Origin of the sequence: Ramlibacter sp. (genome assembly GCF_029866045.1) — a bacterium.
Taxonomy (GTDB): Bacteria; Pseudomonadota; Gammaproteobacteria; order Burkholderiales; family Burkholderiaceae_C; genus Ramlibacter.
The window spans coordinates 1-57,671 of sequence record NZ_JARXAB010000078.1; the positions used below are offsets into that span (position 1 = coordinate 1).

The 57,671-nt window shown below is 66.2% G+C and carries 49 protein-coding genes and 1 other RNA gene (1 of these 50 running past the window's edge); 43 read left to right on the plus strand and 7 right to left on the minus strand.

Going from position 1 to position 57,671, the window contains the following annotated elements; translation table 11 throughout:
* Positions 1-112: 112 nt before the first annotated feature.
* The 8 genes from pyrC to QE494_RS08730 all read left to right on the plus strand — a co-directional run bounded on the left by pyrC (position 113) and on the right by QE494_RS08730 (position 11,233).
* Complete coding sequence (gene pyrC, locus QE494_RS08695) at positions 113-1,150, plus strand: dihydroorotase (RefSeq protein ID WP_300042535.1); 1,038 nt, start codon at positions 113-115, stop codon at positions 1,148-1,150.
* Positions 1,151-1,197: 47 nt separating this feature from the next.
* Complete coding sequence (locus tag QE494_RS08700; protein WP_300042586.1) at positions 1,198-1,974, plus strand: DUF3025 domain-containing protein; 777 nt, start codon at positions 1,198-1,200, stop codon at positions 1,972-1,974.
* A 69-nt stretch (positions 1,975-2,043) separates the two neighbouring features.
* Entirely contained in the window at positions 2,044-2,919 is an 876-nt protein-coding gene (gene htpX, locus QE494_RS08705; RefSeq protein ID WP_300042536.1) for a protease HtpX, read from the plus strand.
* Positions 2,920-3,056: 137 nt separating this feature from the next.
* Positions 3,057-4,136, plus strand: coding sequence for a ketopantoate reductase family protein (locus QE494_RS08710; protein WP_300042537.1), 1,080 nt, complete (start codon positions 3,057-3,059; stop codon positions 4,134-4,136).
* Positions 4,133-6,304, plus strand: a complete 2,172-nt coding sequence (locus QE494_RS08715; RefSeq protein WP_300042538.1) for an acetate--CoA ligase family protein — start codon at positions 4,133-4,135, stop codon at positions 6,302-6,304. Before QE494_RS08710 ends, QE494_RS08715 begins: the two co-directional genes overlap by 4 nt.
* A gap of 89 nt (positions 6,305-6,393) precedes the next feature.
* Entirely contained in the window at positions 6,394-7,374 is a 981-nt protein-coding gene (locus QE494_RS08720; protein ID WP_300042539.1) for a tripartite tricarboxylate transporter substrate binding protein, read from the plus strand.
* A 104-nt stretch (positions 7,375-7,478) separates the two neighbouring features.
* Positions 7,479-9,641 (plus strand): indolepyruvate ferredoxin oxidoreductase subunit alpha, encoded by a 2,163-nt coding sequence (locus QE494_RS08725; RefSeq protein ID WP_300042541.1) that lies wholly within the window; start codon positions 7,479-7,481, stop codon positions 9,639-9,641.
* Positions 9,638-11,233, plus strand: a complete 1,596-nt coding sequence (locus QE494_RS08730; protein WP_300042542.1) for an indolepyruvate oxidoreductase subunit beta family protein — start codon at positions 9,638-9,640, stop codon at positions 11,231-11,233. The genes QE494_RS08725 and QE494_RS08730 overlap by 4 nt, the downstream gene beginning before the upstream one ends.
* 17 nt (positions 11,234-11,250) lie before the next feature.
* On the opposite strand, the gene QE494_RS08735 is transcribed toward QE494_RS08730, so the two are convergent.
* Entirely contained in the window at positions 11,251-12,024 is a 774-nt protein-coding gene (locus QE494_RS08735) for a GntR family transcriptional regulator (RefSeq protein ID WP_300042543.1), read from the minus strand.
* A gap of 88 nt (positions 12,025-12,112) precedes the next feature.
* On the opposite strand from QE494_RS08735, the gene QE494_RS08740 reads away from it, so the two are divergent.
* Genes QE494_RS08740 through QE494_RS08765 form a run of 6 tightly spaced genes read left to right on the plus strand, consistent with a single transcriptional unit; the run spans position 12,113 to position 18,047 of the window.
* A complete protein-coding gene (locus QE494_RS08740) occupies positions 12,113-13,282 on the plus strand; it encodes a CaiB/BaiF CoA-transferase family protein (RefSeq protein WP_300042544.1) in 1,170 nt (389 codons plus the stop codon).
* On the plus strand, positions 13,279-14,076 hold the full coding sequence (locus QE494_RS08745) for an enoyl-CoA hydratase-related protein (RefSeq protein ID WP_300042545.1): 798 nt from the start codon (positions 13,279-13,281) through the stop codon (positions 14,074-14,076). Before QE494_RS08740 ends, QE494_RS08745 begins: the two co-directional genes overlap by 4 nt.
* A gap of 5 nt (positions 14,077-14,081) precedes the next feature.
* A complete protein-coding gene (locus QE494_RS08750; protein WP_300042546.1) occupies positions 14,082-15,017 on the plus strand; it encodes a hydroxymethylglutaryl-CoA lyase in 936 nt (311 codons plus the stop codon).
* Positions 15,018-15,059: 42 nt separating this feature from the next.
* Positions 15,060-16,238, plus strand: coding sequence for an acyl-CoA dehydrogenase family protein (locus QE494_RS08755; RefSeq protein WP_300042547.1), 1,179 nt, complete (start codon positions 15,060-15,062; stop codon positions 16,236-16,238).
* 40 nt (positions 16,239-16,278) lie between these two features.
* Entirely contained in the window at positions 16,279-17,586 is a 1,308-nt protein-coding gene (locus QE494_RS08760) for an MmgE/PrpD family protein (RefSeq protein WP_300042548.1), read from the plus strand.
* 53 nt (positions 17,587-17,639) lie between these two features.
* Positions 17,640-18,047 (plus strand): thioesterase family protein, encoded by a 408-nt coding sequence (locus tag QE494_RS08765; protein WP_300042549.1) that lies wholly within the window; start codon positions 17,640-17,642, stop codon positions 18,045-18,047.
* Between the two features lie 187 nt (positions 18,048-18,234).
* Here the strand turns inward: QE494_RS08765 and QE494_RS08770 are convergent, their stop codons facing one another.
* The 3 genes from QE494_RS08770 to QE494_RS08780 are packed head-to-tail and all read right to left on the minus strand — an operon-like array spanning position 18,235 to position 21,040.
* Entirely contained in the window at positions 18,235-19,530 is a 1,296-nt protein-coding gene (locus tag QE494_RS08770) for a TRAP transporter large permease (RefSeq protein ID WP_300042550.1), read from the minus strand.
* The gene (locus QE494_RS08775) at positions 19,527-20,006 is read right to left on the minus strand and encodes a TRAP transporter small permease (RefSeq protein WP_300042551.1); all 480 of its coding nucleotides are present in this window, start codon (positions 20,004-20,006) and stop codon (positions 19,527-19,529) included. The genes QE494_RS08770 and QE494_RS08775 overlap by 4 nt, the downstream gene beginning before the upstream one ends.
* A 23-nt stretch (positions 20,007-20,029) precedes the next feature.
* Complete coding sequence (locus QE494_RS08780) at positions 20,030-21,040, minus strand: sialic acid TRAP transporter substrate-binding protein SiaP (protein WP_300042552.1); 1,011 nt, start codon at positions 21,038-21,040, stop codon at positions 20,030-20,032.
* Positions 21,041-21,262: 222 nt separating this feature from the next.
* Between QE494_RS08780 and QE494_RS08785 the strand changes: the two genes are divergently transcribed.
* Positions 21,263-22,177, plus strand: a complete 915-nt coding sequence (locus tag QE494_RS08785) for a dihydrodipicolinate synthase family protein (protein ID WP_300042553.1) — start codon at positions 21,263-21,265, stop codon at positions 22,175-22,177.
* A gap of 15 nt (positions 22,178-22,192) precedes the next feature.
* Here QE494_RS08785 and QE494_RS08790 read toward each other — a convergent pair whose 3' ends face one another.
* Entirely contained in the window at positions 22,193-23,890 is a 1,698-nt protein-coding gene (locus QE494_RS08790; RefSeq protein WP_300042554.1) for an NAD(P)/FAD-dependent oxidoreductase, read from the minus strand.
* A 67-nt stretch (positions 23,891-23,957) separates the two neighbouring features.
* On the opposite strand from QE494_RS08790, the gene rnpB reads away from it, so the two are divergent.
* Positions 23,958-24,305: RNase P RNA component class A (rnpB, locus tag QE494_RS08795), an RNA gene on the plus strand.
* Between the two features lie 62 nt (positions 24,306-24,367).
* Here rnpB and QE494_RS08800 read toward each other — a convergent pair.
* Entirely contained in the window at positions 24,368-26,002 is a 1,635-nt protein-coding gene (locus tag QE494_RS08800) for an MBL fold metallo-hydrolase (RefSeq protein ID WP_300042555.1), read from the minus strand.
* A 36-nt stretch (positions 26,003-26,038) separates the two neighbouring features.
* Here QE494_RS08800 and dapF point away from each other — a divergent pair, with 36 nt between their 5' ends.
* The 25 genes from dapF to QE494_RS08925 all read left to right on the plus strand — a co-directional run bounded on the left by dapF (position 26,039) and on the right by QE494_RS08925 (position 55,946).
* Positions 26,039-26,938: a diaminopimelate epimerase gene (dapF, locus tag QE494_RS08805; protein WP_300042556.1), complete on the plus strand. Its 900-nt coding sequence runs from the start codon at positions 26,039-26,041 to the stop codon at positions 26,936-26,938.
* Positions 26,939-27,053: 115 nt separating this feature from the next.
* Positions 27,054-27,752: a DUF484 family protein gene (locus QE494_RS08810; RefSeq protein ID WP_300042557.1), complete on the plus strand. Its 699-nt coding sequence runs from the start codon at positions 27,054-27,056 to the stop codon at positions 27,750-27,752.
* A 101-nt stretch (positions 27,753-27,853) separates the two neighbouring features.
* Entirely contained in the window at positions 27,854-28,810 is a 957-nt protein-coding gene (locus QE494_RS08815) for a tyrosine recombinase XerC (RefSeq protein WP_300042587.1), read from the plus strand.
* A 53-nt stretch (positions 28,811-28,863) separates the two neighbouring features.
* The gene (locus QE494_RS08820; protein WP_300042558.1) at positions 28,864-30,045 is read left to right on the plus strand and encodes a class I SAM-dependent rRNA methyltransferase; all 1,182 of its coding nucleotides are present in this window, start codon (positions 28,864-28,866) and stop codon (positions 30,043-30,045) included.
* A gap of 124 nt (positions 30,046-30,169) precedes the next feature.
* Complete coding sequence (locus QE494_RS08825) at positions 30,170-31,261, plus strand: GTP-binding protein (RefSeq protein ID WP_300042559.1); 1,092 nt, start codon at positions 30,170-30,172, stop codon at positions 31,259-31,261.
* A 544-nt stretch (positions 31,262-31,805) separates the two neighbouring features.
* Positions 31,806-32,597 carry an RNA polymerase-binding protein DksA gene (dksA, locus tag QE494_RS08830; protein WP_300042588.1) on the plus strand — a complete coding sequence of 264 codons (792 nt, stop codon included), beginning with the start codon at positions 31,806-31,808 and terminating at the stop codon, positions 32,595-32,597.
* A gap of 373 nt (positions 32,598-32,970) precedes the next feature.
* Positions 32,971-33,399: a division/cell wall cluster transcriptional repressor MraZ gene (gene mraZ / locus QE494_RS08835; RefSeq protein ID WP_300042560.1), complete on the plus strand. Its 429-nt coding sequence runs from the start codon at positions 32,971-32,973 to the stop codon at positions 33,397-33,399.
* Positions 33,400-33,409: 10 nt separating this feature from the next.
* Positions 33,410-34,333, plus strand: coding sequence for a 16S rRNA (cytosine(1402)-N(4))-methyltransferase RsmH (gene rsmH / locus QE494_RS08840; RefSeq protein ID WP_300042561.1), 924 nt, complete (start codon positions 33,410-33,412; stop codon positions 34,331-34,333).
* 1 nt (position 34,334) lies between these two features.
* Positions 34,335-34,607, plus strand: a complete 273-nt coding sequence (gene ftsL, locus QE494_RS08845) for a cell division protein FtsL (RefSeq protein WP_300042562.1) — start codon at positions 34,335-34,337, stop codon at positions 34,605-34,607.
* Positions 34,604-36,334 carry a penicillin-binding protein 2 gene (locus QE494_RS08850; RefSeq protein WP_300042563.1) on the plus strand — a complete coding sequence of 577 codons (1,731 nt, stop codon included), beginning with the start codon at positions 34,604-34,606 and terminating at the stop codon, positions 36,332-36,334. The genes ftsL and QE494_RS08850 overlap by 4 nt, the downstream gene beginning before the upstream one ends.
* Entirely contained in the window at positions 36,334-37,968 is a 1,635-nt protein-coding gene (locus tag QE494_RS08855) for a Mur ligase family protein (RefSeq protein WP_300042564.1), read from the plus strand. Before QE494_RS08850 ends, QE494_RS08855 begins: the two co-directional genes overlap by 1 nt.
* On the plus strand, positions 37,968-39,377 hold the full coding sequence (murF, locus tag QE494_RS08860; RefSeq protein WP_300042565.1) for a UDP-N-acetylmuramoyl-tripeptide--D-alanyl-D-alanine ligase: 1,410 nt from the start codon (positions 37,968-37,970) through the stop codon (positions 39,375-39,377). Before QE494_RS08855 ends, murF begins: the two co-directional genes overlap by 1 nt.
* On the plus strand, positions 39,368-40,546 hold the full coding sequence (gene mraY / locus QE494_RS08865; RefSeq protein ID WP_300042566.1) for a phospho-N-acetylmuramoyl-pentapeptide-transferase: 1,179 nt from the start codon (positions 39,368-39,370) through the stop codon (positions 40,544-40,546). The genes murF and mraY overlap by 10 nt, the downstream gene beginning before the upstream one ends.
* Before the next feature lie 4 nt (positions 40,547-40,550).
* Entirely contained in the window at positions 40,551-42,266 is a 1,716-nt protein-coding gene (gene murD / locus QE494_RS08870) for a UDP-N-acetylmuramoyl-L-alanine--D-glutamate ligase (protein WP_300042567.1), read from the plus strand.
* Positions 42,263-43,537 (plus strand): putative lipid II flippase FtsW, encoded by a 1,275-nt coding sequence (ftsW, locus tag QE494_RS08875; protein ID WP_300042568.1) that lies wholly within the window; start codon positions 42,263-42,265, stop codon positions 43,535-43,537. The genes murD and ftsW overlap by 4 nt, the downstream gene beginning before the upstream one ends.
* Entirely contained in the window at positions 43,534-44,637 is a 1,104-nt protein-coding gene (gene murG / locus QE494_RS08880; RefSeq protein ID WP_300042569.1) for an undecaprenyldiphospho-muramoylpentapeptide beta-N-acetylglucosaminyltransferase, read from the plus strand. Before ftsW ends, murG begins: the two co-directional genes overlap by 4 nt.
* Positions 44,634-46,046: a UDP-N-acetylmuramate--L-alanine ligase gene (gene murC / locus QE494_RS08885; protein ID WP_300042570.1), complete on the plus strand. Its 1,413-nt coding sequence runs from the start codon at positions 44,634-44,636 to the stop codon at positions 46,044-46,046. Before murG ends, murC begins: the two co-directional genes overlap by 4 nt.
* Positions 46,043-47,068: a D-alanine--D-alanine ligase gene (locus QE494_RS08890; protein ID WP_300042571.1), complete on the plus strand. Its 1,026-nt coding sequence runs from the start codon at positions 46,043-46,045 to the stop codon at positions 47,066-47,068. The genes murC and QE494_RS08890 overlap by 4 nt, the downstream gene beginning before the upstream one ends.
* Positions 47,069-47,079: 11 nt before the next feature.
* Complete coding sequence (locus QE494_RS08895; RefSeq protein ID WP_300042589.1) at positions 47,080-47,853, plus strand: cell division protein FtsQ/DivIB; 774 nt, start codon at positions 47,080-47,082, stop codon at positions 47,851-47,853.
* Between the two features lie 11 nt (positions 47,854-47,864).
* Entirely contained in the window at positions 47,865-49,094 is a 1,230-nt protein-coding gene (gene ftsA, locus QE494_RS08900) for a cell division protein FtsA (RefSeq protein ID WP_300042572.1), read from the plus strand.
* Positions 49,095-49,260: 166 nt separating this feature from the next.
* Positions 49,261-50,577, plus strand: coding sequence for a cell division protein FtsZ (ftsZ, locus tag QE494_RS08905; RefSeq protein WP_300042573.1), 1,317 nt, complete (start codon positions 49,261-49,263; stop codon positions 50,575-50,577).
* 154 nt (positions 50,578-50,731) lie between these two features.
* Positions 50,732-51,655 carry a UDP-3-O-acyl-N-acetylglucosamine deacetylase gene (lpxC, locus tag QE494_RS08910; RefSeq protein ID WP_300042574.1) on the plus strand — a complete coding sequence of 308 codons (924 nt, stop codon included), beginning with the start codon at positions 50,732-50,734 and terminating at the stop codon, positions 51,653-51,655.
* Between the two features lie 16 nt (positions 51,656-51,671).
* A complete protein-coding gene (locus tag QE494_RS08915; RefSeq protein ID WP_300042575.1) occupies positions 51,672-51,848 on the plus strand; it encodes a hypothetical protein in 177 nt (58 codons plus the stop codon).
* 391 nt (positions 51,849-52,239) lie between these two features.
* Complete coding sequence (locus tag QE494_RS08920) at positions 52,240-53,946, plus strand: S8 family peptidase (protein WP_300042576.1); 1,707 nt, start codon at positions 52,240-52,242, stop codon at positions 53,944-53,946.
* Positions 53,947-54,185: 239 nt separating this feature from the next.
* Positions 54,186-55,946: a S8 family peptidase gene (locus tag QE494_RS08925; protein ID WP_300042577.1), complete on the plus strand. Its 1,761-nt coding sequence runs from the start codon at positions 54,186-54,188 to the stop codon at positions 55,944-55,946.
* 12 nt (positions 55,947-55,958) lie between these two features.
* Here QE494_RS08925 and ruvC read toward each other — a convergent pair whose 3' ends face one another.
* On the minus strand, positions 55,959-56,507 hold the full coding sequence (gene ruvC, locus QE494_RS08930) for a crossover junction endodeoxyribonuclease RuvC (RefSeq protein WP_300042578.1): 549 nt from the start codon (positions 56,505-56,507) through the stop codon (positions 55,959-55,961).
* Between the two features lie 78 nt (positions 56,508-56,585).
* On the opposite strand from ruvC, the gene QE494_RS08935 reads away from it, so the two are divergent.
* Both QE494_RS08935 and QE494_RS08940 read left to right on the plus strand, forming a co-directional pair.
* Positions 56,586-56,993, plus strand: coding sequence for a group II truncated hemoglobin (locus QE494_RS08935; RefSeq protein ID WP_300042580.1), 408 nt, complete (start codon positions 56,586-56,588; stop codon positions 56,991-56,993).
* Positions 56,986-57,671 carry the 5' portion of an NAD(P)H-binding protein gene (locus QE494_RS08940; RefSeq protein ID WP_300042581.1) on the plus strand. It continues 421 nt past the right edge of the window, so 686 of the gene's 1,107 nt are visible here — the first part of the coding sequence; the start codon lies at positions 56,986-56,988; its stop codon lies beyond the right edge, outside the window. Before QE494_RS08935 ends, QE494_RS08940 begins: the two co-directional genes overlap by 8 nt.

Sequence of the window (57,671 nt, forward strand, 5' to 3'; positions counted from 1 at the left end):
GGGTTGGGGCGATTTGGCGAGCGAAGCGAGTATGAGCCCCGGCCCGTGACCCCACCTCGGGCACCCAAGCAGCCGCACAAAAGCAGCCGGCAGGTTTGAGACAATACGCCCCATGACCCAAGAACTCACCCTCATACGCCCTGACGATTGGCACTTGCATGTGCGCGACGGTGCCGCCCTGAACGTGGTGGTGCCACACACCGCCGCGCAATTTGCCCGCGCCGTCATCATGCCCAACCTCAAGCCGCCTATGACCACGGCCGAGCAGGCACTGGCCTACAAAAGCCGCATCCTGGCGGCTGTGCCCCAAGGCGTGGCCTTTGAGCCATTGATGACTTTGTACCTGACCGACAACCTGGCCCCGGCAGAAATTGCCCGCGCCAAAGCCGCAGGTGTTGTGGCCTGCAAGTTGTACCCGGCAGGGGCTACGACCAACAGCGACGCGGGCGTGACCGACCTGCGCAAAATCTACCCTGTCCTCGAAGCCATGCAGCGCGAAGGCATGCTGCTGCTGGTGCACGGCGAAGTCACCTCGTCCGACATCGACTTGTTTGACCGCGAAGCCGTGTTCATCGAGCAGCACCTGATCCCGCTGCGCCGGGACTTCCCGGGTCTGAAAATTGTGATGGAACACATCACCACGAAAGAAGCTGCCGACTATGTGGCTGCAGGCGACGCGAATTTGGGTGCCACCATCACCGTGCACCACCTGCTGTACAACCGCAACGCCCTGTTTTTGGGCGGCATGCGCCCGCATTATTACTGCCTGCCCGTGCTCAAGCGCGAAACCCACCGCCTGGCTTTGATGCAGGCGGCCATCAGCGGCAACGCCCGTTTCTTCTTGGGCACCGACAGCGCCCCGCACCCGGCGCACCTCAAAGAGCATGCCAGTGGTTGCGCCGGTTGCTACACCGCGCATGCCGCCATCGAGATGTATGCAGAAGCCTTTGACCAGGCAGGTGCGCTCGACAAGCTCGAAGGCTTTGCCAGCTGGTTTGGAGCTGATTTTTACGGTCTGCCGCGCAACACCAGCACCATCACCCTGCGTCGCGAAAGCTGGACGCCCGAAGAAAGCTTTCCTTTTGGCGAGGCCGAACTCAAGCCCCTGCGTTCCGGAGAAAGCCTGCCGTGGCGTCTGGTGTCGGGTTGAGCCCCAACAGGGCTGGGCGCCGCTGTGCGCCAGCTTCCAGCTTGAGTGTGCCCGACATCAACTGGGATGCGCCTTGGCTGGCCGACTGGCGTGCGGTGGGTGAGCCCATCGCGTGCCAAGTGGCGGCGGGCACGACTCAGCTTGAGGCCTTGAACGCGGTGGGCTTTGCCCCTGTGCGCTTTGTGCCGCAAGCCGATTTGCCCGAAGGTCAGGCCTACGAAGATTTCATCTTCGCCGCCGGCCAGGTGCCCACCCGCGAAGGCCTGCACGACTTTTTCAATGCATTGTGCTGGATGCATTTCCCGCAGGCCAAAAAACGCCTGAACCAGTTGCAATCCCGAGAAATCGCCCGCGCCGGGGTGGGCCAGGTGCGCGGCCCAGTGCGCGACGCCGCCACGGTATTTGACGAAAATGCGCTGCTGATCCAGACCTCCGATGCCGTGTGGTCTGCCTTGACCGAGCACCGATGGGCAGATGCTTTCCTTGGGTTGCGCAGCGAGTGGGCACTTACATGCCTTTGGGCTTTTGGTCACGCCGCGCTCGAAAAAGCGGTGCAGCCCTACAAGTCGATCACCGTGCACCTGTGGCGCGTCCCGCAAGGCGTGGCGCACGCTGACCTCGACGCTTGGCTGGCGCAAGACCTCACGCCTGAAAAGCTGGCCCGCAAGCCCTTCAGTCCCTTGCCTATGCTGGGGGTTCCCGGTTGGTGGCTGGCCAACGAAGATCCAGCGTTTTACGCCGATGCCAGCGTTTTTCGCCCCCAAAGAAGCCAGCGCCTGGCAGAAAAACCGTACGCCAATTCGGAAATCTTGCCGTCGGATTGATTTTGCAGTCCAACCCCCTAATATCCCTCACAACGTGCCCGCGTCTTTCGGGTGAAAGTGAAACTCAACATGAAACGCATTTTTCTATTCATTGTGACCAACCTGGCCGTCGTGCTGGTGTTGGGCATCGTCGCCAACTTGCTGGGCGTGAACCGCTTTTTAACGTCCAACGGCTTGGACCTGGGCGCTTTGCTCGGCTTTGCGCTGATCATGGGCTTTGGTGGTGCGATCATTTCTTTGCTCATGAGCAAATGGATCGCCAAGATGTCTTCGGGCGTGAAACTCATTGAACAACCGGCCAACGCTGATGAAGCCTGGATCGTGGACACCGTCCGCAAGTTGGCCGACAAAGCCGGCATCGGCATGCCCGAAGTCGGCATTTTTGAAGGGGATCCCAACGCTTTTGCCACGGGCGCTTTCCGCGATTCGGCTTTGGTGGCCGTGTCCACCGGCTTGCTGCAAAACATGACGCACGAAGAAATCGAGGCTGTACTTGCCCACGAGGTGGCGCACATTGCCAACGGTGACATGGTCACCATGACCCTGATCCAGGGCGTGATGAATACCTTCGTTGTCTTCCTCTCGCGCGTGATTGGCTACGCGGTCGACAGCTTCCTGCGCCGCAATGACCAAGAGAACACCGGCCCCGGCATCGGCTACTGGGTCACCACCATCGTGCTGGACATCGTGCTGGGCTTCCTGGCGGCCATCATCGTGGCCTGGTTCTCGCGTCAGCGCGAGTTCCGCGCCGACCGCGGCGCCGCCCAGCTGATGGGGCAGCGCCAGCCCATGATCAACGCCCTGGCCCGCCTGGGTGGCATGGTGCCCGGCCAGCTGCCGCAAGGCCTGCAGGCCTTGGGCATCACCTCGGGCGTGGGCAAGCTGTTCTCCACCCACCCGCCGATCGAAGAGCGCATCGCGGCTTTGCAGAACAACGCCTCTTAAGGGGCGGCTTGGCCTGGCCTCTCGCGCCAGGCTGTTCGATGGGCCCAGCGCATGGCGCTGGGCTTTTTTATGGCCCCGCGAGATACCAGGGTTAACCATAGCCTTTAAACATCCGGATGTTCATATGATCGTCCGGCATGGCAGGGCTACCCTCGCTTCCCCACAGCGCTTCACTGTCGATCGCCATCGTTGGCGCGGGCGCGATTGGGTGCCGACTCGCGTTCCACCTCGCGAAGAATGGGGTGGCCTGTGTGCTTTTCGATGGGTGGCCCGCGCACGTTGACGCAATCAATCGCGTCGGGCTGCAATGCGCCGAGGGGCACCAAACAGGCACAGTTCGGCTTCGGGCCCACGCGCTAGATGCTCCGGTGAGCGATCAATTCGATGTGGTTCTCGTGGCCGTGCGCAGCGACCAGACGGCGCGGGTCGCGCCGGTCGCTGCCCGCCTGCTGAAGCCCAGCGGCGTCTTGGTGTCTTGTCAGAACGGTATCAACGAACATGTCCTGGCCGAAGCGGTTGGCTTGGACCAGATCTTCGGTTGCACCATGGTTTACGGAGCGCGGTTGGTGGCCCCCGGCCGTGTCGAGGCCCTCCAGGGCGAGGACACGTTCCGTGTCGGAGCCTGGGACGCGGGCCGGGCGAGCGCCTTGAAGCTGGAAGAACTGGTGAGTCTGTTTGCGCTGTGTGGCCTGGCCACCCGCACGGATAACCTTCCTGGCTATCGCTGGATGAAACTGGCCCTCAATGCGATGGCCAATCCCTTGCTGCTGCTTTCGGGGTTGACGGCTTCTGAACTCCATTCGCATGAACTGGCCAGGCGGCTGATGGCAGGGATCGCCCGCGAGGTATTGGCTGCGGCCGAGGTATCCGGCGCGCGGGTCGAGCCTCTTCTGGGGATCGATGCGGCCCGCTGGGTGTCACGTCACCCCCACGACGAGGACGCGATTGACCAGTGCCTGTCCCGGCATGGCGCGGCGCTCGGCGCGCGGCGCCTGTCAATGGTGGCCGACTTCCAGGCTCGGGGTCGGACGGAAGTCGATCACATCAACGGCTTTGTCGTGCACGCCCTGCAATCGGCCGGGCTTCCTGCTCGCCTGAACCAAGGCGTGGTGAATCTTGTCTATGACGTCGAGTCGGGGCGTCGCGCGATGGCGCCCGACAACCTGCGCGAGCTGGCCCTCCTGATGCCAGACACATTTCAAAAATCCCTCACATGAACCCCTCCCGCCATTCGCTGCAATCCCTGTTCGAGCCGCGCGGCGTCGCTGTATACGGTGCGTCGGCCACGCCGGGAAAACTCGGCCATAGCGTGCTGGTGAACCTTCAAAAGGGCGGATTTCCTGGCGTCATCATCCCCGTCAACCCGTCCGCCCAACTGATCGAGGGCTTGCCTTCGTTTCCCAACTTGGTGGACATGCGCCAACAACAGCCGCAGACACCGGTCGATTGCGCTTTTTTGGCGATACCCGCTTCCGCAGTGGCCGCTGCACTCGCCGATTGCGAGCAAGCCGGCGTGAGCACAGTGATCATCGGGGCCAGTGGATTCGCCGAACTCGGCGACGACGATGGATTGGCCCGCCAGAACCAGATCGCGCAGTGGTCGCGGCGCACGGGTATCCGCGTGCTGGGCCCGAACACGAACGGCATCCTGAGCGTTCCCGACCGACTCAGTCTTGGCTACAACTCATCGCACAGCCAGGTGTTTCCCTTGGGCACTGTGTCAGTCGTTTCCCATTCTGGCGCCCTGTTCGATGCGGTCGCCCGGCGGCTCGTCGATGTCGGCTGCGGACTGGCGCGCTTCGTGCCGGTGGGCAATGAGGCCGACATCTCCATGACGGAGGTCATGGCCTGGCTGATCGACGATCCGCACACGCAGGTGATTGGCCTGGTGATTGAGGGCCTGGACGATGGCGAGCGCTTTCGCGCTTTGTGCCTTCAGGCGCGCAAGCGAGGCAAGTTCGTCGTCGGTTTGAAGGTCGGTCGTTCGTCGCGCGGGGCCTTGGCCACGATGGCGCACTCGCGTCGTATGGCGGGTCAGGCGCGCACCTACGACGCACTTTTCGATGCTGCGGGTGTGGCCAGTGTCGCCACCATCGAGGCCTTGGCGGGCACCTGCGCTCTGCTCGCCCAGGCTGCCGCCAGGCCGCAGGCCGAGCGCGCCCTCGCGGCAAAGGACGATCGTTGGATTGCTGTGACGACCTCCGGCGCGGGCGGCGCGATCCTGGCCGACATGACCACGGTGCGCGGCATGGTGCTGGCTGGCCAGGCGGACGGACACTGGCCGCCCGAGGTTGAATCTCGCCTCGCCGCGCTGCCGACTTCTGCGCCGATTCTCAATCCCATCGATACAGGCTCGCTGGGTGACTGGAGCCTGCTGGATCCGACGTACGCCATCGTCGAAGCCGCGGGTTATTTCGGGCCGACGCTGGCGTTTGCCCATATCGCAGCCAATGACCGGATGGCGCAGGCACTTTTGGCGGCGCTGGCCGCGCGGCGAGCCCGATGCGCGGCTCCGATTGCCGTACTTGCGCCCGGTGGGCTTGGGGCCGCGATGGAGCGCCGCTATCTCGACGCCGGTATCCCCGTGTTCCGGGATACCGCTGCCTGTCTCGACAGCTTGGCCGCCGCCTTTGGGCAGCTGGCCGATGACCGCGAATGGGGTGAGGTATCGCCGGCCATGCTCCCTGAGCCTGTGCGCGCCGGAGCGCCGCGCCTACTGACCGAACTGGAGAGCGCGAAGCTCCTAGCTGCGGCGGGAATTCCTGTCGTCCCCTCGCACGCCGCGCGGGATGTCGCACAGGCGCAGGCGGCCGCTCGTACCCTGGGATACCCGGTGGTTCTGAAGGCGTTGGCGCCGGGCGTCGCCCATAAGCATGACCTGGGCCTCGTGGCCGTGGCGATCGGCAGCGACGCCGAGTTGGGCACCCGCATGGCGGGCATGCGAAGCCAGCTGCGCGCGCACCACCTCGATGAAGCAGGTACGACATGGATCGTCCAGCCGATGCTGAAGGCGCCCCTGGAGCTCATTGTCGGCATGACGAGTGAGCCCGGCCTGGGACGTTTCCTGATGGTCGGCCTGGGAGGGCTCCTCGCCGAAACCCTGGATACGGTCGATCTGTTTCATATTGACCATCCTGATGCACGAATTCGGCACCAGCTCGCGCGGTCTCTCACGGCAAGGGCGCTCGAAAAGTTCTCGGGCCAACCCTTGGACGCAGCGATCGAACAGGTGATGGGCTTGCTTGCGAACCTGCGCCGGTTTTTACGCGAGCACGAAGCCTCCATCGATTCCATTGACATCAATCCTTTGCTTGTTGGCCCCGGCGTTTTCACGGCGGTCGATGCGCTCGTTGTGCTGACCGACGGCGAGGATAAAGCGGGCTGATTTGATCCGCTAAAGTGTTCCACAGAGATAGTTCACCCAAGCCCCGTTCGCTGCGCCGAGCCGCGAACACCACCTAGAAGGAGACATGCATGCACACCATCCCACGTCGCTCGATCGCCCTGGCGCTCGGCTTGCTTATGGGCGTCGCGAATCTTGCGAACGCTCAGGCTACGTTCCCCGACAAGCCAATTCGCATCATTCTTGGTTTTGCGCCTGGCGCCATCACGGATACCGTGGCACGCGCTGTCGGTGCGCAGATGTCCAAGAACATCGGCCAGCCGGTCGTGGTCGAAAATCGCGCGGGGGCCGGTGGCACGCTAGCTTCTGAGGCGGTTGCCCGCGCGCCTGCGGACGGCTACACCTTGCTGTTGGGTGAGGCCGGCGGAATGTCCATCAACCCGCTGTTGATGCCGAACCTCAGCTACAACCCCGAGCGTGACTTTGTACCCATTGCCCAGGTCGTGAATCTCCCGCTGGTGCTGGTGGCTCACCCCGGCGCCAATATCAAGAAAGTTGGCGACCTGGCCACCTACGGCGCTGCGAACAAAGGTCTGAATTACGGAACGGCCGGACCTGGAACCATTCAGCACCTGAGCGTGGAACTGTTCAAGGTGGCCTCCAAGCTGCCGTTCAACCACATTCCCTACCGCGGGGGTGCGCCTGCCCTCAACGACCTGGTGGGGGGGCAGATTCCTTTGCTCAGTGTCACGGTGGCTACCGTCTCGCCTCAGGTCAAAGCCGGGCAGGCCATCCCGGTCGTGCTCCTCGGAAAGAGCCGCTCGGCCGCCATGCCGACCGTCCCCACCTTGGTTGAAGCGGGCTTCCAGAATATTGAGATGGGCAATCCCTGGCAGGGTTTCTTTGCGCCAGCCAACACACCGCCGGCCATCATCAACCGCCTCAATGCAGAAATTCGCAAAGCGGTTGAAGCGCCCGAAGTCCGCGACAGGTTGACCAGCGCAGGGGCCGAGGTTGTGGTGGGCTCGTCTGAAGACTTCCGCGTCATGCTGCGTGCCGAAAAAGCCGCTTGGACCCAGGCAATTCAGGCGGGTGGCGTCAAGCCCCAGTAACACAAGTACCCAAGCGACCGTCAGCGAAAGGCTCTCGCCTCCGAGGAGGAGAGCCTTTCGCGCGCCTTCGCCGCTAGCAAGCACAACCACCTGGATCACCCGCCATGGAAGTATCGTTTCACGAAGAGATCAAGTCCCTCCGCTTGGGAGAGGGCCAAGCGTTTCATGGCGAGGGGATCCTGGCGATCACCAAGGGGCTGCTGCAGTCGGGGGTGTCCTATGTCGGGGGCTATCAAGGCGCGCCGGTTTCGCACCTGCTCGACGTGATGGTGCAGGCACGCGACTACATGGCGGAGTTGGGCGTCCACGTCGAAGCCTGCTCCAACGAGGCATCGGCCGCAGCGATGCTCGGTGCTTCGCTCCACTACCCTGTGCGTGGCGCTGTGACTTGGAAGTCCATCGTCGGGACCAACGTGGCGGCAGATGCCTTGTCCAACCTGGCGTCTCCCGGCGTCGTGGGCGGGGTGCTAATTGTGGTGGGTGAGGACTACGGTGAGGGCGCCAGCGTGATCCAGGAGCGCACCCACGCTTACGCGCTGAAGTCGTGCATGTGTCTGCTCGATCCGAGACCCGACCTGTCCCAGATGGTGGACATGGTGGAGCATGGCTTCGCGCTCAGTGAGGCCAGCAACATGCCTGTACTCATGGAGCTACGCATTCGCGCCTGCCATGTCCGGGGAAGCTTTACCGCGCGCGACAATGTGTCGCCTGATGTTTCCACCCGTCAATTGATGGCCGACCCGGGTGTCTTCGACTATATGCGGCTGGCACACCCGCCCGTGACCTTCATCCACGAAAAGCGCAAGATCGAACAGCGCTTGCCCGCAGCCCGTCGCTACATTCGTGAACATGGCCTCAATGAAACCTTTGAGGGCAACGTTCATCAAGATATTGGTCTGATTGTTCAAGGCGGTCTCTACAACACGCTGGTGCGCACGCTGCAGCAGTTCGATCTGGCCGACGCGTTTGGCCAGTCGGCTTTGCCGATTCACGTTTTGAACGTGACCTACCCGCTGGTCCCCGAGGACCTCGTGAAGTTTTGCGAGGGAAAGCGGGCGGTTCTCTTGCTTGAAGAGGGCCAACCCGAGTACATCGAGCAGGAGTTGGCGCTGGCGCTGCGGCGCAGCGGTGTCGACACCCCTCTGCATGGCAAGGACGTCCTCCCGCGCGGCGGCGAATACACCGCCGAAGCCATGGCCCAAGGCCTGCGTCAATTTCTGCAACTGCATCAAGCCGATGCGATCCCCCCGGCCACTGCGGCGTGGCTCGATGCCAATGCCCAGCGGCGCAATCAGCTCGTGCAGTCCTTGCCGGCTCCCCTGCCGGCGCGTCCTCCGGCCATGTGTGTCGGTTGTCCGGAGCGGCCTGTCTTCTCGGCGCTCAAGCTCGCGCAACAAGAGATTGGCGCGGTTCACATTGCGGGCGACATTGGTTGCCACGCGCTGGCGACCTTCGAGCCGTTTTCGATGGGGCACTCGATCCTGGGCTATGGCATGAGCCTCGCGAGTCGGGCGGGCGTATCGCCCTTGATGGAGCGCCGGGCGATTTCCATCATGGGTGACGGAGGCTTTTGGCATAACGGCTTGTTGACCGGTGTGCAAAGCGCGCTGTTCAACGGTGACGACGCCGTGCTCCTGATTTTCAAGAACGGCTACACCTCAGCCACCGGTACGCAGGACATCATCTCTACCCCCGACGAGGCGGCCAAGTCGGGTGCGCCCGACAAACGCGCCAGCTTGGCGCATACCAACCGAACGATTGAATCGACACTCAGCGGCCTGGGTGTGAAATGGTTGCGCACCGTGAATTCCTACGATGTCCATGGGATGCGGGCTACCCTCACCGAGGCAATGACCACCCCCTTCAATGGCCTGAAGGTGGTCGTCGCCGAAGGCGAGTGCCAGCTCGAAAGGCAGCGACGGATCAAGCCCTGGCTGGCCCAGTTGCTTTCGCGCGGAAAGCGCGTGGAGCAAGTGCGCTATGGCGTCGACGAGGACGTCTGTAATGGTGACCACGCCTGCATCCGCTTGTCAGGTTGTCCCACATTGACGCTCAAGGACAACCCCGACCCCCTCAAGGCCGACCCGGTGGCAACGGTGATCGACGGTTGTGTCGGGTGCGGTCTTTGTGGTGAGAATGCCCATGCCGCGACGCTGTGCCCGTCGTTCTATCGTGCAGAGGTCATCAAGAACCCGCGGTGGCACGAGCGGCTGCGTGCCGGTTGGCACGGCGCTGTGCGCGCCCTCGTCCAAGGATCTGCGGCATGACACAGCCTATTTCATTGTTGATCTGCGCGCTCGGTGGCGAAGGTGGCGGGACCTTGGCGGAGTGGCTGGTGAATGTGGCTCGGCATGCCGGTTACCCGGTTCAGGCGACATCGATTCCCGGGGTCGCGCAGCGGACCGGCGCGACCACTTACTACCTTGAATTTTTCCCCGTACCCTTGGCTTCCCTGGGCGCGCGTAGGCCGGTCTTGGGACTCAATCCGCTGCCTGGGCGGCTCGACGCCCTGGTCTCTTCGGAGCTGCTCGAAACCACGCGTCAGATCGGCAACGGGCTGGTGTCGCCAGACCGTACGCTCGTGATCAGCCACTCGGGCCGAACCCTCACAACCGCAGAAAAAATGGTGATGGGGGATGGTCGGCGCGACACAGAGTCGCTGGCCCCGCTCGTCAAGGCCCATGCGCGAACCCATCATCTGGTCGACATGGCCACGCTCACGAAAGAGGCGGGAACCATCGTCAGCGCCGTGATGCTCGGTTGTATTGCAGCCAGTGGTTTGTTGCCTTTTGGTCGTGAACATTTCGAGGCGGTCCTCGCGGGCGAAGGGGCCTCTGCCCGTGCCAGCCAAAAAGGCTTCGCCCTGGGCTATGCCGCGTTGGGCGGGGATGTCACGTCAACGACGGTGACCACAGTGCCGCCGGGCGTTCAGGGCGGCGGGCTGCCCCAGGATGCGCGCATCGCTCAGGCTGCTGCGAGTGGGCAGGCGCTGCCACCTGATGTGGCGGCAGATTTTCCGCACGAGACGCACGACATCCTCGCATTGGGTTACTGGCGTGTTCACGAGTTCCAGGGCAAGGCCTACGCACAGGTCTATCTGGATCGGGTGGCAAGGGTTCTGGCTGTTGAACGCTCCCAGGCGGATAGCCGCTTCGCTGTGACGCGCGAGGTCGCGCGGTGGTTGGCGCTGTGGATGTCGTTTGACGACATCTTTCGCGTCGCGGATCTCAAGAGCCGGGCTTCGCGCATGGAGCGTGTGCGCCGTGAAGTGCGCGCTGGCAAAGACGACCTGGTGAAGGTGTATGACTTTTTCAAGCCCGGCATCCCCGAGATCGCTGGCTTACTTCCTGAGTCATTGGGCCGGCGCTTGCTGCAATGGGATCGGCGTCGTGCCGAGGCGGGCCGTAGCGCATGGTCGCTGCCACTCAAGGTCGCCACGCATTCGCTCTGGGGCATTCTGGTGTTGCGCACGCTGGCTGCCGCGCGCGTGCTGCGCCCCCTGGGCAGCCGCTTTCGCGCGGAGCAGCTCCATATCCTGAATTGGCTTGAGGGGGTGATAGTGGCTGCCAACCATCACCCGGTGCTGGCCCTGGAGGTCGCGCGTTGCGGACGGCTGATCAAGGGATACGGCAGTACCAACGAGCGCGGGCAGGCCAATCTGCGGCACATCCTTGCGTATTTGTCGGCGCAGCCGACTCAGGACGACAGTCTTGCGGAGACGGTGGCCCGCATGCGCGAAGCCGCCTTGCAAGATGAAGCGGGCCAGGCACTGGACCAAGTTCTCCGTGAGCACGGCGCGGCGCCTCGGCCCGTGCCGGAGCAGCCTATTCGATTCGTCCGCCGACCCCGCTCAAGCTGATGCGCTGTGATGTCGGTTTAGCCAAGCGGATCCGGGCTTGCCTCGCGCAGGCGCCAGGTGGTCATGAATTCAAAAAGATTCAGCGGGTAGAAGTTGACCGAAATCGACAAGACACGGTCCGCTCCCGCATATTGCCGACGGACCTGCAGCCCCGGCGAGCCGCCCTTCACATGGAGAACCCTCGCGCTTTCTTTGGGCATCGCCACGGCGCTGACGGTCTGGCGCACCTGCAAGATCGGCTCCCCGCCATGTTGTTCGATCAAGCCATAGATCCACGCGCGTCCATCGCCGTCGCGGATATCTTTCACGATGCCCTCGCACTCCGGGCGGACATAAACCTTCATGTGCGCAAGGGGCGTGTCCTCTTCCAGCGGCGCGCGGTAGGTGTCCAGTTCGAGCCAGCGTTCACCCGGCGCGCAGTCCAGCCACTCGGACAGGGGCGGCTTCACCTCGAGCCATCTGCTGCCGAGGAAGTTCAGGCGTGTCTCCTGGGTGTATTGCATCAGGTCACCCAACGAATCCAGCGTGGCAACAAAGCGTTGCTGCGGTTGTGTGCGCTTGATTCGGGTCCCTACGCCTTGTTGGCGATGGAGCATGCCCATGTCGCACAGGATTCGCACCGCATCCCGCAAGGTGTGGCGGGAAACGCCGAACTGGCTACACAGCTGCGGCTCTGGCGGCAAAAGACCACCCACCGGATGGTCGCCTCGCGCAATGGCGTTTTGCAGTTCTTCAGCCACTTGCTGGTAACGCGGCGCAGACGAAACCAAGCGAGAAGAGGGAGGGGGCAAGGCAGTGCGCTCCGATGTTTGACCTCGATTGTCCTCTAGCCTAACATCCGAATGTCCGAACGTATAGTGCCGAAAATGCTAGATATCCATGACCCCGCGTGACCCCGCCGCTCAGCTGCCGCTCTCGGGTACGACCGTGGTGGAACTCGGTCACAGCATTGCCGGACCGTTTGCAAGCCAGATCCTGGGTGACCTCGGCGCCCGGGTCGTCAAGATCGAAAAAGCCCGCGGCGATGACGCGCGTTTCTGGGGCCCTCCTTTTGTAGACGGAGCCGCCGCCACCTTCCAGGCGATGAACCGCAACAAGCGCTCCGTGGTCGCCGACTTGCGTGAGCCCGGCCAGGTCGGGGCCTTGAGGGATTTCATCGTTCACCACGCCGATGTGGTGATTCAGAACATGCGCCCGGGCCAGGTCGCTGAGCTGGGGCTAGGCGCAGACGCGCTACGCACGCTGAACGGGCGCTTGGTGTACTGCAACATGGGCGCATTCGGAAATCGCGGGCCTCTCGCGGACCGCCCAGGGTACGACCCGCTGATGCAGGCCTTTGCCGGAGTCATGAGCGTTGTGGGCGAAGCAGGCGGCGCACCGGTCCGGGTGGGCCCCTCCATCATTGACATGGGCTGCGGCATGTGGGCCGCGATGGGCATTCTCGCGAGTCTGCTGAAGCGCCGTACGACGGGCGAAGGCGGTGTGGTGGATGTTTCGCTTTTCGAGACGGCGACAGGATGGATGTCGATGTTCGCCGCGCAATACCTCGCGGGCGGGGCGATGCCAGGCAAGAACGGATCGGGTCAAACGGGCATCGTGCCTTACCGTGCCTACCGCACGGCTGATGGCGATCTTGTGGTTGCGGCCGGAAACGACACCCTCTTTGCTGCCCTGGCGCGCGTCCTCGGTCACCCCGAGTGGATCGCTGACCCGCGGTTCAAAGAAAATCCCCAGCGCGTTGTCCACGCCCAGGCGCTTTACGCGCTCATCGAGCCGTGCTTCCTGCAGGCCACAAGCGCCCAATGGACGGCCACACTGGAGGCGGCAGGCATTCCCTGCGCGCCAGTCCAAGACACCGCCCAGCTGCTTGCGCATGCGCAGACGCAGGCCATGGGTTTGCTGCAGACACCGCCAGGCAGTTCGATTCCTTTGGTGGGGCTCCCTGTCCAGTTCGACGGTTTACGTCCCGAGCCCCGGTCGGCTGCGCCCGCCCTGGGTGAGGCAGGTTCGATCCAAGACCTGCTCGCTTCATGGAGTTCTTCCGAATGAGTTTCCAGTCCTTTGAAACAATGTTGATCGATGAACCGGCCCCCCACGTGATGCGGGTGACGCTCAATCGGCCTCAGGCGCTCAATGCCATCACGACCCGAATGGGTGAAGAGTTCAACGCGCTGTGGACATCCTTGATTCATGACGCAGGGGATATTCGCTGCGTCATCCTCACGGGCGTCGGTGATCGTGCCTTCTGTGCAGGCGGTGACCTGAAAGAGCGCAGCGGCATGACGGACGCGCAATGGCGTGCGCAGCACGAAATCTTCGAGCGGGCGTACTTCCACCTGCTCGACGTGCCGGTCCCGGTCATTGCCGTCCTCAACGGCGTGGCCTACGGCGGCGGCCTGGAGACAGCCCTCGCCTGTGACTTCATCTACGCCGCCTCCCATGCACGGTGCGCCCTCTCGGAGGTGCGCTTGGGCATCATGCCCGGTGGCGGTGGCACGCAGAACCTGGCGCGTGCGGTGGGTGAGCGGCGCGCCAAAGAGCTGATTCTTCGCGCCGCCCCCTTCGGCGCCGAGCAGGGCCTCGCCTGGGGCTTGTTCAATGCCGTCCATGCACTGCCTGACCTGATGCCTGCGGCACTTGTCTGCGCCGAGGAAATCGCCAACAACGGACCATTGGCGGTGCGCCAAGCCAAAAAGTCCATCCACTTCGGACTTCAAAGTGATGTACGAACCGGCTCGCGCTTTGAAATCGAAGCGTACAACCGGCTGGTGTCGTCCCAGGACCGGCACGAGGGTGTGCTCGCGTTCAACGAAAAGCGCAAACCGCGATTCACAGGCCAATAAAAACTATGGTGTTTTCTCCCATCGATGTGCGGGTGCGTGAAGTCGGGCTGCGCGACGGACTCCAGATGATTGCCGCCCAGGTGCCGACTGAAGTCAAGATTGACTGGCTGCGGGCCGAGTTTGCCGCTGGCGTGCGTGAAATGGAGGTCACCTCGCTGGTGCCTGCCAAGCTGATGCCGCAGTTCGCCGACGCTCAGGCCGTGATCGAGGCGGCCAAAGCGTTGCCGGGTCTGACGACTGTGGCCCTTGTTCCCAACCTGAAGGGCGCGCAGCGAGCGCTGGAGCTAGGCGTGGACAAGCTGGACTTTGTCATGTCTGTCAGTCGCACCCACAACCTCAAGAATGTGCGCCGTCCGCGCGAAGAGTCTCTCGCCGATCTGGTGCGCATCGTCCACGAGCGTGATGCGGCCGGCTTGAAGGGCAAGGTGCTCATCTCCGCGGGACTGTCGTCCGCACTGGGCTGTTCCTATGAAGGCCAGATCGAAGTCGACGAGGTACGCAGATGCGCAGCGGACCTGGTGGCTGCTGGCGCTGAAGAGGTCTTGGTGGCTGATACAGTGGGTTATTCCAATCCTCAGAAGGTGGAAGAGGTGTTCCGCGCAGTGATGCGTGAAACCGGCGATCTGCCGGTGGGCGCCCACCTCCACGACACGCGGGGCCTGGGAATCGCCAATGCGAAGGCCGCCTTCGACTGCGGCGTGCGCTTATTCGATGCATCGCTCGGCGGTCTGGGCGGTTGCCCTCACTCGCCAGGGGCCAGTGGCAATGTGGTGATGGAAGACCTTTGTTTCCTGTTCGAGTCGATGGGCCTGCGCACAGGGATCGACTTGGTCGCCTTGCTGGAGGTCCGACGGCAGGTCGCCGCCGCCTTGGGGGATGTGCCCATGTTTGGCGCTCTCTCACGCGCAGGCCTTCCCACGGGCCATCACGCGGCGGCCTGACTGCTCAACGCCCCCTTTTTTTCTTGCCTTAGTAGATTGCTCATGACACACACCGCAACCGTCACACTCCCAGGTGCCGACTACCCAGAAATTCGTGACGGGGTACGCCGTATTTGCGCCGACTTCCCCGGTAGTTATTGGCGTGAGTTGGACGAGCGGGACGCCTATCCCACCGATTTCGTTCAGGCCATGACCCAGGCCGGGTATCTGGCCGCGCTCATTCCGCAGGAGTACGGGGGCGCCGGCCTGCCGCTGCGCGCGGCTGGCGTCGTGCTAGAGGAAATCCATGCCTGTGGTGGGAACGCGAGCGCCACCCATGCGCAGATGTACACGATGGGCACGCTCTTGCGCCATGGCAGCCAGGCCCAAAAAGAGACCTATCTGCCGCAGATCGCCGCGGGCACCTTACGCCTGCAGGCCTTCGGCGTATCCGAGCCTACCAGCGGCACCGACACCACCCGCCTCAAGACGCGCGCGGTGCGTGATGGAGACTCCTACGTGATCAACGGCCAGAAAATCTGGACTTCTCGCGCATTGCATTCGGATCTCATGCTGCTGCTCGCTCGGACCACGCCCTTGGAGGAGGTCGAGCGACGGACCGACGGCCTGTCGGTGTTTTTGGTGGACATGCGCGAGACGGTCGGCAACGGCATGACCATTCGGCCGATCAAGGTCATGATCAACCACAACACGACGGAAGTGTTCTTCGACAACATGCGCATCCCCGCCAGCAGCCTGGTAGGTCAGGAGGGCAAGGGTTTGCGCCACATCATGGACGGCATGAACGCTGAGCGGATCCTGGTTTCGCATGAATCGATCGGAGACGCTAAGTGGTTCACCCGTGCCGGAGTCCGCTATGCCAATGATCGGGTCGTTTTCAACCGGCCAATTGGGCAGAACCAAGGCATCCAGTTCCCTATCGCCAAGGCCTATGCCGCTGCGCAGGCTGCCGAACTGATGGTTTGCCATGCCAGTGAAATGTTCGAAGCGGGAATGCCCTGCGGTGAGCAAGCCAACCTGGCCAAGCTCCTGAGTTCCGAGGCGGCCTGGGAGGCGGCCGAGGCCTGCATGCAGACATTCGGAGGATTTGGCTACGCGCGGGAGTACGACGTCGAGCGTAAGTGGCGCGAGTGCCGGGTCCAGCGCACGGCTCCGATCTCCACCAACCTCATCCTGTCGTATGTGGCCGAGCACGTCCTCGGTTTGCCGCGGTCTTATTGACATGGAATCGGTCGCGCCTCCTGCCGCGCCCTCTGCCGGTTTGACTGCCGGCCTTGCTGGCTGGGTGGCGCAGTTGCAGGTGGATCACCTGCCGCCCACTGCCCACAGCACCTTGCAGCGCGGGATGATCGACTGCGCCGGGGTGCTGCTGGCAGGGCGCGATGAGGAGGTCGTTCGCCACGCCCTGGCCCTGTTTCAGATCTTCCCCGAGCACCGTCCGGGTTTGAGTCGTGTGCTGGCGGACCGGGGATGGGCCGATGCAGCGCATGCGGCCATGATCAATGTGACAGCTGCCCACGCGCTGGACTACGACGACACTGGCCTAGATGGGCACCCCAGCGTCATCCTGGCCCCGGTGGTCACCGCATTGGCTGAGTCCTTGGGGTGCTCCAAAACGCAGGCCCGGTGCGCCTATGTGGCCGGGTATGAGGTATGGGCTGAATTGAGCGAGCGCGATGAGCCGCGTCACGGCAAAGGCTGGCATCCAACGGCCGTCTTCGGATGTGTGGCGGCTGCGGCCGCCACGGCCTGGATGTTGGGGCTAGACGCCGAGCGCACCCGGCATGCCTTGGGTCTGGCCGCCTCGATGTCAGCGGGCTTGGTCGGAAATTTCGGGTCCATGACCAAGCCCTTGCAGGTCGGCTGGGCGGCGCAGAACGGCATCCTCGCAGGCAGGTTGGCGCGTCAAGGCGTGACGGCCGCCGCTGATGCGATAGAAGGGCCGCGCGGGCTGCTGGTGGCGCTGTCGCCCGCAGGTCGGCCGCGTCTGGACGGGCCGCCAGAAGTGGGCATCCGCTGGCGAATTGAATCGTCTGGCCTCAATATCAAGCGCTATCCGATCTGTTACGCCTTGCACCGCGCCACCGATGCGGCGCTGCAGCTGCGCGAGCAACTGGCGGGCGCGACACCAGATCACATTGCCGTCCGCTTGGGCCGCCAGCAGGTCGGAATGCTACGCCCCGGGATCCCCGCGAGCGCCCTTGATGCCAAGTTCAGCGTGCCCTTTGCGATGGCCTGCGCATTTGCACGTGGTCGCGTCGGTCTTGCCGACTTGACGGATGACGCGGTCCACGACCCTGTCATACGGCAGTTGATGGAGCGTGTGGAGGTCCTTGTCTGGGACGCGGTGGATGCGACAGAGCCACTGTTCTCGCCGCATGACGAGGTCCTCGTCACGCTGGCGGATGGCCTGCAAGTCCGTTCGGAGCCCGTCACGCGGGCGCTGGGCCACGCGAGCCGGCCCCTGGACAACCAAGCCTTGCGCGCCAAGTTCCTGGATTGCGCAAGTGCCACCATGGCTCCAGAACAGGCTCAAGTCTGGTGGGATGAATTGTCGAAAGAAGATTAAAAAGCATGCAAGCGACCCCTACGCCCCCTGCGGTCCCTGCACGAACCGTGGTCATGAAGATACCGGTCGAGTTCGGCGACTGCGACCCGGCCCGTATCGTCTGGTTTCCCAACTTTTTCCGCTGGGTCGATGCGGCGTCGCGCAATTTTTTTGTGGAGTGCGGCGTTCCTTCTTGGGACGAAGCCGAGCGGATCTGGGGAGTCAACGGGACGCCGCTGGTGGACACCCAGGCGAGGTTCTTCAATACCGCCACCTACGGAGAAACGCTCGAAATTCACACCACCGTGACCGAGTGGCGCAACAAGAGCTTCGTCCACGAACACCGAGTCCAGCGTGGCGAAACCCCCATCATGACGTGCATTGAGATACGCGTATTTTCTGCGCCGAAAGCAGATGGTTCACGTGGCATTCGCGCCGTACCCATCCCCGCTGACATCCAGAGACTTTGCTCGCAGCAATAAAGCCCCGCGTTTCGCGCTCGAGAGCGTTTGCTAGCCCTGCGCTAATTCAGACGAGCCACTCGCGCGCCACCGCCTCGCCGACCTTGGTGCCATCCACCCCTGCCGAGAGAATGCCGCCGGCAGAGCCCGCGCCTTGGCCCGCTGGCTAGACGAAGAGCGCATCGCGGCGCTCCAGCAGCGGGGCTGATCACTTCAGGCCGTAGCCCATTGTCTGCGGCAGCCACAGCACGATCTGTGGAAACAGGGTCAGCGCCAGCAGCAACAGCAGGAGCATGACCAGGAAGGGCCAGCCCTCCTTCATCATCTCGCCGATCGGAATGCCTGTGAGTGCCTTGGTCACGAACAGCAGCATGCCGAAAGGCGGATGAATGAGGCCGATCATCATGTTGAGGACGACCAGCACGCCGAAGTGCACCAAATCAATCCCCAGCATCTTGACTGCGGGCAGCAGCATGGGCACAAAGACCAGCAGCAGCACCGATACGTCGAGGAAGCAGCCCAGCACCAGAAAGAGCAGATTGACCAGCAGCAAGAAGGTGGTGGGCGTCAGCTGCATGCCGCCCACCCACGCGGCCATGGCCTGTGGCACGCCCTCGGCGGTGAAGGCGTAGTTCAGGATGAAGGACCCGGCCAGGATCATGGTGATCACCGCACTGGCGCGCGTCGACTCCAGCACCACTCCCCAGAAACTGCGCAGATTCAGTGCACGGTAAACGACGGTAGCCAGCAACAGGGCATGGACGGCGGCAACCGCGGCGGCCTCGGTCGGCGTGAAGGCGCCCGAGTAGATGCCCCCCAGCAAGACGATCGGCATCGACAGCGGCAGTGCGCCGCGAAACAAGATGGCGGGCCATTCCCGCAGCGGAACCGGTTCGTCGCGCGGCATGTTGCGCCGGACCGCGATGACGTGCACCACCAGCATCATCAGCAGCGCCATCATCACGCCTGGCACCACGCCCGCCAGAAACAGTGCCCCGACCGAGGCGCCTGAGACCAGGGCATAGATCACCATCGGGATCGAGGGCGGGATCACCGGCCCCAGCGTGGCCGACGCCACCACTACCGCCGCAGCGAAGCCCCGGCTGTACTCGGGTTTGCGCAGCATCTGCTTGATGGTCACCAGGCCAGGCCCCGCGGCGTCGGCGATGGCGCTGCCGCTCATGCCCGAAAACACCACCGACACCAGAATGTCCACCTGCGCCAGTCCGCCTCGCATCCGGCCGACCAGGATGCGGCAGAAGTCAAAAATACGTTCGCTCACCGTCCCCGCGTTCATGATGTTGGCGGCGAACACAAACAGGGGCACCGCCAGCAGCACATAGCTGTTGTACAGGCCGTTGCCCACCTGTTCGGCCATCAAGCCCAGGTCCTGGCCTTTGGCGATCAGGTAGCTGATGCCGGCGGCCAGCATGGAAAAACCGATCGGCATGCGCAGCAGGATGCCGCCGGCCAGCACGCCGGCCAGGATGTACAGGGGATTCATACCCGCAGCTCCGCTTCCAGCCCCCGCCCGCGCAGCGCCTGCCAGACGGCCCATGCCGATCGCAGGGCCAAAGCCACCAAGAGCAGCACGAAGGGCATGAAGACCCACATGAAGGGCAGCCCCAGGACCGGCGTTCCTTCCCGCGACATGAAGGTCACATAGTCCCAGGTGGCCGGCAGGGCCCACAGGGCCAAGCCGCCGATCACCGAGTGGCCAACCACCGCCATCACCTGCTTGCCGCGCCGGCCCACACTGTTCCAGAGCAGGTCGAACACGACATGCTCACGCTCGGGCACCATCATGGCGGCACCCCAGAGAATCACCCAGACATACAAGATGACCGCCGCCTCGTCGGTCCAGGCCAGCGGCTTGTTGAATCCGAATCGGGCCGTGATCTGCACCAGGAACACGACGAACAAGGCCAGGAACAGGCCGCCGCCGACCCCATTGGCGAACCGCTGCAGCCAGGTCCTCATGCGGAGAGGTGCTTGTCGCCGGTTCAGCGGGTGTTGTTGATACGGTCAACCAGCCCCTTGGGCCAGACCTTGGCGTACTCGGAGTTCTGGTAGGTCGCCTGGACCGCCTTACGGAAGGCGTCGAGGTCGGGGTTGGTGACCTGCAGGCCTTCCTTCTTGAAGAAGTCCACGATCTGGGCTTCTTCCTTGATGCGGTTCTCGTTGTTGTACTGGGCTGCCGCATTGGCTGCAGCGGTCACCTTGGTGCGCTGGGCCGGCGTCATGGCGTTCCAGGCCTTGTTGGAGACGGCGATGAAGATGCCGTCGACCAGGTGGTTGGTCAGCACCAGCTGCTTGGTCACCTCGTAGAACTTGGCAGCGCGCACGGTGGGCAGGGGGTTGTCCTGGCCGTCGATGGTGCCGGTCTTGAGGCCCAGGTACACCTCGCCGAAAGCCAGTGGCGTGGGCGTGGCTCCGAGAGCCTCGCCCAGGAACAGCCACTCCTTGGAGCCAGGCATGCGCAGCTTCACACCCTTGAGGTCGGCCGGCGTCCTGACGTTGCGCGCCTCGCGCAGGTTCACCTGGCGGGTACCCAGGTAGATGGTGGACAGCGGGCGTACCTCCATCTTCTCGACGACAGACTTGAACAGCTCCTCGCCGATCGGGCCGTTGAACACCTTCTGCTGGTGGGCCGGGTCGCGAATGATGTAGCCCGCGGTGAACACCGAGAACTCGGGCACCAGCTTGGCGATGTCAAAGGCCGAGATCGAGGACAACTCCAGGTTGCCTCGCGCCATGGCGGCCGGTTCCGTGCCCTGCTTGAACAGGGTGGCGTTGAGGTTGATCTGCACATCGAACTCGCCCGGCGCGCTCTTGTCCAGGGACTCCTTGAACACCGTCCACATCTTGGCGTGCCAGTCGTCTGGCACCGCGGGGGTCGAGATACGCAGGAGCACCTTGCCAGCGGATTGCGCATGGGCGGCGGGCAGGCCGGCGGCCAGCAGGGCCAGGCCGGCGGCGCCGGCGATCAGGCTGCGGCGAACGAAATGCTTCATGGGGTCTCCTGTTCTTGGTGGGGCGAAATGTCCGGTGTGTCCGTTGTATCCGATTTATCCGATTCACCCGGTGCGCCGGTGCATGCCGTCTGCCCGGGGTTTGGGGCCGGATCGTAGGCTGACCCGCGGCAGATTCCCATTGGGCCAAACCCGCGTGGCGATCCGGCCGATTCACGCGAGGATCGAGGCCTTGCCCTCTCAGACCCTGATCATCCCGTGACCGTGAACCGCCCTCCGATGTCCGGCATCTGGCCGGCCCTGATGACACCCCTGCGTCCCGATCTCTCGGTCGACCATGCCACCTTCGTGGGCCATGCCCGCGACCTGATCGAGGCCGGCTGCGCCGGCGTCACCCCGTTTGGCACCACGGGGGAGGGTCCTTCGTTCTCGGTGCAGGAGCGCATCGACGCCGTCGACGCGCTGGTGCGCGGCGGCGTGCCGGCCTCCCGCATCCTGGTGGCCACGGGCTGCGCCGCCTTGCCCGATGTGGTGGCCTTGACCCGCCATGCCACCGACCTGGGGGCTGCCGGCTGCCTGATGTTGCCGCCCTTTTTCTTCAAGGGCGTGCCCGACGCGGGCATCGTCGACGCCTACCGCTGGGTCATCGACCAGGTGGCCGACCCGCGGCTGAAGGTGATGCTCTATCAGTTGCCCCAGGTCACCGGCATGACGCTGGACCATGATGTCATTCGCACCCTGCTGGCGCTGTATCCCGACACTTTCATCGGCCTCAAGGACAGCTTCTGCCAGCGTGAGCACTCCCTGGCCTTCGCCCGTGCCTTCATGCCGCCGCTGCAGGTTTGGGTGGGTAATGAGCTAGATATTCCGGCCCTGGCCGCCGAGGGCACGCTCGGTGCCGTGAGCGGCATTGCCAACCTCATGCCGCGTCTGGTGCAGCGCCTGGTGGACGACCATGCCGGCGCGCAAACGGCGGGCCGGCTCGCGCGCATTCAGGAACTTCTGACCATCCTGGGCGGCTACAACATGACCGCCGCCTTCAAGGGCCTCATGGCCCTCAAATCTGGCCATGAGGGCTGGCTGCGTGTGCGGCCTCCGTTGGTGGCACTGGACGCGACGGAGCGCAAGCGCTTGCAGGCGCAGTGGCAGGCCTTCGGCCTAGACCCGGCGCGGGAGTAATCGCCCGGGCGCTACTCAGGCGGCCACGGCCAGTCGTTCGCGTGCCACCGCCTCGCCGACTTTGATGCCGTCCACCCCTGCCGAAAGAATGCCGCCGGCATAGCCCGCGCCTTCGCCCGCGGGGTAAAGGCCGCGCAGGTTTAGGCTTTGGTAGTTGTCGCCGCGGGTGATGCGAAGCGGCGCCGAGGTCCGCGTCTCCACCCCGGTGAGCACCGCGTCGTGGCGGTCGAAGCCGGCGATCTTGCGGCCGAAGAGGGGCAGCGCTTCGCGCATCGCTTCGATCGCGTAGGCGGGCAGTGCCTGGTGCAGGTCGCCGAGCTTCACGCCGGGCTTGTAGGAGGGCTGCACCTCGCCGAATTCGACGGAGGGCCGGCCGGCAATGAAGTCGCCCACCAGCTGGCCGGGGGCCTCATAGGTCGAGCCGCCCAGCACATAGGCGCGCGACTCGAGCTCGCGCTGCAGGCGCATGCCCGCCAGCGGGTCGTCGCCGGGGTAGTCGCGCGGGTCAATGCCCACCACGATGCCGGCGTTGGCGTTGCGCTCGTTGCGCGAGTACTGGCTCATGCCATTGGTGACCACCCGCCCGGTCTCCGAGGTGGCAGCCACCACCGTGCCGCCCGGGCACATGCAAAAGCTGTAGACGGCGCGGCCATTGCTTGCATGGTGCACCAGCTTGTAGTCGGCTGCGCCCAGCAGCGGGTGCCCGGCATGCCGGCCCCAGCGGGCGCGGTCGATCATGCCCTGCGGATGCTCGATCCGAAAGCCGACCGAGAAAGGCTTGGATTCGAGGAAGATGCCGCGCGTGTGCAGTTGCTCGAAGGTGTCGCGCGAGCTGTGGCCCAGGGCCAGCACCACCTGGTCGGCGCGCAGTTCAGTCACCTGCCCACTGACCTCGCCGCTCGACTGATCGAGCACCCTGAGGCCTCGCAGGTGCCGGTTGTCTCCCTCTCCCTCGATGATGAAGTCGATCACGCGCTGCTGAAACCGGACCTCGCCACCCAGGGCGATGATCTGCTCGCGCAGGTTTTCCACCACCTTCACCAGCTTAAAGGTGCCGATGTGCGGGTGGGCCGCGTAGAGAATCTCTTCTGGTGCGCCAGCCTTGACGAATTCATCCATCACCTTGCGACCCAGGTGGCGCGGGTCCTTGATCTGGCTATAGAGCTTGCCGTCGGAAAAGGTCCCTGCGCCACCCTCGCCAAATTGCACATTGCTCTCAGCTTGCAAAAGATTCTTGCGCCACAGGCCCCAGGTGTCCTTGGTGCGCTGGCGCACCGCCTTGCCGCGTTCGAGGACGATGGGTCGCAGGCCCATTTGCGCCAGCACCAGGGCGGCAAAGATTCCGCAGGGGCCAAAGCCCACCACCACCGGCCGCGGTGCTTGCGGGTGATCCAGCGCCCAAGCGGCAGCGGCCTCCGGGGTGAGCGGCGCGCGCCATTCCATGTCGGGCGTCATGCCGACATTCGGCCGGCCCGCCAGCTGCTGCAACACCGCGGCCTCCTGCGACGGATCGGCCAGGGTGATGTCGACGATGAACACCGCCATCAGCTCCGCCTTGCGGGCGTCGAAGCTGCGCTTGAAGACGTGGATATCTCCCAGGGCCTCGGGCGGTAAGCCAAGGATGCCGCAGGCAGCGGCGCGCAGGGCGACTTCGGTGGATTCGGGCGACTCGGCCTGGGCCAGGGTCAGCTTGATTTCGGCGATGCGAATCATGGATCTTGCGGGCGTGTAGTTATCACGCCAAAGCTCATGAGGGGATGGAAGGGATAATAACGCCCGTGGAGCCCGCCAGACCGCCGCTGGTGCAAGGCCCGAAAGGGCGCACTGGAGGAACGTCCGGACTGCAAAGGGCAGCGTAGCAGCTAACGGCTGCCCACCGTGAGGTGAGGATCAGAGCAACAGAGACGAGTCGCGTCGGTTCGCCGCCCGCAAGGGGGGCAGCAGGCGCGGGTGAAACGGGCAATCTCTACGCGCAGCAATACCAAATAGGCCAGCGTTGATCTGTGTCCCGGGGAGCTGGCGGGTAGGTAGCATCGAGCCGTTCCGGCGACGGGCGGCCCAGAGGAATGGCGGTCACGCCGTGGGCAACCACGGTGCACAGAATCCGGCGTACCGGCGGACTCCACACTTTATTCAACGCCGTTTTTTGGCGCCGTTCATTCAGCGCAATTTGCTCACCGCTGCTTGGGCTCAGCGGTGCAACCCGAGCGTCTCGATGCGCGCCACATGCGCCATCAGTGAGCGGCGCGCCACCGGCCACAGGGCCTCGGGCGTATCCGCATAGGCCATTGGCACCCACTTGTCCGGGCCGCCCTCGGGCTGGGCTCGCATCGCCTCCAGTACCCGCGCCTCGCGCGCCAGCCTGTGAGCCTTCAGCCGGGCGATGGCGCCCGGTGCGTCGGCCATCACATGTCCGTGGGCCGGCAGGATGAAGTTCAGGCCCAGCGCGCCGCACAGCGCGTGCAGCGTGTCCAGCGAGTCGATGTAGGCGCTCATGTCCCCGTCCGGCAGGCCCACCACCGTGGTGCTGCCATTGAGCACATGGTCGCCCGAAAACAGCAGACCGTCTTCCTCCAGCGCCAGACACAGGTGGTTGGCCGCATGGCCCGGCGTGTGCACCACCCGCAGGGTGTGGCGATGGCCGCCGCCCTCGAGCACCAGCTGCTCGCCGTCGGCCAGTTCGCGGTCCGGCGTGAAGGCCCAGGCGGGCAGGGCGGTGTCGCGCGAGGCCAGGCCCAGCACAGGCGGCCGGCCCGGGCAAAGCGCCTGCAGTGGGCGGGCGCCGGGCGAGTGGTCGGTGTGGGAGTGGGTGCAGACGATCAGGCGCACATCGCCACCGGTGGCGGCGGCAATACGGGCAATGTGGCCGGCGTCGTCCGGGCCCGGGTCGACCACCAGCCAGCCGGTGTCTGGGCCCCCCACCAGGTAGGTGTTGGTGCCCGGTCCGGTCATCATCCCCGGGTTGGGCGCGGTCAGGCGCTGCAGGTGTGCCAACAGGCGCACCGGTCGCTCGTGCTGCCAGTCGAGGTCTGGGACGATCTGACCGTCGGGGCTGACCAGGGCCAGTTCACCAAAGGGCAGGTCATGGTCCATGAAGTGCTGGCGCTTGCCCTTGACCTGGCCGGGCCGGGGGCAGACGCTCCACAGCGGCTCCTCGCTGGCGCAAGCCGCTAGCACTGCCTCGGCGTCAGTCTGCTTGGCCAGCCATTGCAAGGTCCGCACGGTCGGGAAAATCATCGCGAGGTTGCCCGCCTGGTGCCGCGTGAGCGCGTCCGCCGGCCGTATCCAGATCGGCTCGAACTGCTCGGCCTCGTCAGCCACGGGCTCTTGGTCTGGCGGCATGCGCGCCACCAGGAAGAAAGTGTTGAAGCGCTTGGGGTTGTCGCGGGTGGTGATCCAGCGGGCCAGCAGGAAGACCTCGTCGGCCGGCAAGGTGAGCCCGCGGGCGCGGCACTGCTCGGCGAAGGGTGCACGCCGGTCCATCGCGAGTATGTCTTGGGCGTTGGCGGCTCGCCCGTCCGGGTGACGAGCCAGCAGCACACCGAGCTCCTCGAAACTCTCTCGGATGGCGGCAACCGCGTGGGTCAGGGCTGCGTCGTCCTGCCCGGGCCGGCGTTGGGCGATGTCATGGCAAGTGGCGTCTTCCGGGTCCACCGCCCCGCCTGGGAACACATGGACACCGGGCACAAAGCTGGCCGTCGCGGAGCGGCGCGTCATCAGCACCTCCAGCCCGTCGGGGCCGTCCCGCAGCAGCAAGAGGGTGGCGGACAGGCGCGGCGCGACGGGTTCGCGCTGCGGATGAAGCAGAAGGTGAGGCCGGACCATCGTGGAATTACATCATGGCTGCCGGATAATCCCGCCATGCGAATCCGCTTCACCAAGATGCAGGGCGCGGGCAATGACTTCGTCGTGCTTGACGAGACCGGCGGCCGCCTCGGCCTCACCCGTGCCCAGTACCGCTGGCTGGCTGACCGCCATTTCGGGGTCGGGGCCGACCAGATCCTCAGCGTGCGGCCCTCGCCTGCGGCAGGCATCGACTTCGAGTACGCGATCCATAACGCCGACGGCGGCGAGGTGGAGCATTGCGGCAATGGCGCACGCTGCTTTGTTCGCTATGTAGTCGATCGCGGCCTCACCGACAAGCGCCGCATCGCGGTCAAGACGGTCAACAACCTGTTGCATCTCGAGCTGCTCGCCGATGGCCGTGTCACCGTGGACATGGGCGCTCCGCGCTTTGGCCACACCGACATCCCCTTCGACCCGGCCGCCCTGCCCGCCGCCGCCCGGCAGGAGGCGCAGGGATGGCAGCAGTGGGGCATTCCCCTCGAAGGCCGCACTTGGCCAGTGGCGGTGCTCTCCATGGGCAACCCGCATGCGGTGCTGCTGGTGCCCGACGCCGAGGCCGCGCCGGTGGCCCAGGTGGGCGCGCAGATCGAGCGCCACCCGGCTTTTCCGAACAAGGTCAATGTCGGCTTTCTGCAGGTGCAGGGCCGCGGGCAGGCCCGTTTGCGGGTCTGGGAGCGCGGCGCCGGCGAGACCCTGGCCTGCGGCACCGGCGCCTGCGCCGCGGTGGTGGCCGGTATCCGCCTGGGCCAGCTCGATCGCCAGGTCGACGTGCAGACCCATGGCGGCATGCTCACCATCGAATGGAACGGCGAGGGCAGCCCGGTGCGCATGACCGGCCCGGCCACCACGGTTTTTGAGGGCGAGGTTGAGGTTCCGCACACGGACGCTTCCTGTGCGGCCGCGGCAGCTTCCTGAGCCCGCGCCCTGCTGGCCCCCCACAACCCGAACCCGCTCGAGCCCGAACACGCTTTGCCCCGACCCATCACGACGCCAAGCCCCCACCACCTGCGACCCTGAGGCGACACACGACATGACCACCGACCCGAACGCGATGAACCCGATCACCGAAGACGATATCGCCCATTACCTGGCGAGCAGCCCCGAGTTCTTCCATCGCCACGCCGAGCTGCTGTCGGCGGTGCAACTGACCAGTCCGCACGGCCAGCGCGCGGTGAGCCTGCAGGCCCGCCAGGCCGAAATGCTGCGTGACAAGATCAAGGTGCTCGAGCTGCGCATCATGGAAATGATCCGCGCCGGCAGCGAGAACATGGTCATCTCCGACCGGCTCCAGCGCTGGGCCCGCCAACTGTTGCAGGTGCCCACTCCGGGCGAGCTGCCGGCGGCCATCGTGGCGGAGATTCGCGACCAGTTCATGGTGCCGCAGGTAGCGCTCAAGGTCTGGGATGTGAGCGCCGCCTACCAGGGCGCTGACTTTGCCCAGGGCGCCAGCGCCGACGCCCGCACCTTTGCCTCCTCCCTCACCCAGCCTTATTGCGGCGTCAATGCGGGCTTTGAGGCCTTGCAGTGGCTCGAGGAGCCCAAGGCGGTGCAGTCCCTGGCGCTGATTCCGCTGCGCGAGGGCCCGGTGACCGAGCCCACGCCGGCCTTTGGCTTGCTGGTGCTGGCCTCGCCCGATTCCCAGCGCTTCACCAGCGGCATGGGCACCGACTTTCTCGAGCGCATCGCTGAACTCGCCAGCGCCGCCCTGGCCCGTCTGCGCCAGGAGTAAGGCGTCAGGAGCGAGGCCCCATGAAAACAGGCCGTCCCCGCGCCGGCACGGCCTCGGCGGGCCGGGCTGAGTCCGCAGGCGCAAAAGCGCCGGCGTCAGCGCTGTCCACCCCGCTGACCCCTCCCGCGCCCGACCCCCTGGCCGAGCGCTACCTCGAGCATGTGCGCGTCGCCAAGCGCCTCGCGCCGCGCACCGTCGACCTCTATGCCGGCGACCTGCAGCGCCTGGCCGCCCATGCCCGCGAGGCCGGCGTCGAGCTGTTGCGCGTACAGCCGGCCCATGTGCGCCGCTGGATTGCCCAGATGCACGGCGGCGGTCGCAGCGGCCGCGGCATTGCCCTCATTCTTTCGGGTTGGCGGGGCTTCTACACCTGGCTGGGCCGCGAGGGCCTGGTGCCGGCCAACCCAGTCACCGGCGTGCGAGCGCCCAAGTCGCCGCGCCCCTTGCCCAAGGCCCTGAGCGTGGACGACTCGGTGCAACTGGCCGCCTTCCGCGACGCCAGCGCCGACCCCTGGACCGAGGCGCGCGACGTGGCCATGGTCGAACTGCTTTACGGCTGTGGCCTGCGGGTGGGCGAATTGGTCGGTCTGGACATCGCTGCGTCCGCCATCGCGCGCGGCTGGGTCGACGCCCAGGCCGGCGAGGCCCAGGTGCTGGGCAAGGGCAGCAAGCGCCGGGGCGTGCCGGTCGGCACCAAGGCCCTCGAGGCCCTGGCGGTCTGGATGGATCTGCGCAGCCAGCAGCCCGCCCGGGTCGCGGCGGGGGAGGATGCGGCCTTGTTCCTTGGGTCGCGCGGCAAGCGGATCAGCGCCCAGGCGGTGTGGAAGGTGCTGCGCCAGCGAAGTCTGCGTGCCGGCCTGGCCATGCCGGTGCACCCCCACATGCTGCGCCACTCCTTCGCCAGCCATGTGCTGCAGTCCAGCGGTGACCTGCGGGCGGTGCAGGAGTTGCTAGGGCATGCCCAGATCTCGACCACCCAGGTCTATACGCGCCTGGACTTCCAGCACCTGGCCCAGGCGTACGACGCGGCCCACCCGCGCGCCCGGCGCAAGAACTGAGGCCGACGCCGGCCCAACTGCGGCACAGCACCAGCCCGGCGACAATCGGCTCAATGAAATCCATCCGTCTGAAGGAAGGCAAGGAGCGCTCCCTGCTGCGTCGTCACCCCTGGGTGTTCGAATCGGCCATCGCTAAGGGGGGCGCCGACGCCGGCGAGACGGTGCGTGTCGAGGGCCATGACGGGCGCTTCCTGTGCTGGGCCGCCTTCAGCCCGGCGTCGCGCATCCGGGTGCGGGCGTGGAGCTTCGACGAGGCCCAGCGCATCGATGCGGCCTTCTTCGACACCACGGTGCGCCGCGCCATCGCGGCCCGCACGCGCTTTTCCATCGCCAGCGACGGCCTGCGCCTGGTGCATGGCGAGAGCGACGGCCTGCCCGGGCTGGTGGTGGACCGCTATGGCGACACCTTGGTCGCCCAGTTCCTCTCGGCGGGCGTTGAGCGCTGGAAGGCGGTCATCACCGATGCCCTTCTCGCGGCCACCGGCCTCGCCCGCCTCTTCGAGCGCTCGGACGCCAGCGCCCGCCAGCTCGAGGGGCTGGCGCCGGCCACCGGCTGGCTGCGCGGCGAGGGCAGCACCGAGCTCACCATCGCCGAGCACGACTGGCGTCTCAGCCTCGACGTGGCCACCGGCCACAAGACCGGCTTTTACCTCGACCAACGTGACAACCGGCTTCGCTTGCGCGAGGTGGTCCAACGGCTTGGCCTGGGCTCGGTGCTCAATTGCTACTGCTACACCGGCGGCTTTACCGTCGCCGCGCTCAAGGGCGGCGCCCAGGCGGTGACCTCCATCGACTCCTCCGGGCCGGCGCTGGCGCGGGCCCGCGCCCACCTCGATCTCAACGGCCTAGACCCCGCCCGGGCGGAGTTCCTGGACGCCGACGTCAACGCCAGCCTGCGCCGCTTCATCGAGGAGGGCCGCCGCTTCGATGCCATCGTGCTCGACCCGCCCAAGCTCGCGCCCACCGCCGCCCATGCCGAGCGGGCGGCCCGGGCCTACAAGGACATCAACCGGCTGGCCTTCAAGCTGCTGCCGCCGGGCGGCGTGCTGTTCACCTTTTCCTGCTCGGGCGGCATCAGCGCCGACCTGTTCCATAAGATCGTCGCCTCGGCGGCGATTGATGCGGGGGCCGACGGCTTCATTACCGAGCGACTCGGTGGTGCGCCCGACCACCCGATGACCTTGATCTTCCCGGAAGGCGAGTACCTCAAGGGCCTGGTCGTCCAGACCCGGTAACGGCGCCCGGACCGACGTACTGCCCGTTCGCCGGCACCGGCCATGGGCCCGGTCTGGCACCCATCCGTCCGGGGACCGGTACACTCCCGCACCTTCGAATGTTCAGCGCGACCGCAAGACACCCATGAGCCTGATCCCTGCCACCATCCTCACCGGCTTCCTCGGCGCCGGCAAGACCACGCTCCTCAAACGCGTGCTCACCGAGGCCCACGGCCAGAAGATCGCCGTGATCGAAAACGAATTCGGCGCCGAGAACATCGACAGCGACATCCTGGTCTCCGACACCGAGGAACAGATTGTCCAAATGAGCAATGGCTGCATCTGCTGCACCATCCGCGAGGACCTGCGGGCCACGCTGCAGGACCTGGCCGCCAAGAAGCGCAAGGGCACGCTGGTGTTCGACCGGGTGGTGATCGAAACCACCGGCCTAGCCGACCCCGGCCCGGTCGCCCAGACCTTCTTCATGGACGACGAGATCGCCGAGTCTTACCTGCTCGACTCCATCCTCACCCTGGTGGACGCCAAGCACGCCCCCCAACAACTCAATGACCGGCAGGAAGCTCGGCGCCAGGTGGGCTTTGCCGACCAGATTTTCATCAGCAAGTCCGAGCTGGTGGACGCCGAGGCGCTGGAGGCCTTGAAACATCGCCTCAAGCACATGAACCCGCGCGCGCCGCAGCGGGTGACCCATTTTGGCGAGGTGGCGCTGTCCGAGGTTTTTGACCTGCGCGGCTTCAACCTCAACGCCAAGCTCGAGATCGACCCGGACTTCCTCGAGGACGGCAGCCACGGCCACACTCACGGCCACACTCACGGCGACACCCACGATCATGACCATGGTCACGACCATGCCCATGGTGAGCATTGCGACCATCCCTCGCATGCCCAGGAGGGCCATGGCCACCACCACCATCACGATGACGACGTCAAGAGCTTCGTCTTCAAGTCCGACCGGGCTTTCGACCCCGCCAAGTTGGAAGACTTCCTGGGTGCCATCGTCAATATCTACGGCCCCCGCATGCTGCGCTACAAGGGCGTGCTCGACATGAAGGGCACCGAGCGCAAGGTCATTTTCCAGGGCGTGCACCAGCTGATGGGCAGCGACCTCGGCCCGAAATGGGGTGACGAAGAGGTGCGCTCCAGCAAGATGGTGTTCATCGGCATCGACCTGCCCCGTGACATCCTCGAGCAGGGGCTGCAGCAGTGCCTCGTCTGAACGCTTTTGACTACATGCGGACTACCCCCGGCGGGATGGCTCGGCAATCAGGGTATAACACCGCCTTCTGTCGTCGGCCGCCCGGCCGAAAGACGACCAACGACGGTCCCGGGGTGCCATTGAGCCACGCCGAGGGAACGCAGCCAGGAGGCAGGAAGTGAAGCCGCAACCGAAGGCCGCCGCAAAGGCGAAGAAACCGGCCGCCAAGGCCACCCCCGTGAAGGCAGCCGCCAAGAAGGCCGCCCCGCCCAAGGCCGCCTCCAAGAAGGCCTCGCCAGAGAAGGCCGTTCCCAAGAAGGCCGTTCCCAAGAAGGCTGCCAGCCCCAAAGCCGGCGCCAAACCAGCATCCAAAGCGGTCGTCAAGAAGGCCACTCCAGCGAAAGTCGTTGCCAAAGTGAGTCCGTCTCCCGCCAAGAAGGCCGCCGCCAAGCCGGCGGTCAAAAAGCCTTCTGCCTCCGCTACAGCCAAACCCGCCGCCAAATCAGTGCCCAAGTCCTCCCAATCAGCTGCTAAGCCGGCCGCCAAACCGGCTGATAAACCAGCTGTGAAGGCGCCTGCCAAGGCCGCTCCCGTACCCACCGCCGCCAAGAGCGCCGCTTCATCCAAGGCGACTGCGGCTCCGGCCTCGCGTGCTGCGCCCGTTGCGGCGGCGCCCAAGGCCCCTGCCCACCCTGTCCCAGCGCCCAAAGCGCCGGCCAGTGTGCCCACCCTTCCTGCTGCGCCCCAGCCCGGCATGCCCCCCCGGGCGACCAAGCCTTCGGCCAGACTGGCACAGATTACCGTGCCCTCCATGGCCCAGGCAGTGGCCTCAACCGCGGCCAAGGCCAGCTATTACCAGACGCCCTCCCGCCCTGTGACCACCCCTGTTTTCGTACCGGTCAAAAAAGACCCCAAGCTCGCCAACAACTGGAAGACCAAGTCGGTCGACCAACTCTCTGACGCCGAAGTTCTGGCCATGCCGGACGCGGAGTACATGAACGACAAGCAGATGGCGTACTTCCGCCAGAAGCTCCAACAGATCAAACAGGACATCCTCAACAACGCAGGCGAGACCACCGAGCACCTGCGTGAGGAGACCGTCATCGTCCCCGACCCGGCTGACCGCGCCACGATCGAGGAAGAGCACGCCCTGGAGCTGCGCACCCGCGACCGCGAGCGCAAATTGCTCAAGAAAATCGAGCAGTCCATCTCGCGTATCGACGCCGGCGACTACGGCTACTGCGACGAAACCGGTGAGCCCATCGGCGTGGGCCGCCTGCTGGCCCGTCCCACCGCCACGCTCTCGCTTGAGGCCCAGCAGCGGCGGGAACTCAAGCAGAAGATGTTCGGGGACTGATCCCCTCCCACGCCGGCCGCTGCCGGCGTTTTCCCACCCCCTTTTGGCTCCGGGCGAGCGTCTTCGACGCCCGCCCGGCTTGCCTTTTGCCCGGATGAAGCTTGCGCGGCCCCCTGTAGCCTTCAGGTTTCACATGCACTCGGCTCGCTAAGTGCTTCATTCTTAACGCTTTTCATCGAGAAAGCGGTCTGGAAGTCGGCGCTAAGTCCTTGATTTCATTAGAAAAAAGCAGGGGAGGGACCCCTTGCACAGAAGAGTTTTCCTGCTACAGTGGGAGGAAGTGCAATTTCGTGGGAAAAAGTGCCTGCGCCCTCGGCGCAAAGGCTGATTTCCCCGTCAACAGTTTTATCCACCCCTCGCAGGAATCAAAGCGGTGTTCCAGGGCGCTTCGTCTCTCAGCCTCGATGCCAAGGGCCGGCTTTCCGTGCCGACGCGGCATCGCGAGGTGCTGTCTGCGACGGCCGCCAACCAGCTCACGATCACCCGCCACCCGCACGGCTGCCTGATGGTTTTTCCCCGCCCCGAGTGGGAGAAGTTCCGCGAGCGCATCGCGCAGTTGCCGATGTCGGCGCAGTGGTGGAAGCGGATCTTCCTGGGCAATGCGATGGACGTGGAGCTCGACGGCACCGGCCGTGTGCTCATCTCTCCCGAGCTGCGTGCAGCCGCCGGGATCGAGCGCGAGACCATGTTGCTCGGAATGGGCAACCACTTCGAGCTGTGGGACAAGGCCAGCTACGAAGCCAAGGAAGCCGAGGCGATGGCGGGCCAGATGCCCGATGTGTTCAAGGACTTCTCCTTCTGACGGCGGCGTGGTGGACAACGCATGGACCCACACCACCGTTCTCTTGCACGAAGCCGTCGACGCGCTCGTGCACAGTGCGCAGGCCTGCTACGTGGACGCCACCTTCGGCCGCGGCGGCCACTCGCGGGAGATCCTCTCGCGTTTGTCCCCGCAGGGCCGCCTGGTGGCCTTCGACAAGGACCCCGAAGCCATCGCCGAAGCCGCGCGCATCTCCGATGCGCGTTTTTCCATTCGTCACGAGGGCTTTGCTCACTTGAGCGAGCTGCCTGCAGGCAGCTGCGCCGGGGTGCTGATGGATCTCGGTGTGAGCTCGCCCCAGATCGACAACCCCGCCCGGGGCTTTTCTTTCCGCCACGACGGCCCGCTGGACATGCGCATGGACACCACGCGCGGACAGAGTGCGGCCCAGTGGCTTGCCACGGCCGAGGTCGGCCAGATCGCGCAGGTGATTCGTGACTACGGCGAAGAACGGTTTGCTCTTCCTGTTGCAAAGGCGATTGTTGCTCGCCGAGAGGAGCGGGGCCCCCTTGCAAGCACCGCTGAACTGGCCCAGCTCGTGGCTGGCGCGGTCAAAACCCGCGAGCCGGGCCAGGACCCTGCAACGCGCACATTTCAGGCTCTTCGGATTTTCGTCAACGCCGAGCTTGAAGAGCTCGAGCAGGCGCTGAGTGCCAGCCTGGATCTTCTGCAACCCGAAGGCCGTCTTGTCGTGATCAGCTTCCACTCCCTGGAGGACCGCATCGTCAAGCAGTTCATCGCCCGCCATTCGCGCGAGGTGGTGGACCGCCGGGTGCCCTTCGCGCAGGGGCAGGTCCTCAAGCTCGAGGCGCTGGACCGAATCAAGCCTTCGGCCGCTGAAGTAGCGGGTAACCCGCGTTCGCGCAGCGCCATCATGCGGGTCGCCCGCAGAACCGCGCAGGGGACGGTGCACTGAGATGCTGCGCGTCAACATCCTCCTGCTCGCTGGCGTGATGGCCTCCGCCATGTACCTGGTGCGTCTGCAGTACGAGTCGCGCCACCTCTACACCGAGATCGAGAAGGCGCAGTCCGAGGCCCGCCGCCTCGACAACCAGCGTGAGCGGCTCTTGGCCGACAAGCGCGGGCAGGCCACGCCCCTGCGGGTGGAGCAAATCGCGAAAGACCAGCTCCAGATGCGCCCGGCCACCGCCGGCATCACCGTCTACGTCACCCAGGGCGCTGCCCCATGAGCCGCAGCGTTCTCTACACCTCCAGCCCGCTGCTGGCGTCCAAGACGCCGGTGTGGCGTAGCCGCCTGGTGCTGGTCTTCATCGCCGCCGGCTTTCTGGCCTTGGTCGGACGGGCCGCCTGGGTGCAGGTGATCAAAAATGATTTCTTCCAGCGCCAGGGCGAGGTCCGCTTTGCCCGCACCCTGGAGCTGCCCGCCAACCGCGGCCGCATCCTCGACCGCAACGGCCTGCTGCTGGCAACCTCGGTGCCGGCCTCGAGCATCTGGGCCATTCCGGAAGACGTCGAGCGTGACAAGGCCAAGCTGGCCCAGATGGCCAAGCTGCTCGAGATGCCGCTGGCCGAGCTCGAGAAGAAGCTGCAAGACGATGACAAGACCTTCGTCTGGATCAAGCGCCAGGTTGAAGAGTCCGTCGCCCGTGAAGTGCTGGCCCTGGGCATCAAGGGCGTCTACCAGCGTACCGAGTTCAAGCGCCAGTACCCCGAGGGCGAGGCCGCCGCGCATGTGGTGGGCTTTACCAATGTCGAGGACCGTGGCCAAGAGGGCATGGAGCTGGCCTTCGAGAAAGAGCTGGCGGGCCGCCCCGGCTCGCGCCGTGTCATCAAAGACCGCCTCGGGCGCATCATCGAGGACGTGCGCGAGCAGGTGCCGCCGGTGCCCGGCCGCGACCTGCAGCTGTCGATCGACAGCAAGGTGCAGTTCTTCGCATACCAAAAGCTGCGCGACGCGGTGCAGCAGCATAAGGCCAAGGCCGGCAGCGTGGTGGTGCTCGACGTGCAGTCCGGCGAGGTTCTGGCCCTGGCCAACTACCCCAGCTACTCGCCGGCCAAGCGGGTCAACCTCTCGGGCGCCCAGCTGCGCAACCGGGCGCTGACCGACACCTTCGAGCCCGGCTCGACGATGAAGCCCTTCACCGTCGCACTTGCGCTCGATCGCGGTCTGGTCCGCCCCGAGACCCCCATCCAGACCGCCCCGGGCCGCATCACCATCGCCGGGTCCACCATCTCCGACGCCCACCCCTACGGCGTGCTGTCGGTCGCCGAGGTGATCCAGAAGTCGAGCAACGTTGGTACGGTGCAGATGGCGATGAAGCTCCAGCCCAAGGAGATGTGGGAGCTTTTCAGCAGCGTGGGCTTCGGCCAGCGGCCGCAACTGCCCTTCCCGGGCATCGTCAGCGGCCGCCTGCGCGCCTACAAGACCTGGCGCCCGATCGAGCAGGCGACCATGAGTTATGGCTACGGTGTGTCCGTCAGCCTGTTCCAACTGGCGCGGGCTTACACCGTGTTCGCCCGTGACGGCGAGCTGGTGCCTGTGACCCTGCTCAAGTCGCAGGCGCAAGCGGCTGGTGTTCGCATCCTCGACCCGAACAACGCCCAGTCGGTGCGTCAAATGCTGTTCATGGCTGCTGGCCCGGGCGGCACCGCGCCCAAGGCGCAGACCATTGGCTACTCGGTGGGCGGCAAGACCGGCACCGCCCGCAAGCAAGAGGGCAAAGGGTATGCCGAGGGCAAGTACCGCGGCTTCTTTGTCGGCCTCGCACCGGTCGACAAGCCCCGCATCGTGGTCGCGGTGATGATCGACGAGCCGGGCACCGGCGTGTACTACGGCGGCGAAGTCGCCGCGCCGGTCTTCAGCACGACGGTCCAGCAGACCCTGCGCATGATGGGCCTGCAGCCCGACATGAATGTCAAGCCGCAGATCGTGGTCGGTGTGGAGGAGTCGTTCTGATGGAACGCCTGCACAACCCCGGTGAAGCGGCCCGCTGGATGGCCCAGCGCGTAGGCGCGGCGGGGGGCCAGCTCCATTGCGACAGCCGCCGCATTGAGGCGGGCGACGGCTTCATCGCCTGGCCGGGCGTGGCCACCGACGGCCGCCACCATGTGCAAGGCGCCCTGGCGCGCGGCGCGCTGGCCTGCCTGGTAGAGGCCGAGGGCGTCGACGCCTTCGCTTTCGACGCCAGCCTGCCGGTGGCCAGCTACCAGGGCCTCAAGGCCGCCACCGGCCCCATTGCCGCCGCCTACTACGAGCAACCCAGCGCGCGTCTGCGCGTACTGGCCATCACCGGCACCAATGGCAAAACTTCCACCGCCTGGTGGCTGGCCCAGGCCGTCACCCGCGCTGGCATTGCGGGCCAAGGCTGCGGGCTGATCGGCACCCTAGGCACCGGTCGCCCCGGCCAGGTGCGCTACACCGGGCTCACCACCCCCGACCCGGTCCTGCTGCAGTCGCAGTTCCGGCGCTTTGCCGACGAAGGCCTGGGCGCCTGCGCCATCGAGGCCTCCTCCATCGGCCTGGCCGAGCGAAGGCTGGACGGCACCCGTATCGCGGTGGCCGCCTTCACCAACTTCACCCAGGACCACCTCGACTACCACGGCAGCATGGAGGCCTACTGGGCCGCCAAGGCCGAACTCTTTGACTGGCCCGGCCTGCAGGCTGCGGTGGTCAATCTCGACGACGAGAAAGGCGCCACACTCGCCGAGCACCTGGCCGCCCGCGGCCTGCCGCTGTGGACCTATGCCTGCGAACCTGCGGGTGGCGAGCCCTCGGGTGGCGAGCGGCCCGCGGATGCAGCGTATGCAGCAAGTACCGCGGCTACGGCGAATGCAGCGCGTGCAGCCCGTCTGCAGGCCCTGAACATCACCTACACCGGCGACGGCCTGCGGTTCACCGTCTGCGAAGGCGCGCACCGCATCGACCTGGCCACCCGCTTGATCGGCCACTACAACGTGGCCAACCTGCTTGCCGTGATTGGCTGCCTGCGTGCGCTGGGCCTGGGCCTGCCCGAGGCAGTGGCCGCCTGTGAGGGCCTGATGCCTGTGCCTGGCCGCATGGAGTGCCTGCAGCAAGCCGGCGCCCCGCTGGTGGCGGTGGATTACGCGCACACGCCCGATGCCCTGGCCCAGGCGCTGGGCGCGCTGCGCCCGCTCGCCGCGCAGCGCGGTGGCCGGCTGTGGTGCGTGTTTGGTTGCGGCGGCGACCGCGACGCCCTCAAGCGCCCGCGCATGGCGGCGGTGGCCGAGCAACTTGCCGATGCGGTGCGGGTCACCAGCGACAACCCGCGCAGCGAGCGCCCCTTGGCCATCATCAGCCAGATCCTGCGGGGTTTCACCCGCGGCGAGACGGCGCAGGTCGAGGTGGACCGCGCCCGCGCCATCGCCCAGGTGGTGCGGGACGCCGACGCCCGTGACGTGATCCTCCTGGCCGGCAAGGGCCATGAAACCTTCCAGGAAGTGGCGGGCGAACGCCTGCCCTTTGACGACCGGGAGCAGGCCCGCGCGGCACTGGCGCTGCGCGCTGGCAGAGTGGACTCCGCCCCAGGCAGCGCACTGGCCCACCCCGCCCCATCCGGAGGCGCCGTCTGATGCGCGCCCTGTTCACCCTGCACGACGCGGCCGCCTGGCTGCCGGGCAGCCGCCTGGTCGGCGACGGTGCCACCCCGATTGCCCGTGTGCACACCGACACCCGCAGCCTGCAAGCGGGCGACCTGTTCGTCGCCCTGCGCGGTGAGCGCTTTGACGCCAACGACCTGCTGGCGCAGGCCCTGTCCGCCGGCGCTGCTGCGGTGCTGGCCCACGCCGGCCGCGTGCCAGCCGGTGCCAGCGGCCTGGAAGTGCCAGATACCCGCCTGGCACTCGGCCAGTTGGCCGCTGCCTGGCGCAACCGGTTCGAGGGACCCCTTATCGCCATCACCGGCAGCAACGGCAAAACCACCGTCACCCAGATGGTGGCCGCCATCCTGCACGCCTGGCGGGGCGAGGCGGCCCTCTCGACCCAGGGCAATCTGAACAACGACATCGGTCTGCCCCAGACGCTCCTGCGCCTGCGTGACGGGCATCAGGTGGCGGTGGTCGAGTTGGGCATGAACCATCCGGGCGAAATCGCCTACCTGGCGGAACTTGCACGACCCACCGTTGCCCTGGTGAACAACGCCCAGCGCGAACACCAGGAGTTCATGGCCACGGTGGAAGCCGTGGCACGCGAGAACGGCGCCGTGTTCGCTGCCCTGGCCCAAGGCGGCGCCGCCGTCTTCCCGGCGGGTGACGCCTACACCGCGCTGTGGCGCGGGCTTGTTGCCCAGGCCCCGGCTGGCGCCAGCGCCCGCTGCCTCACCTTTGGCACCGACCCCACCGCTAGCGTGCTGCTTGACACCGCCGCCTGGCAGGACGGCGCCTGGCAGGTGCTGGCCCTCACGCCCGTCGGCGGTCTTGAGTTCAGCGTGCGTATCGCCGGCCGCCACAACCTGATGAACGCGCTGGCTGCTGTGGCCTGCGCCCTGGCCGCCGGTGTGCCGGCCGAGGCCATCACCCGTGGCTTGCAGGCCTTCGAGCCTGTCAAGGGGCGCTCGCGCAGCGTCGGCCTCTCGCTGGCCGGCCGCGCCCTCACCGTGGTCGACGACACCTACAACGCCAACCCCGACTCGGTGCGCGCCGCCATCGACGTGCTGGCCGAGTTGCCCGGCCCGCGCCTGCTGGTGCTCGGCGACATGGGCGAGGTCGGCGATCAGGGCCCGCAGTTCCATGCCGAGGTCGGCGAGCATGCGCGCGCTTGCGGCATTGACGCCCTGTTCACGCTCGGCGAGCAATCCCGCGCCATGGGCGGCACCCATTTCGACAGCATTGAGGCGCTCAATGCCGCGGTGCTGCAGCAACTTCCCCGGGCCTCCAGCGTGCTGGTCAAGGGCTCCCGATTCATGAAGATGGAGCGGGTGGTCGAGGCCATCACCGCCCACGCGCAAGCGACCACACAAGAAGGGAAGGGCGGATGTTCCTGAGCCTGGCCACCTGGCTGCAAACCCTCGGGCCGGAATTCGGTTTCCTGCGGGTCTTCCAGTACCTGACCTTCCGTGCCGTCATGGCCGCCATGACCGCGCTCCTGATCGGCCTGCTGGCCGGCCCGGCGGTGATCCGCCGCCTCACCGCACTCAAGATCGGCCAGCCGATTCGCAGCTACGGTGTGGAGTCCCATCTGGCCAAGAGCGGCACGCCCACCATGGGCGGCGTGCTGGTGCTGCTGGCAATCGCAGTCGCTACTTTGCTGTGGTTCGACCTGTCGAACCGCTTCGTCTGGATCGTGCTGATCGTCACCCTGGGCTTCGGCGCCATTGGCTGGGTGGACGACTGGCGCAAGGTGGTGCGCAAAGACCCCGAGGGGATGCGCTCGCGCGAGAAGTACTTCTGGCAATCAGTGATCGGCCTGTTGGCGGCGGTCTACCTGGTGTTCTCCATCTCCGAGTCGTCCAACTGGCGGGTGCTGGAGTTGTTCCTCACCTGGGTGCGCTCGGGCTTCGATGTGGACCTGCCGCCCAAGGCCGGCCTGATGGTGCCCTTCTTCAAGGAAGTCAGCTACCCACTGGGCGTGTTCGGCTTTGTCATCCTCAGCTATCTGGTCATCGTCGGCTCGAGCAACGCGGTCAACCTCACCGACGGCCTTGACGGCCTGGCCATCATGCCGGTGGTGATGGTGGGCTCGGCCCTGGGCGTGTTCGCCTATGTGACCGGCAGCTCGATCTTCTCGCGCTACCTGTTCCTCCCCTATATCCCAGGCGCAGGCGAACTCTTGATCTTCTGTGCCGCCATGGCCGGCGCAGGCCTTGCCTTCCTCTGGTTTAACGCCTACCCGGCCCAGGTCTTCATGGGCGATGTGGGCGCGCTGGCCCTCGGTGCCGCCCTTGGCACCATCGCGGTCATCGTGCGCCAGGAAATCGTGCTGGCCATCATGGGCGGCATCTTCGTGGTCGAGGCGCTGTCGGTGATGGCCCAGGTCCTGTACTTCAAGTACACGAAGAAGCGCTACGGCGAAGGCCGGCGTATTTTGAAGATGGCGCCCCTGCACCACCACTTCGAGAAAAGTGGCTGGAAGGAGACCCAGGTCGTGGTCCGCTTCTGGATCATCACCATGCTGCTGTGCCTGGCCGGCCTGTCCACCCTGAAGCTGCGTTGAGACCATGAGCGACCTGCCCGAGCAGCCCCTCCCACCGGACACGCCGCCAGCGGCGCTGCCCGACTTGGCGCCGGTGTCGGCCCAGGAGGCGCAAGCCATGGCGGATGCGATGGCGGCTGAATTTGCCACTGCCGAGGGCGAGGGCGAGGGCGAGGGCGAGGGCGAGGGCGAACTCCTTCCCCAGGGCCCCATCCTCGACGGCCAGTCCGTCCTGGTGCTGGGCCTGGGCCTCTCGGGCCTCGCCATGGCGCGCTGGTGCGTCGCCGAGGGCGCGCAGGTCACCGTGGCCGACACCCGCCAGGAGCCGCCCCAATGGGCCAGCTTGCAGGGCGAGTTGCCGCAAGCGCGCTTTGTCTCCGGGGAATTCACCCCAGCCCTGCTCGAGGGCGGCGTGCAGGCCGTCTTTGTGAGCCCAGGCCTGGCCCCGGCGCAGACAGACGCCCTCTTGCAGGCGGCCCGCACGCAAGGCCTGCGGGTGGGCGGCGAGCTCGCCCTCTTCACCGAAGGCCTGGCCCGCCTGCGCGCCAGCGAAGGCTATCGGCCCGCGGTGCTGGCCATCACCGGCACCAACGGCAAGACCACCGTCACCTCACTCACTGGCCAACTCGTCGAGCGCGCCGGCCGCACGGTTGCCGTGGCCGGCACCATCGGCCCCTCGCTGCTGGACACCTTGGCCGCGCGTCGGGGCAGTCAGTCCCTTCCGCAAATCTGGGTGCTGGAGCTGTCGTCCTTCCAGCTCGACCCGTCCAGCGGCGCCGACGACTTTGAGCCCACCGCCGCCACCGTCCTCAATCTGTCCCAAGACCACCTCGACTGGCACGGCAGCATGGACGCCTACGCCGCCGCCAAGGCCCGTGTCTTCGGGCGCCAGGGCGTGATGGTTCTGAACCGCGACGACGCGCGCGTGATGGCGATGCTGCCCGCGCCCGTGCGCCTGAAGGGCGGCAAGATGGACGCGCGCGCCCATGTCTGCTTTGGTGCCGACATGCCGCGCCACCCCGGCGACTTCGGCATCGAGGTGGTCGCCGGCATGGCCTGGCTGGTGCGCGCCCTCGAGGCCGACGAAACCCACAAGCGCCGCAAGGACGAGGAAGAAGAGCTTCACATCCAGCGGCTCATGCCCGCCGATGCCCTGCGCATTCGCGGCCGCCACAACGCCACCAACGCGCTGGCGGCCCTGGCCCTGGCCACCGCCGCTGGCTGCCCGCTGGGGCCCATGCTCTATGGCCTGCGTGAATACCGCGGTGAGCCGCACCGCGTCGAGCCGATAGCCATCGTCGGAGAGGTCGAGTACTTCGACGACAGCAAGGGCACCAACGTAGGCGCCACCGAGGCTGCACTGAACGGCCTGGGTGCCGAGCGCAAGCTGGTGGTCATTTTGGGCGGGGACGGCAAAGGCCAGGACTTTTCGCCCCTGGCTTCACCAGTGGCCCGCCACTGCCGCGCCGCCATCCTGATCGGCCGCGACGCCCCCTTGATTCGCGAAGCCTTGGCCGCTGCCCTGCAAGCGGCCGGCGTGGGCTTGCATGACGCTGGTTCGATGGAAGAGGCGGTGCGCCTGGCCAGCGAGCGCGCACGCGCGGGCGATGCGGTGCTGATGTCGCCGGCCTGTGCCAGCTTTGACATGTTCCGCGACTACGCCCACCGTGCAGAGGTCTTCGTCGCCGCGGTCGCCCGCCTGGCCGAAGACGCCGGCAATCCTTTGGAGGGCGGTCTGTGAACCTGGCCGCACTCGCACCCCAGCGCCTCGCCCAGCGGGTTACCGGCTGGATCGCCGGTAGCCGCAGCGGCGCGGACGACATCCCGGTGTCAGTGCGGGGCACCGGCAGCTATGCACCGGCTACCGGCAAGGTCAGCCTGGCCCAGTTCGATCAGGCCCTTCTGTGGGTCATCGTCGGCTTGCTCGCCTTCAGTCTGGTGATGGTTTATTCGGCCTCGGTGGCGCTCCCGGACAACCCTCGCTTCCTCCGCTACAGCCACAACCATTTCCTGTTCCGCCACGCGATCGCGATCTGCATTGGCTTTGTCGCCGCGGTGCTGGCCTTCCAGGTACCCATCGCCACCTGGGAGCGTTTTGCGCCCTGGCTCTTTGTGGGCTCCCTGGTGGCCCTGGTCCTGGTGCTCATTCCTGGCATCGGCGTGGTGGTCAACGGTGCCCGGCGCTGGGTGTCACTGGGCTTCATGAGCTTTCAGCCCTCGGAGCTAGCCAAGTTTGCCGTGGTGCTGTACGCGGCCAACTACATGGTGCGCAAGATGGAGGTCAAGGAAAGCTTCTTGCGCGCAGTGGTGCCAATGGCGATCGCGGTGGGCCTGGTGGGCGCCTTGCTGCTGGCCGAACCCGACATGGGCGCCTTCCTGGTGATCGCCATCATCGCCATGGGCATTCTGTTCTTGGGCGGGGTCAACGCCCGCATGGCCTTCCTGATTGCCGGTGTGCTGATCGTGGCCTTCATGCTGATGATCGCGCTGTCTGACTGGCGGCGTGAACGCATCTTCGCCTACCTCGACCCCTGGAGCGAAAAGCACGCCCTGGGCAAGGGTTACCAGCTTTCGCACGCATTGATCGCCATTGGCCGCGGCGAGATTTTTGGCGTTGGCCTCGGCGGCAGCGTCGAGAAGTTGCACTGGCTGCCCGAGGCCCACACCGACTTCCTGCTCGCCGTCATTGGCGAGGAGTTCGGCTTCGTCGGCATCGTCGTGGTGATCGGCACCTTCCTCTGGCTGACCCGTCACATCATGCTGATCGGCCGCCAGGCGGTGCAGATGGACCAGCTCTTCGCCGGGCTGGTGGCCCAGGGCGTGGGCCTCTGGATCGGTTTCCAGGCCTTCATCAACATGGGCGTGAACCTGGGCGCGCTGCCCACCAAGGGGCTGACCCTGCCGCTCATGTCCTATGGCGGCTCGGCGCTCCTGTTCAATCTGATCGCGCTGGCCGTGGTGATGCGCATCGACTACGAAAACCGCCAGCGCGGACGGGGAGGGCGCTCATGACCCGCGAAACCGGCATGACGCCAGCAACGCCGCGCACCGCCCTGGTCATGGCCGGCGGTACCGGCGGCCATATCTTCCCCGGCCTGGCCGTGGCGGAAGCACTGCGCACCCGCGGCTGGCAGGTTCACTGGCTGGGCGTGCCCGCCAGCATGGAGTCTCGTCTGGTGCCGCCGCGCGGCTTTGCCTTCGAGCCGGTGCAGTTTGGCGGCGTGCGCGGCAAGGGTCCACTCACTCTGGCGCTGCTGCCCCTGCGCCTCTTGCGCGCCTTCTGGCAAAGCCTGCGGGTGGTGCTGCGCGTCAAGCCGAAGGTCGTCATCGGCCTGGGCGGCTACATCACCTTCCCCGGCGGAATGATGGCGGTGCTCGCCGGCAAGCCCCTGGTGCTGCATGAGCAGAACTCGCGCGCGGGCATGGCCAACAAAGTGCTCGCCGGTGTGGCCGACCGGGTCTTTACCGCCTTTCCGAACGTGCTGACCCAGGGCAGCCGCCATGTGGCGTGGGTCGGCAACCCGCTGCGCGAGGCCTTCCTGTCACAGCCCGCGCCTGCCGAACGCTTTGCCGGCCGCAGCGGCCCGCTCAAGCTGCTGGTGGTGGGTGGCAGCCTGGGCGCCAAGGCGCTCAACGAGGCGGTGCCGCAGGCCTTGGCACTCATTGCCGAAGGCGAGCGCCCGCAGGTCACCCACCAGGGCGGCGCCAGCCAGATCGACGCATTGCGCGCCGCCTACCAAGCCGCTGGGGTGCAGGCCGAGCTCACTCCCTTCATCGAAGACACGGCCAGCGCCTTTGCCGCCGCTGATCTGGTGATTTGCCGTGCTGGCGCCAGCACCGTAACCGAGCTGGCTGCCGTCGGCGCCGCCGCGGTCTACGTGCCCTTCCCCCATGCGGTGGACGACCACCAGACCACCAACGCCCGCTTCGTGGTCGACGCGGGTGGTGGCTGGTTGCTGCCCCAGGGCGAACTCAGTCCCGCGCGGCTGGCGCAGCTGCTGCAGTCCCTCACCCGTGAGGAGTTGCTGGTGCGCGCCCAAGCGGCCAAGGCCATCGAAAAAACCCAGGCGACGGAAGTCATCGTCGCCGCCTGCGAGGAACTGGCGCAGTGAAGCACGCCGTCAACCACATTCACTTCGTCGGCATCGGCGGCTCTGGCATGTCGGGCATCGCCGAGGTGCTGCGCAACCAGGGTTACGCCATCTCTGGCTCTGACCTGGCCGATTCGGCCACGCTGCGCCGCCTGCAGGGCATGGGCATCACCACCTTCGTGGGCCATGCCGAATCGAACCTCGCGCGGGCCGACGTGGTGGTCACTTCGACCGCGGTGCAGGCCGACAACCCCGAGGTGGTCGCCGCCCGCGCGCGCAAGATTCCGGTGGTGCCCCGGGCCATGATGCTGGCCGAGCTGATGCGCCTCAAGCGCGGCATCGCCATCGCCGGCACCCACGGAAAAACCACCACCACCTCGCTGGTGGCCAGCCTGCTGGCCGAGGGCGGCCTAGACCCCACCTTCGTGATCGGCGGCCGCCTCAACAGCGCGGGCGCCAATGCCAAGCTGGGCGCGGGCGACTACATCGTGGTCGAGGCCGACGAGTCGGACGCCTCCTTCCTGAACCTGATGCCGGTGATGTCGGTGGTGACCAACATCGACGCCGACCACATGGAGACCTACGGCCACGACTTCGGCCGGCTCAAGCAGGCCTTCGTCGACTTTTTGCACCGCATGCCTTTCTACGGCACCGCCATCTTGTGCACCGACGACGCTGCGGTGCGCTCCATCCTGCCCGACGTGCAGTGCCCGGTGACCACCTACGGGGTGGGTGAGGACGCCCAGGTCCGCGCGGTCAATATCCGCGCAGTGGGCCCGCAAATGCACTTCACCGCGCAGCGGCGCAACGGCATCGTGCTGCCCGACCTCGAGGTGGTGCTCAATCTTCCCGGCCACCACAATGTGCTCAACGCTTTGTCGGCCATTGCCATTGCGGTCGAACTGAATATCCCCGACGCGGCAGTCATCAAGGCCTTCGCCGAGTTCCGTGGCGTCGGCCGGCGCTTCCAGAGCTACGGCGACTTGCCGGTGTATCCGGCCCATGGCGGTGGGCGCTTTACGGTCATTGAGGACTACGGCCATCACCCGGTCGAACTGGCCGCCACCTTGTCGGCGGCGCGCGGCGCCTTCCCCGGCCGCCGCCTGGTGCTGGCCTTCCAGCCGCACCGCTACTCACGCACCCGCGACTGCTTCGAAGATTTCGTTAAGGTGCTCGGTCATGCCGACGCCGTGCTGCTGGCCGAGGTCTACGCCGCCGGCGAGGCCCCCATCGTGGCGGCAGATGGCCGCTCGCTGGCCCGCGCGGTTCGCGTGGCGGGCAAGGTCGAGCCGGTGTTCGTCGACGATATCACTGGCATGCCCGAGACCATCCTCGAGATGGCCCGCGACGGTGACGTGGTCATGTGCATGGGCGCAGGCTCCATCGGCGCGGTGCCGGGCAAGCTGGTCGAGAAGGTGGGCAAGGCATGAACCCCAGCCTGAACACCGTGGTCGACGTGAAGGCCCTGGGCAAGGTGGCCGTCCTCATGGGCGGGCTGTCGGCCGAACGCGAAATTTCCCTGCTCTCCGGCGGCGGGGTGCTCAAGGCCCTGCAATCGCGCGGCGTCGACGCCCACGCCTTTGACCCGGCCGAGCGTGACCTCACCGACCTGCGCCGCGAAGGCTTTAGCCGCGCCTTCATTGCGCTGCACGGCCGCTTCGGTGAAGACGGCACGGTTCAGGGCGCGCTTGAGCTCTTGGGCATTCCCTACACCGGCAGCGGCGTCATGGCCTCGGCCATTGCCATCGACAAGGCCATGACCAAGCGGGTCTGGCTCTCCGAGCAACTCTCCACACCGCGCCACCTGCTGCTCAAAAAAGGCCACTACACCCCCGCCCAGGTGGCGGCGGTACCGGGCCACTTGGGCCTGCCGCTGATCGTCAAGCCCGCGCGCGAGGGTTCTTCCATTGGCCTGGCCAAGGTGACCGACGCCGCCCAGATGGCCGCCGCGGTCGAGGCCGCCGCCGCCCTGGACAGTGACGTGTTGTGCGAGCAGTTCATCGCTGGCGACGAGGTCACCTGCCCCATTCTCGGCACCGGCGAAGAGGCCCGCGCGCTGCCGGTGATCCGCATCGTGGCCCCCGGCGGCAACTACGACTACAACAACAAGTACTTCACTGACGACACCCAGTACCTGGTGCCCTGCGGCCTGCCCCCAGGCGAGGAGGCCGCCATCCAGCAGCTGGCGCTGGGCGCCTACCGCAGCCTGAGTGCGCGCGGCTGGGGCCGTGTCGACGTGATGATCGACGCCGCCACCCGCCAGCCTTACCTGCTCGAGCTCAACACCTCTCCGGGCATGACCGGCCACTCCCTGGTGCCCATGTCCGCCCGCGCCGACGGCATCAGCTACGAAGACCTGTGCCTGCATCTGCTCGCGGGCGCTGCCCTCGACCTGCGCAAACCTGGCGCCGCCGGCGCTGCGGCCACCACCGCAGGAGGCCCGCAGCCGTGAAAGCCGCCGCCATGCCCCTGCCGCTGGACATCCGCCTGATGAACGCGCTGTCGGTGGTGCTGCTCGTGGCGGCTGGCGTCTCGGCGCTGCTGGCGTTGGGCTGGTGGGGGCTGCAGCACCCGGTTTTTGGTCTGACCCGCATCACGGTGCTGGGCGATGTCGGCCACAACAACGCCGCCACCTTGCGTGCCAACGTGGTGCCGCGGGTGACCGGTAACTTCTTCACCGCCGACCTCGGCGGCGTGCGCAAGGCCTTCAAAGAGGTGCCCTGGGTGCGCGACGCGGTGGTGCGGCGCGAGTTTCCCAACCGCCTGCGGGTCTTTGTGCAGGAGCACCGGCCCGTGGCCTTCTGGGGCAGCGACAGCGACACCACGCTCGTCAACAGCTTTGGTGAGGTGTTCGAGGCCAACCCCGGCGACGTCGACCAGGACGGCCTGCCGCGTCTGGTGGGCCCGCAAGACCAGTCGGCCCAGGTGCTGGCCATGTACCGGCAGCTTGCGCCCCTGTTCGAAGGTGTGGACATGGGTCTGGACCGGCTCACCCTCACCGCGCGCGGCAGCTGGCAGGCGCAGACCGACACCGAGGCTTTGATCGAGCTCGGACGCGGTGCGCCCGAGGAGGTTCTGGCCCGCGCGCAGCGCTTCGCGCAAACCGTCACCCAGGCCGCGTCCCGCTACGGCCGCCGCACCGAGGCCGTGTTGTCGGCTGACCTGCGGCACGGCGACGGCTACGCCATCAAGTTGAGAGGTGTCACCACGGTGAGCACCGATACCCCGAAAAGATAGAGAGGATCGTCATGGCAAAAGAGTACAAGGACCTGGTCGTCGGACTGGACATCGGCACCGCCAAGGTGATGGTGGTCGTTGCCGAGGTGCTGCCAGGCGGCGAGCTCAAGCTCGCGGGCCTGGGTGTTGCGCCCTCCAATGGCCTCAAGCGCGGCGTGGTGGTCAACATCGACGCCACCGTCCAGAGCATTCAGCAGGCGCTCAAAGAAGCCGAGCTGATGGCCGACTGCAAGATCACTCGGGTCTACACCGGCATCACCGGCAGCCACATCCGCGGCATGAACTCCAGCGGCATGGTGGCCATCAAAGATAAAGAGGTGACGCCTGCCGACGTCGCCCGGGTGGTGGAGACGGCGCGGGCCATCAACATCTCCACCGACCAGCGTCTGCTGCTGGTCGAGCCGCAGGAATTCATCATTGACAACCAGGACGTGAAAGAGCCGATCGGCATGAGCGGCATCCGCCTGGAGGCCAAGGTGCACATCGTCACCGGTGCCCAGAGCGCAGCCGAAAACATCATCAAGTGCGTGCGCCGCTGCGGCCTTGAGGTCGAGTCCCTGATGCTCAACCCGCTGGCCTCCAGCCTCTCGGTCCTCACCGAAGACGAAAAAGAGCTGGGCGTGGCCCTGGTGGACATTGGCGCCGGCACCACCGACGTGGCTATCTTCACTGGCGGCGCCATTCGCCACACCGCCGTGATCCCGATCGCGGGTGACCTGGTCACCAGCGACATTGCCATGGCGCTGCGCACCCCCACGAAGGACGCCGAGGAGATCAAGGTGGAGTCGGGCTTTGCCAAGCAGTTGCTGGCCGACCCCGAGCATCAGGTGGAGGTGCCCGGCCTGGGTGACCGCAGCCCCCGCATGCTCTCGCGCCAGGCCCTGGCCGGCGTGATCGAGCCGCGCATCGAAGAGATTTACCAGCTGGTGCAGCAGGTGGTGCGCGAGTCGGGTTACGAGGAGGTGCTGGGCTCGGGCATCGTCATCACCGGTGGCAGCTCGGTCATGCCCGGCATGGTCGAACTCGGCGAGGACATTTTCCTCAAGCCCGTGCGCCGCGGCGTCCCCAAGTACGTGGGCGCCCTGTCGGACATGGTTGCCCAGCCCCGCAACGCCACTGTCATGGGCCTGCTCGAAGAGGCCCGCCTGGCGCGTGTGCGCGGGCTCAAAGTGGCGCAAAAGAGCGGCGCGGTGAAGTCCGCCTTCGAACGCTTCAAAGACATCATCGTGGGGAACTTCTGATGCTTTTTCCCCATAACCTCTGGCTCGCGCGGGGCAGCCCGCCGCCCTCGCGGCGGGGCCGGTCCCGGTGTGTCGACCCGCCGCCCTCCTGAAAAAAATCGCACCGGATCCCCAACAAGAAACGAATACACGGCAACTGCAGATTTAGAATTAAGGAGTCAGCACCATGAGCATCGAAATGATCGAAGTCGAAGAGTTCAACCAAGGCACACAGATCAAGGTGATCGGCGTTGGTGGCGGCGGCGGCAACGCCGTCGAGCACATGATCAACAGCCAGGTGCAGGGCGTGGAGTTCATCTGCGCCAACACCGATGCACAGGCCCTGGCCCGTTCGGCGGCTCACAAGACCATCCAGCTGGGCACCTCCGGTCTGGGGGCTGGCAGCAAGCCCGAAAAAGGGCGCGAGGCGGCCGAGGTCGCCGAGGCCAGCATCCGTGACGCCATCTCCGGCGCACACATGCTCTTTATCACCGCCGGCATGGGCGGTGGCACCGGTACCGGCGCGGCCCCGATCATCGCCCGCGTCGCCAAAGAAATGGGCATCCTCACCGTCGGCGTCGTCACCAAGCCCTTCGACTGGGAAGGCGGTCGCCGCATGACCAATGCCGACCACGGCTTGGCCGAGCTTGAGGCCAACGTTGACTCCCTCATCGTCGTCCTCAACGAAAAGCTGCTGGACGTGCTGGGCGACGACATCACCCAAGACGAGGCCTTCGCCCACGCCAACGACGTGCTGCGCAACGCCGTTGGCGGCATTGCCGAAATTATCAACGTCCCTGGCCATGTCAACGTCGACTTCGAAGACGTGCGCACCGTCATGGGTGAGCCTGGCAAGGCCATGATGGGGACCGCCGTGGCCGAGGGCCCAGACCGCGCCCGCATCGCCGCCGAGCAGGCCGTGGCCTGCCCGCTGCTGGACGGCATTGACCTCTCGGGTGCCAAGGGCGTGCTGGTTCTCATCTCCGCCGCCAAGGGCCGGCTCAAGCTGAGCGAGTCCAAGCTGGCCATGAACACCATCCGCGCCTACGCCGCGGCCGACGCGCATGTCATCTACGGCACCGCCTACGACGACTCGCTGGGCGAGCAGGTGCGCGTCACCGTGGTCGCCACTGGTCTGTCCCGCCAAGGTCAGCGCCGCCCGCCCATGACCGTCATTCGCACCGGCACCGACAACGGCCCGGTGGGCTACGCCCCGGCCACCCCTGGTCTGGGCTCCACGCTCGGCTCGGCCCTTGGTGCCATGCCCTCGGTGCCCACCCTGGGCAGCCCGGTCGCCGGCCTGTCCGCCTCCGCCGGCGGCATGTCCGCGGCAGCCTCTGCGCTCGGCTCGCTCTCCCCGGCCTCCAGCCTGAGCGCGGATGTCAATGTGCCCAGCGTCTGGCGCAACAACCGCACCACCGCTGCCGCCAAGGTCGACGCCCTGGCCGCCGGCGGTATGGATGACCTGGAGATTCCGGCCTTCCTCCGCCGCCAAGCAGATTGAGGGTTGTCCAGCGGCTGCGCAAGCCGATCTGGGGCCTGCGGTGCTCGCCGTACTCCAGTACGGCTGCGCGCCTCGGCCCCACCTCGGCTCGCTCGCTTCGCTGGCCAATCCCTCAATCATTTGAAGTGATGGCCTCGTCCCTACAATCCGGCCCATGCTCCAGCAGCGCACCCTCAAGACCCTGACCCGTGCCGTCGGCGTGGGGCTGCACAGCGGGCAGCGGGTAGAGCTGACCTTGCGGCCCGCGGCGCCAGACACCGGCATCGTGTTTCGCCGCGTTGATCTGGCACAGCCGGTGGACATTGCCGTTTCGGCCGAGGCGGTGACCGACACCCGCATGGCCTCCACCATCTCCAAGGGCGGCGCCAAGGTCTTCACCGTCGAGCACCTTATGTCGGCCTGCGCTGGCCTGGGGCTGGACAACCTCTATGTGGACATCACCGCCGAAGAGGTGCCCATCCTCGACGGGTCCGCGTCGTCCTTTGTCTTCCTGCTGCAAAGCGCCGGCATAGTGCTGCAAAACGCGCCGCGCCGCTTTGTGCGCGTGTTGCAGCCGGTCGAGGTGCGCGAGGGTGAGGGTGACAACCTCAAGTGGGCGCGGCTCGACCCTTATCACGGCTTCAAGGCCAGCTTCGAGATCGACTTCGCGCACCGGGTGGTCGACGCCACCGGCCAGCGCTACGAGTTCGACTTAGGGATTGACAACTACACCCGCGACATTGCCCGTGCCCGCACCTTCGGCTTTACCAAAGACGTGGAGATGCTGCGCGCCAACGGCCTGGGCCTGGGCGCCGGCCTCGACAACGCGGTGGTCATGGACGACTACCGCGTTCTCAATGCCGACGGCCTTCGTTATGACGACGAGCTGGTCAAGCACAAGATCCTCGACGCCATGGGTGACCTGTACCTGCTCGGCCGGCCGCTGCTGGCTGCCTACAGCGCCTTCCGTTCGGGCCACGCCATGAACAACAAGCTGCTGCGCCAGTTGCTCGCCCAGCCTGGCAGCTATGAGGTGGTGAGCTTCGACGACGACAAACGCGCACCCAGCGGCTTCTTGCAGCCAGCGCGGGCCTGGTGAGCGGCGCCCCCACGCGATGCTGATCTTTCGCTGGCTCATCCTCTTGCTCTTGCTGGCCGCCGGCGTGTGCTTCGCCCTGTATGCCGGCACTGGCCAGCCCCACTTCAAGCGCTGGGGCATCGTGGTGCTCAAGTGGACCTTGCTGGCCGCCTTCGGCTTTTTCGCGGTGCTCATCGTCGAACGCGTGGCCTGAGCGTCCAGAAGTTTGACGCGCCATGCGTCATCCGTCATCCGTCATGCGCCATGCGTCACACGTGACGCCTCAGCCCTGAGCCCTCACCTCAGCCCCAACTACCGCAGCCCGTCCCGCAGCCCACCCCGCAGCCGCTGACGGGCCTGCGCGTCCCCGCACTCCCTCTCTCTTTGTGAATCGCCGCCAGCGATGGCCTCGGCGCATCCACTGCGCCTTGCTCCGCCATGCCGCCCCCTGCTGTTCCGTGCCAATTGTTTCGCGCGCTGCCGTGTATCAGCCAGGAACTCATGCCCGTGCGCAGCACTCTGTCTTGGGCGTCATAGGTTGCCGGTATGTGGACCTCGGGCGAGGTGTTCCATCCGATCCATTTCCCTTTTCATGAGAGGTTTGTATGAACCTGCGAGAACGAACCGGGTCAGCGCGCTTGAAGTACGGCGCACTGAGCCTGATGACAGCACTGGTGCTGTCCGCCTGCGGCGGCGGTGGCGGCGCGCCGGTGAGCGTCCAACAAACGGAGCCTGCTGCGCCTGAGGCCAGAACGCTGGCGGTCGCTGAAGCGGCGCTGCTCAAGTCTTACAGCAGCGTTGAATACCGTGGGGGTGCTTCCACCACCAGCACGGTCTACATCGTGCGCCTGGAAGAAAGCCGGACTAACCAAGCCAGCGCATTTGCAACGAATACCGCCTCCGCCTTTGTCGGTGAAGTGGTGCACATCTACTCTGCCGCTATCCTGGGCTTTGCAGTGCGTGTGCCGGACGACCGGGCCGAGGCCTTCATTGCCGCCATGCGCAACGACCCCGCTGTCATTGGCGTGGAAGAAGACCGTCCGATGTACGCCATGGCCGACCAGCGCCCGCTGCGTCCCTGGGCCAACGTGCAGCCGAACCCGACCTGGGGTCTCGACCGGATCGACCAGCGCAACCTGCCGCTCGACCGGCAATACGCCTACAACTACAACGGCGCAGGCGTTCACGCCTACATCATCGACACCGGCATCTACGCCGCCCACCAAGACCTCGCCGGTCGTGTGACCTCAGGGTTCACCGCCATCAACGACGGGCGCGGCACGAGCGACTGTGACGGCCATGGCACCCATGTGTCCGCCACCGTAGGCGGTACGACCTGGGGCGTCGCCAAGGGCGTGCAGCTGGTACCTGTGCGGGTGCTGGATTGCAATGGCTCGGGCAGCACCAGCGGCATCATTGCCGGCCTGGACTGGATCGTGGCCAACGCTCGCAAGCCGGCCGTCGCCAACATGTCGCTGGGCGGTAGCACCTCCGCCTCACTCGATGCCGCGGTGGCCCGTGTCACCGCCTCCGGCATCCCGGTGGCAGTGGCTGCAGGCAACGAAAACGCCAACGCCTGCAGTGGCTCGCCCGCGCGCGAACCGAGCGCACTCACGGTGGCCGCCTCGGACAGCAGTGACCGACGCGCCTCGTTCTCGAGCTACGGCAGCTGCGTCGACCTGTTCGCCCCGGGGGTCAGCATCACCTCGGCGGGCATCTCCTCGCCCACGTCGACGGCGGTCAAGAGCGGCACCTCGATGTCTGCGCCCCATGTGGCAGGCGCCGCCGCGCTGGTGCTCGAGGCCTTCCCTGCGTATTCAGCCGTACAGGTGGGTGATTACCTCAAGTCCATCGCCACGCCGAACAAGATCAGCAGCCCGAGCGGCTCGCCGAACTTGCTGCTGTACACCGCAGGCATTGACGGTGGCACACCTCCGCCCCCGCCCCCCCCGCCGCCTCCGCCCCCGCCCCCCCCACCGCCCCCTGGCGCGTTCATGCGTGTGACGGACCTGGACACCTACGGCTTTCGCTACACCAACGCCTGGCGCGGTGGCGTAATGATCGAGGTGCACGACGCGGCCAACGCCAAGGTTGTTGGCGCCTTGGTGCAAGGTGGCTTCACTCCCAGCGGTGGCAACTCCAGTTGCACCACCGATGTAGAGGGCACCTGCATGATCTTCACCAACTACCTGTCGACCTCGGTCAACCGCGTTCTCTTTACCGTGAGCAACGTGACGGCACCTGGCCTCACCTACCAACCTATTGGTAGCGAAACGTCCATCACCGTGAAGCGTCCGGCCCACCGCCGCTGACGCGCCAGCCGCCACTTTCCGGCCCGGCCCGCTCCGGGCCGGTTTCGTAAGGGGCGCTATTGCCACCCCTCGCGACTGTGCCGTGCGCTTTGTTTCATGCGCGGCCGTGAGCCAGAGCGGAACTTGAACCCCGGTCAGGGGGTCTGTCGTGAGCGCCATGGGTTTCCTTCAGGGGCACCTCGGGCGCTGTGTGCACTCGGTATGTGCACTCCGATCGACTCCATTTCCGAGAGGCTTCTATGAAACTGCGAGAACCCATCTGGCCCGGACGCTTGAAGTTAAGCGCACTGGGCCTTGGTACCGCCTTGACCCTCGCCGCTTGCGGCGGTGGCGGCGGCGAACCTTCTGCTCCGCAAGCACAGGCGGTTACACCGCAGGCGGCCAGCGCTGTGACGCCACGCGCGGCCAGCAGCGGCACCACATCGAGTGGCGCTTCCGTCAACACGGCCGATGCGAGCGTCTACATCGTCCGCTTGAAGGACAACCTCGGCGAGCCCGTCGGCGCTCTGGCCACCGCCTGGGCGTCCCAGTATGGCGCGGATGTGGTCTTCGTCTACACCCACGCTTTGAGGGGCTTTGCGCTGCGTGTGCCCACCGCACAGACAGACGCCTTCCTCGCTGCTTTGCGAAACGACCCCACGGTCGCGGGCGTCGAGGCAGACCAGCCGATGTACGCCACGCGTGTGGGTGACCCCACCCCCGCGATCCGCAGCGTGCAACCCAACGCCACCTGGGGCCTGGACCGCATTGACCAGCGCAATCTGCCGCTGGACAGCCAGTACACCTACAACTACACCGGTAGCGGCGTCCGCGCCTATATCATCGACACCGGCATCTACCCCGCCCATCAGGACTTTGGCGGGCGGGTGACCGCAGGCTTCACCGCCATCGCCGACGGCCGTGGCTCGGCGGACTGCAACGGGCACGGCACCCATGTGGCCGGCACCGTCGGCGGTGCCACCTGGGGCGTGGCCAAGGGTGTGACGCTGGTCCCCGTGCGGGTGCTGGACTGCTCGGGCTCGGGCTTCACCAGCGGCGTCGTCGCAGGTCTCGACTGGATGGTGGCCAACGTCGCCAGGCCGGCGGTCGCCAACATGTCGCTCGGCGGCGGTGCCTCCAGCACGCTGGACGCCGCAGTGGCGCGAGCCACGGCTGCAGGCATTGCGGTGGCAGTCTCGGCGGGCAACAGCAACTCGAATGCCTGCGACGTGTCTCCCGCGCGCGCACCGAGCGCCATGACCATTGCCGCCTCCGACAGCAACGACCAGCGTGCCTCGTTCTCGAGCTACGGCAGCTGCGTCGACCTGTTCGCGCCGGGGGTGGGCATCACCTCGGCGGGCATAAGCTCGCCCACGTCCACCTCGGTCAAGAGCGGCACCTCCATGTCCTCGCCGCACGTGGCGGGTGCTGCGGCCCTGGTGCTGCAGGCGTTTCCGAGCTACTCGGCCAGCCAGGTGGATGCCTATCTGAAGTCCATCGCCACCGCCGACAAGATCAGCAACCCGAACACGGTTCCCAACTTGCTGCTCTACACCACGACGATTGGTGGAGGCACTCCGCCCCCGCCGCCGCCACCACCACCACCACCACCACCGCCCCCCCCACCACCGCCTCCTCCCCCACCACCCCCACCACCACCGCCCCCGCCCCCGCCCCCGCCCCCGCCCGCGAACGCCATGCACGTGAGCGCCCTGACAGCGTCCGCCACCCGTTACAACGGCTACTGGCGTGGAGGGGTCACCATCGAAGTGCACAACACCAGCAACCAAAGGGTGGTAGGGGCCTTGGTACGGGGCACCTTCTCCCCGGCAGCGGGCTCGTTCAGCTGCACCACCAGCACCGCGGGCACTTGCTCGGTGCTCACCGGGCAGCTGTCAAACGGCAACAGCAAGCTAGTGCTCTTCACCGTGGACGCAGTCACCGCCCCTAGCTTGGTCTACGACCCGGCTGGCAGCATCACCACGGTCACCCTGCGCCGGCCGACCGGTCGGCCTTCTTAGGCGGGGTCGCCCTCAACCCACCCGTCCAGCCCGCCACGCGCCGGTGCTGCGACGGGTGGTGTCCCCGGCCGTCGCCAGCCGGGCCACCGCGGCGCCTGCATGGGCGTGGGTGATGGCCAGGCCCAGGGCGTCGGCCGCATCGGTTCCGGGCAGGCCAGGCAGTTGCAACAGCCGCTGCACCATGGCCTGCACCTCCGGCTTGCCGGCCCGCCCATGGCCGGCCACCGCCCGCTTCATCTGCAAAGCGGTGTACTCCGCCACCGGCAAATTGGCTGTGACCAGCGCGGTAATGCACGCCCCGCGCGCCTGCCCCAGCAGCAGGGTCGACTGCGGGTTCACGTTCACGAACACGATCTCCACCGCCGACGCATCGGGCTGGTAGCGTTCGCACAGCTCGCTGATGCCGTCGAACAGGGTCTTGAGGCGCGCCGGCAAGTTACCCACCGCCCCGGCATGGGTGCGGATGGTGCCGCTGGCCAGGTAACGCAGTTGGTGGCCTTGGGCCTCTACCACGCCGAAGCCGGTGGTCTGAAGGCCAGGGTCGATACCGAGAATTCGCATAGGTGTGTGAGTCAGCGCTTCGATTGTGCGGCATCGGATAGAGGGGCTGCCCAACTGCCATGCCGCACAATTGTGCTCATGCAGCAGATTGAAGAACCCGCTCCCGCAGCCACGCCTTTTAGCTGGATCGGCGGCGAGCCGCAGGTGCGTGCTCTGGTCGACCGCTTCTACGACCTGATGGACCTCGAATCCGGCTACGCCGCCCTGCGCGCCGCGCATGGTACCGACCTGGCAAACGCCCGCGAGAAGCTGTTCATGTTTCTCTGCGGCTGGCTCGGCGGCCCCGACTACTACGTGCAAAAGCACGGCCACCCGATGCTGCGCGCGCGCCACCTGCCCTTTGCCATCGGCATTCAGGAGCGCAACCAGTGGGTGCAGTGCATGGACCAGGCCATGGGCGAGGTGGGCGTTGACCCGCAACTGCGCGCGCGCCTGCACGACTCTTTCATGAACACCGCCGACTGGATGCGCAACAAAAATGTCTAGCGCCTCATCCCCGGCCCAGCGCGTCTTACTGCTCGGCGCCACCGGCACCATCGGCCGCGCCACGGCTCAGGCCCTGCGCCAGCGCGGGCACGAGGTGGTGGCGCTGGTGCGCTCTTCGAGCTTGGGCGCGGGCATCGGCGCTGCCTCTTCGTCGGCGCCGCAGGTGCCAAGTGCCAATGCCACAGCCGCCTCCTCCGCCCTCTCCGCCGCCTCCCCCCAGCGTCCCGTTCATGACGCCCTGCAGGCCATGGGCGTCACCCTGCGCGAGGGCAACCTCAGCGACCCAGGATCCGTCGCCCGTGACGGCCTGTGCGGCGAGCGCTTTGACGCCATCGTCTCCTGCCTCGCCTCGCGCAGCGGCACACCGCGGGATGCCTGGGCCGTTGACCACGACGCCCACCAACACGCCCTGGCCGCAGCGGTGGCCGGTGGGGTAGGGCGCTTCGTCTTGCTCTCGGCCATCTGCGTGCAAAAGCCCAGCCTCGGCTTCCAGCAGGCCAAGCTCGCCTTCGAAGCCTCGCTCATGGCCAGCCCGCTCGCCTGGAGCATCGTGCGGCCCACCGCCTTTTTTAAATCACTCTCGGGGCAGATTGCCCGGGTGCAACAGGGCAAGCCTTTTCTTGTCTTCGGCGACGGGCGTCTGACCGCCTGCAAGCCCATTGCCGACGAAGACCTGGG

What these genes read in the sequence shown, in the direction of transcription:
- pyrC (WP_300042535.1), top strand. Translation starts at nt 113, where the DNA reads ATGACCCAAGAACTCACCCTCATACGCCCTGACGATTGGCACTTGCAT.
- htpX (WP_300042536.1), top strand. Translation starts at nt 2,044, where the DNA reads ATGAAACGCATTTTTCTATTCATTGTGACCAACCTGGCCGTCGTGCTG.
- QE494_RS08710 (WP_300042537.1), top strand. Translation starts at nt 3,057, where the DNA reads ATGGCAGGGCTACCCTCGCTTCCCCACAGCGCTTCACTGTCGATCGCC.
- QE494_RS08715 (WP_300042538.1), top strand. Translation starts at nt 4,133, where the DNA reads ATGAACCCCTCCCGCCATTCGCTGCAATCCCTGTTCGAGCCGCGCGGC.
- QE494_RS08720 (WP_300042539.1), top strand. Translation starts at nt 6,394, where the DNA reads ATGCACACCATCCCACGTCGCTCGATCGCCCTGGCGCTCGGCTTGCTT.
- QE494_RS08725 (WP_300042541.1), top strand. Translation starts at nt 7,479, where the DNA reads ATGGAAGTATCGTTTCACGAAGAGATCAAGTCCCTCCGCTTGGGAGAG.
- QE494_RS08730 (WP_300042542.1), top strand. Translation starts at nt 9,638, where the DNA reads ATGACACAGCCTATTTCATTGTTGATCTGCGCGCTCGGTGGCGAAGGT.
- QE494_RS08740 (WP_300042544.1), top strand. Translation starts at nt 12,113, where the DNA reads ATGACCCCGCGTGACCCCGCCGCTCAGCTGCCGCTCTCGGGTACGACC.
- QE494_RS08745 (WP_300042545.1), top strand. Translation starts at nt 13,279, where the DNA reads ATGAGTTTCCAGTCCTTTGAAACAATGTTGATCGATGAACCGGCCCCC.
- QE494_RS08750 (WP_300042546.1), top strand. Translation starts at nt 14,082, where the DNA reads ATGGTGTTTTCTCCCATCGATGTGCGGGTGCGTGAAGTCGGGCTGCGC.
- QE494_RS08755 (WP_300042547.1), top strand. Translation starts at nt 15,060, where the DNA reads ATGACACACACCGCAACCGTCACACTCCCAGGTGCCGACTACCCAGAA.
- QE494_RS08765 (WP_300042549.1), top strand. Translation starts at nt 17,640, where the DNA reads ATGAAGATACCGGTCGAGTTCGGCGACTGCGACCCGGCCCGTATCGTC.
- QE494_RS08770 (WP_300042550.1), bottom strand. Translation starts at nt 19,530, where the DNA reads ATGAATCCCCTGTACATCCTGGCCGGCGTGCTGGCCGGCGGCATCCTG.
- QE494_RS08775 (WP_300042551.1), bottom strand. Translation starts at nt 20,006, where the DNA reads ATGAGGACCTGGCTGCAGCGGTTCGCCAATGGGGTCGGCGGCGGCCTG.
- QE494_RS08780 (WP_300042552.1), bottom strand. Translation starts at nt 21,040, where the DNA reads ATGAAGCATTTCGTTCGCCGCAGCCTGATCGCCGGCGCCGCCGGCCTG.
- QE494_RS08790 (WP_300042554.1), bottom strand. Translation starts at nt 23,890, where the DNA reads ATGATTCGCATCGCCGAAATCAAGCTGACCCTGGCCCAGGCCGAGTCG.
- QE494_RS08800 (WP_300042555.1), bottom strand. Translation starts at nt 26,002, where the DNA reads ATGGTCCGGCCTCACCTTCTGCTTCATCCGCAGCGCGAACCCGTCGCG.
- dapF (WP_300042556.1), top strand. Translation starts at nt 26,039, where the DNA reads ATGCGAATCCGCTTCACCAAGATGCAGGGCGCGGGCAATGACTTCGTC.
- QE494_RS08810 (WP_300042557.1), top strand. Translation starts at nt 27,054, where the DNA reads ATGACCACCGACCCGAACGCGATGAACCCGATCACCGAAGACGATATC.
- QE494_RS08820 (WP_300042558.1), top strand. Translation starts at nt 28,864, where the DNA reads ATGAAATCCATCCGTCTGAAGGAAGGCAAGGAGCGCTCCCTGCTGCGT.
- QE494_RS08825 (WP_300042559.1), top strand. Translation starts at nt 30,170, where the DNA reads ATGAGCCTGATCCCTGCCACCATCCTCACCGGCTTCCTCGGCGCCGGC.
- ftsL (WP_300042562.1), top strand. Translation starts at nt 34,335, where the DNA reads ATGCTGCGCGTCAACATCCTCCTGCTCGCTGGCGTGATGGCCTCCGCC.
- QE494_RS08850 (WP_300042563.1), top strand. Translation starts at nt 34,604, where the DNA reads ATGAGCCGCAGCGTTCTCTACACCTCCAGCCCGCTGCTGGCGTCCAAG.
- QE494_RS08855 (WP_300042564.1), top strand. Translation starts at nt 36,334, where the DNA reads ATGGAACGCCTGCACAACCCCGGTGAAGCGGCCCGCTGGATGGCCCAG.
- murF (WP_300042565.1), top strand. Translation starts at nt 37,968, where the DNA reads ATGCGCGCCCTGTTCACCCTGCACGACGCGGCCGCCTGGCTGCCGGGC.
- mraY (WP_300042566.1), top strand. Translation starts at nt 39,368, where the DNA reads ATGTTCCTGAGCCTGGCCACCTGGCTGCAAACCCTCGGGCCGGAATTC.
- murD (WP_300042567.1), top strand. Translation starts at nt 40,551, where the DNA reads ATGAGCGACCTGCCCGAGCAGCCCCTCCCACCGGACACGCCGCCAGCG.
- murG (WP_300042569.1), top strand. Translation starts at nt 43,534, where the DNA reads ATGACCCGCGAAACCGGCATGACGCCAGCAACGCCGCGCACCGCCCTG.
- QE494_RS08890 (WP_300042571.1), top strand. Translation starts at nt 46,043, where the DNA reads ATGAACCCCAGCCTGAACACCGTGGTCGACGTGAAGGCCCTGGGCAAG.
- QE494_RS08895 (WP_300042589.1), top strand. Translation starts at nt 47,080, where the DNA reads ATGCCCCTGCCGCTGGACATCCGCCTGATGAACGCGCTGTCGGTGGTG.
- ftsA (WP_300042572.1), top strand. Translation starts at nt 47,865, where the DNA reads ATGGCAAAAGAGTACAAGGACCTGGTCGTCGGACTGGACATCGGCACC.
- ftsZ (WP_300042573.1), top strand. Translation starts at nt 49,261, where the DNA reads ATGAGCATCGAAATGATCGAAGTCGAAGAGTTCAACCAAGGCACACAG.
- lpxC (WP_300042574.1), top strand. Translation starts at nt 50,732, where the DNA reads ATGCTCCAGCAGCGCACCCTCAAGACCCTGACCCGTGCCGTCGGCGTG.
- QE494_RS08915 (WP_300042575.1), top strand. Translation starts at nt 51,672, where the DNA reads ATGCTGATCTTTCGCTGGCTCATCCTCTTGCTCTTGCTGGCCGCCGGC.
- QE494_RS08920 (WP_300042576.1), top strand. Translation starts at nt 52,240, where the DNA reads ATGAACCTGCGAGAACGAACCGGGTCAGCGCGCTTGAAGTACGGCGCA.
- QE494_RS08925 (WP_300042577.1), top strand. Translation starts at nt 54,186, where the DNA reads ATGAAACTGCGAGAACCCATCTGGCCCGGACGCTTGAAGTTAAGCGCA.
- ruvC (WP_300042578.1), bottom strand. Translation starts at nt 56,507, where the DNA reads ATGCGAATTCTCGGTATCGACCCTGGCCTTCAGACCACCGGCTTCGGC.
- QE494_RS08935 (WP_300042580.1), top strand. Translation starts at nt 56,586, where the DNA reads ATGCAGCAGATTGAAGAACCCGCTCCCGCAGCCACGCCTTTTAGCTGG.